Annotated in this window: 57 protein-coding genes (1 of these 57 running past the window's edge); 32 read left to right on the top strand and 25 right to left on the bottom strand. The window is 69.9% G+C overall.

Going from position 1 to position 55,772, the window contains the following annotated elements:
- The 3 genes in view from ACLJQ7_RS23655 to ACLJQ7_RS23645 are tightly spaced (each overlapping or abutting the next) and all read left to right on the top strand, a layout consistent with a single transcriptional unit that may run on beyond the window.
- Positions 1–588, top strand: the 3' portion of a protein-coding gene (locus tag ACLJQ7_RS23655; RefSeq protein ID WP_410650358.1) for an MFS transporter. Its footprint begins 804 nt before the window's first position; the window shows 588 of its 1,392 coding nt (coding positions 805–1,392); the start codon falls outside the window, past its left edge; its stop codon occupies positions 586–588.
- Positions 585–1,025: a GAF domain-containing protein gene (locus ACLJQ7_RS23650; RefSeq protein WP_410650357.1), complete on the top strand. Its 441-nt coding sequence runs from the start codon at positions 585–587 to the stop codon at positions 1,023–1,025. The genes ACLJQ7_RS23655 and ACLJQ7_RS23650 overlap by 4 nt, the downstream gene beginning before the upstream one ends.
- The gene (locus ACLJQ7_RS23645; RefSeq protein WP_410650356.1) at positions 1,022–2,236 is read left to right on the top strand and encodes an amidohydrolase family protein; all 1,215 of its coding nucleotides are present in this window, start codon (positions 1,022–1,024) and stop codon (positions 2,234–2,236) included. The genes ACLJQ7_RS23650 and ACLJQ7_RS23645 overlap by 4 nt, the downstream gene beginning before the upstream one ends.
- Before the next feature lie 67 nt (positions 2,237–2,303).
- On the opposite strand, the gene ACLJQ7_RS23640 is transcribed toward ACLJQ7_RS23645, so the two are convergent.
- The 8 genes from ACLJQ7_RS23640 to ACLJQ7_RS23605 form a co-directional block, all read right to left on the bottom strand.
- Positions 2,304–3,674 carry an aldehyde dehydrogenase (NADP(+)) gene (locus ACLJQ7_RS23640; RefSeq protein WP_410650355.1) on the bottom strand — a complete coding sequence of 457 codons (1,371 nt, stop codon included), beginning with the start codon at positions 3,672–3,674 and terminating at the stop codon, positions 2,304–2,306.
- A complete protein-coding gene (locus tag ACLJQ7_RS23635; RefSeq protein ID WP_410650665.1) occupies positions 3,671–3,748 on the bottom strand; it encodes a hypothetical protein in 78 nt (25 codons plus the stop codon). Before ACLJQ7_RS23635 ends, ACLJQ7_RS23640 begins: the two co-directional genes overlap by 4 nt.
- Positions 3,749–3,806: 58 nt before the next feature.
- Positions 3,807–4,808: a proline racemase family protein gene (locus ACLJQ7_RS23630; RefSeq protein WP_410650354.1), complete on the bottom strand. Its 1,002-nt coding sequence runs from the start codon at positions 4,806–4,808 to the stop codon at positions 3,807–3,809.
- Positions 4,809–5,720, bottom strand: a complete 912-nt coding sequence (locus tag ACLJQ7_RS23625) for a dihydrodipicolinate synthase family protein (RefSeq protein WP_410650353.1) — start codon at positions 5,718–5,720, stop codon at positions 4,809–4,811.
- Entirely contained in the window at positions 5,717–7,078 is a 1,362-nt protein-coding gene (locus ACLJQ7_RS23620) for an NAD(P)/FAD-dependent oxidoreductase (protein WP_410650352.1), read from the bottom strand. Before ACLJQ7_RS23620 ends, ACLJQ7_RS23625 begins: the two co-directional genes overlap by 4 nt.
- Positions 7,075–7,383 (bottom strand): (2Fe-2S)-binding protein, encoded by a 309-nt coding sequence (locus tag ACLJQ7_RS23615; RefSeq protein ID WP_410650351.1) that lies wholly within the window; start codon positions 7,381–7,383, stop codon positions 7,075–7,077. Before ACLJQ7_RS23615 ends, ACLJQ7_RS23620 begins: the two co-directional genes overlap by 4 nt.
- Positions 7,380–8,552 carry an NAD(P)/FAD-dependent oxidoreductase gene (locus ACLJQ7_RS23610; protein WP_410650350.1) on the bottom strand — a complete coding sequence of 391 codons (1,173 nt, stop codon included), beginning with the start codon at positions 8,550–8,552 and terminating at the stop codon, positions 7,380–7,382. Before ACLJQ7_RS23610 ends, ACLJQ7_RS23615 begins: the two co-directional genes overlap by 4 nt.
- A gap of 78 nt (positions 8,553–8,630) precedes the next feature.
- Positions 8,631–9,230, bottom strand: a complete 600-nt coding sequence (locus tag ACLJQ7_RS23605) for a helix-turn-helix domain-containing protein (protein ID WP_410650664.1) — start codon at positions 9,228–9,230, stop codon at positions 8,631–8,633.
- Positions 9,231–9,459: 229 nt separating this feature from the next.
- On the opposite strand from ACLJQ7_RS23605, the gene ACLJQ7_RS23600 reads away from it, so the two are divergent.
- Both ACLJQ7_RS23600 and ACLJQ7_RS23595 read left to right on the top strand, forming a co-directional pair.
- Positions 9,460–10,203, top strand: a complete 744-nt coding sequence (locus tag ACLJQ7_RS23600) for a hypothetical protein (RefSeq protein WP_410650349.1) — start codon at positions 9,460–9,462, stop codon at positions 10,201–10,203.
- Positions 10,203–10,592 carry a hypothetical protein gene (locus ACLJQ7_RS23595; RefSeq protein WP_410650348.1) on the top strand — a complete coding sequence of 130 codons (390 nt, stop codon included), beginning with the start codon at positions 10,203–10,205 and terminating at the stop codon, positions 10,590–10,592. The genes ACLJQ7_RS23600 and ACLJQ7_RS23595 overlap by 1 nt, the downstream gene beginning before the upstream one ends.
- A 287-nt stretch (positions 10,593–10,879) precedes the next feature.
- On the opposite strand, the gene ACLJQ7_RS23590 is transcribed toward ACLJQ7_RS23595, so the two are convergent.
- Entirely contained in the window at positions 10,880–12,313 is a 1,434-nt protein-coding gene (locus tag ACLJQ7_RS23590) for an aminopeptidase P family protein (RefSeq protein ID WP_410650347.1), read from the bottom strand.
- A gap of 90 nt (positions 12,314–12,403) precedes the next feature.
- On the opposite strand from ACLJQ7_RS23590, the gene ACLJQ7_RS23585 reads away from it, so the two are divergent.
- Together ACLJQ7_RS23585 and ACLJQ7_RS23580 are read left to right on the top strand one after the other, a co-directional pair.
- Positions 12,404–13,384, top strand: a complete 981-nt coding sequence (locus tag ACLJQ7_RS23585; RefSeq protein WP_410650346.1) for a LysR substrate-binding domain-containing protein — start codon at positions 12,404–12,406, stop codon at positions 13,382–13,384.
- 53 nt (positions 13,385–13,437) lie between these two features.
- Positions 13,438–13,650, top strand: a complete 213-nt coding sequence (locus tag ACLJQ7_RS23580; RefSeq protein ID WP_410650345.1) for a hypothetical protein — start codon at positions 13,438–13,440, stop codon at positions 13,648–13,650.
- Here the strand turns inward: ACLJQ7_RS23580 and ACLJQ7_RS23575 are convergent.
- The gene (locus ACLJQ7_RS23575; RefSeq protein WP_410650344.1) at positions 13,647–14,204 is read right to left on the bottom strand and encodes a carboxymuconolactone decarboxylase family protein; all 558 of its coding nucleotides are present in this window, start codon (positions 14,202–14,204) and stop codon (positions 13,647–13,649) included. The two genes, ACLJQ7_RS23580 and ACLJQ7_RS23575, sit on opposite strands and share 4 nt — an antisense overlap.
- Before the next feature lie 68 nt (positions 14,205–14,272).
- On the opposite strand from ACLJQ7_RS23575, the gene ACLJQ7_RS23570 reads away from it, so the two are divergent.
- Positions 14,273–14,611, top strand: a complete 339-nt coding sequence (locus ACLJQ7_RS23570) for a winged helix-turn-helix transcriptional regulator (RefSeq protein WP_410650343.1) — start codon at positions 14,273–14,275, stop codon at positions 14,609–14,611.
- A 228-nt stretch (positions 14,612–14,839) separates the two neighbouring features.
- Positions 14,840–15,268 carry an STAS domain-containing protein gene (locus ACLJQ7_RS23565; RefSeq protein WP_410650342.1) on the top strand — a complete coding sequence of 143 codons (429 nt, stop codon included), beginning with the start codon at positions 14,840–14,842 and terminating at the stop codon, positions 15,266–15,268.
- A gap of 12 nt (positions 15,269–15,280) precedes the next feature.
- Here ACLJQ7_RS23565 and ACLJQ7_RS23560 read toward each other — a convergent pair whose 3' ends face one another.
- Positions 15,281–15,631: an STAS domain-containing protein gene (locus ACLJQ7_RS23560; RefSeq protein WP_410650341.1), complete on the bottom strand. Its 351-nt coding sequence runs from the start codon at positions 15,629–15,631 to the stop codon at positions 15,281–15,283.
- A 154-nt stretch (positions 15,632–15,785) separates the two neighbouring features.
- Between ACLJQ7_RS23560 and ACLJQ7_RS23555 the strand changes: the two genes are divergently transcribed.
- Positions 15,786–16,196 (top strand): ATP-binding protein, encoded by a 411-nt coding sequence (locus ACLJQ7_RS23555; RefSeq protein ID WP_410650340.1) that lies wholly within the window; start codon positions 15,786–15,788, stop codon positions 16,194–16,196.
- A gap of 55 nt (positions 16,197–16,251) precedes the next feature.
- Here the strand turns inward: ACLJQ7_RS23555 and ACLJQ7_RS23550 are convergent, their stop codons facing one another.
- From ACLJQ7_RS23550 to ACLJQ7_RS23530, 5 genes are all read right to left on the bottom strand, one after another.
- Positions 16,252–16,764: a DUF4232 domain-containing protein gene (locus tag ACLJQ7_RS23550; protein ID WP_410650339.1), complete on the bottom strand. Its 513-nt coding sequence runs from the start codon at positions 16,762–16,764 to the stop codon at positions 16,252–16,254.
- A 131-nt stretch (positions 16,765–16,895) separates the two neighbouring features.
- Complete coding sequence (locus ACLJQ7_RS23545) at positions 16,896–17,729, bottom strand: ABC transporter ATP-binding protein (protein WP_410650338.1); 834 nt, start codon at positions 17,727–17,729, stop codon at positions 16,896–16,898.
- 39 nt (positions 17,730–17,768) lie between these two features.
- Positions 17,769–18,344 carry a dihydrofolate reductase family protein gene (locus tag ACLJQ7_RS23540; RefSeq protein ID WP_410650337.1) on the bottom strand — a complete coding sequence of 192 codons (576 nt, stop codon included), beginning with the start codon at positions 18,342–18,344 and terminating at the stop codon, positions 17,769–17,771.
- A gap of 86 nt (positions 18,345–18,430) precedes the next feature.
- Positions 18,431–19,102, bottom strand: a complete 672-nt coding sequence (locus ACLJQ7_RS23535) for a response regulator (protein ID WP_410650336.1) — start codon at positions 19,100–19,102, stop codon at positions 18,431–18,433.
- A complete protein-coding gene (locus ACLJQ7_RS23530; protein WP_410650335.1) occupies positions 19,103–20,287 on the bottom strand; it encodes a sensor histidine kinase in 1,185 nt (394 codons plus the stop codon).
- Positions 20,288–20,445: 158 nt separating this feature from the next.
- Here ACLJQ7_RS23530 and ACLJQ7_RS23525 point away from each other — a divergent pair, with 158 nt between their 5' ends.
- The gene (locus ACLJQ7_RS23525) at positions 20,446–20,679 is read left to right on the top strand and encodes a hypothetical protein (protein WP_410650334.1); all 234 of its coding nucleotides are present in this window, start codon (positions 20,446–20,448) and stop codon (positions 20,677–20,679) included.
- Positions 20,680–20,768: 89 nt separating this feature from the next.
- A complete protein-coding gene (locus ACLJQ7_RS23520; RefSeq protein ID WP_410650333.1) occupies positions 20,769–23,081 on the top strand; it encodes an ATP-binding protein in 2,313 nt (770 codons plus the stop codon).
- A gap of 4 nt (positions 23,082–23,085) precedes the next feature.
- On the opposite strand, the gene ACLJQ7_RS23515 is transcribed toward ACLJQ7_RS23520, so the two are convergent.
- The 4 genes from ACLJQ7_RS23515 to ACLJQ7_RS23500 form a co-directional block, all read right to left on the bottom strand.
- A complete protein-coding gene (locus ACLJQ7_RS23515; RefSeq protein ID WP_410650332.1) occupies positions 23,086–24,204 on the bottom strand; it encodes a helix-turn-helix domain-containing protein in 1,119 nt (372 codons plus the stop codon).
- A 174-nt stretch (positions 24,205–24,378) separates the two neighbouring features.
- Positions 24,379–25,644, bottom strand: a complete 1,266-nt coding sequence (locus ACLJQ7_RS23510) for an IS30 family transposase (protein ID WP_410650331.1) — start codon at positions 25,642–25,644, stop codon at positions 24,379–24,381.
- Positions 25,645–25,956: 312 nt separating this feature from the next.
- Complete coding sequence (gene ilvD, locus ACLJQ7_RS23505; RefSeq protein WP_410650330.1) at positions 25,957–27,636, bottom strand: dihydroxy-acid dehydratase; 1,680 nt, start codon at positions 27,634–27,636, stop codon at positions 25,957–25,959.
- Between the two features lie 63 nt (positions 27,637–27,699).
- Positions 27,700–28,980: a hemolysin family protein gene (locus ACLJQ7_RS23500; RefSeq protein ID WP_410650329.1), complete on the bottom strand. Its 1,281-nt coding sequence runs from the start codon at positions 28,978–28,980 to the stop codon at positions 27,700–27,702.
- 131 nt (positions 28,981–29,111) lie between these two features.
- Here ACLJQ7_RS23500 and ACLJQ7_RS23495 point away from each other — a divergent pair, with 131 nt between their 5' ends.
- Together ACLJQ7_RS23495 and ACLJQ7_RS23490 are read left to right on the top strand one after the other, a co-directional pair.
- Positions 29,112–30,446: a cytochrome P450 gene (locus tag ACLJQ7_RS23495; protein ID WP_410650328.1), complete on the top strand. Its 1,335-nt coding sequence runs from the start codon at positions 29,112–29,114 to the stop codon at positions 30,444–30,446.
- 139 nt (positions 30,447–30,585) lie between these two features.
- A complete protein-coding gene (locus ACLJQ7_RS23490; RefSeq protein WP_410650327.1) occupies positions 30,586–31,554 on the top strand; it encodes an LLM class flavin-dependent oxidoreductase in 969 nt (322 codons plus the stop codon).
- Here the strand turns inward: ACLJQ7_RS23490 and ACLJQ7_RS23485 are convergent.
- Positions 31,482–32,126: a TetR/AcrR family transcriptional regulator gene (locus tag ACLJQ7_RS23485; RefSeq protein ID WP_410650326.1), complete on the bottom strand. Its 645-nt coding sequence runs from the start codon at positions 32,124–32,126 to the stop codon at positions 31,482–31,484. The two genes, ACLJQ7_RS23490 and ACLJQ7_RS23485, sit on opposite strands and share 73 nt — an antisense overlap.
- 39 nt (positions 32,127–32,165) lie before the next feature.
- Between ACLJQ7_RS23485 and ACLJQ7_RS23480 the strand changes: the two genes are divergently transcribed.
- The 9 genes from ACLJQ7_RS23480 (at position 32,166) to ACLJQ7_RS23440 (ending at position 40,517) form a co-directional block, all read left to right on the top strand.
- Positions 32,166–33,314 (top strand): abortive phage infection protein, encoded by a 1,149-nt coding sequence (locus ACLJQ7_RS23480; RefSeq protein ID WP_410650325.1) that lies wholly within the window; start codon positions 32,166–32,168, stop codon positions 33,312–33,314.
- Between the two features lie 10 nt (positions 33,315–33,324).
- On the top strand, positions 33,325–33,807 hold the full coding sequence (locus tag ACLJQ7_RS23475; protein WP_410650324.1) for a hypothetical protein: 483 nt from the start codon (positions 33,325–33,327) through the stop codon (positions 33,805–33,807).
- Between the two features lie 92 nt (positions 33,808–33,899).
- Positions 33,900–34,880: a helix-turn-helix domain-containing protein gene (locus ACLJQ7_RS23470; protein ID WP_410650323.1), complete on the top strand. Its 981-nt coding sequence runs from the start codon at positions 33,900–33,902 to the stop codon at positions 34,878–34,880.
- 40 nt (positions 34,881–34,920) lie between these two features.
- On the top strand, positions 34,921–35,688 hold the full coding sequence (locus tag ACLJQ7_RS23465) for a MoaF C-terminal domain-containing protein (RefSeq protein WP_410650322.1): 768 nt from the start codon (positions 34,921–34,923) through the stop codon (positions 35,686–35,688).
- A 9-nt stretch (positions 35,689–35,697) separates the two neighbouring features.
- Positions 35,698–36,090, top strand: a complete 393-nt coding sequence (locus ACLJQ7_RS23460) for a nuclear transport factor 2 family protein (RefSeq protein ID WP_410650321.1) — start codon at positions 35,698–35,700, stop codon at positions 36,088–36,090.
- Complete coding sequence (locus ACLJQ7_RS23455; RefSeq protein ID WP_410650320.1) at positions 36,087–37,265, top strand: ABC transporter substrate-binding protein; 1,179 nt, start codon at positions 36,087–36,089, stop codon at positions 37,263–37,265. The genes ACLJQ7_RS23460 and ACLJQ7_RS23455 overlap by 4 nt, the downstream gene beginning before the upstream one ends.
- 12 nt (positions 37,266–37,277) lie before the next feature.
- Positions 37,278–38,138 (top strand): ABC transporter permease subunit, encoded by an 861-nt coding sequence (locus ACLJQ7_RS23450; RefSeq protein ID WP_410650319.1) that lies wholly within the window; start codon positions 37,278–37,280, stop codon positions 38,136–38,138.
- Entirely contained in the window at positions 38,125–39,828 is a 1,704-nt protein-coding gene (locus ACLJQ7_RS23445) for an ABC transporter permease subunit (protein ID WP_410650318.1), read from the top strand. The genes ACLJQ7_RS23450 and ACLJQ7_RS23445 overlap by 14 nt, the downstream gene beginning before the upstream one ends.
- Positions 39,825–40,517: an ABC transporter ATP-binding protein gene (locus ACLJQ7_RS23440; protein ID WP_410650317.1), complete on the top strand. Its 693-nt coding sequence runs from the start codon at positions 39,825–39,827 to the stop codon at positions 40,515–40,517. Before ACLJQ7_RS23445 ends, ACLJQ7_RS23440 begins: the two co-directional genes overlap by 4 nt.
- A gap of 152 nt (positions 40,518–40,669) precedes the next feature.
- Here ACLJQ7_RS23440 and ACLJQ7_RS23435 read toward each other — a convergent pair whose 3' ends face one another.
- Positions 40,670–41,467 carry an SDR family NAD(P)-dependent oxidoreductase gene (locus tag ACLJQ7_RS23435; RefSeq protein WP_410650316.1) on the bottom strand — a complete coding sequence of 266 codons (798 nt, stop codon included), beginning with the start codon at positions 41,465–41,467 and terminating at the stop codon, positions 40,670–40,672.
- Between the two features lie 14 nt (positions 41,468–41,481).
- A complete protein-coding gene (locus ACLJQ7_RS23430) occupies positions 41,482–42,201 on the bottom strand; it encodes an SDR family NAD(P)-dependent oxidoreductase (RefSeq protein ID WP_410650315.1) in 720 nt (239 codons plus the stop codon).
- A gap of 114 nt (positions 42,202–42,315) precedes the next feature.
- Between ACLJQ7_RS23430 and ACLJQ7_RS23425 the strand changes: the two genes are divergently transcribed.
- Genes ACLJQ7_RS23425 through ACLJQ7_RS23410 form a run of 4 tightly spaced genes read left to right on the top strand, consistent with a single transcriptional unit; the run spans position 42,316 to position 47,249 of the window.
- A complete protein-coding gene (locus ACLJQ7_RS23425) occupies positions 42,316–44,181 on the top strand; it encodes a primary-amine oxidase (RefSeq protein WP_410650314.1) in 1,866 nt (621 codons plus the stop codon).
- A 9-nt stretch (positions 44,182–44,190) separates the two neighbouring features.
- A complete protein-coding gene (locus tag ACLJQ7_RS23420) occupies positions 44,191–44,982 on the top strand; it encodes a molybdenum cofactor biosynthesis F family protein (protein WP_410650313.1) in 792 nt (263 codons plus the stop codon).
- A gap of 3 nt (positions 44,983–44,985) precedes the next feature.
- Positions 44,986–46,620: an amidohydrolase gene (locus tag ACLJQ7_RS23415; RefSeq protein ID WP_410650312.1), complete on the top strand. Its 1,635-nt coding sequence runs from the start codon at positions 44,986–44,988 to the stop codon at positions 46,618–46,620.
- Positions 46,621–46,661: 41 nt separating this feature from the next.
- On the top strand, positions 46,662–47,249 hold the full coding sequence (locus ACLJQ7_RS23410; protein WP_410650311.1) for a TetR/AcrR family transcriptional regulator: 588 nt from the start codon (positions 46,662–46,664) through the stop codon (positions 47,247–47,249).
- A 245-nt stretch (positions 47,250–47,494) separates the two neighbouring features.
- On the opposite strand, the gene ACLJQ7_RS23405 is transcribed toward ACLJQ7_RS23410, so the two are convergent.
- Both ACLJQ7_RS23405 and ACLJQ7_RS23400 read right to left on the bottom strand, forming a co-directional pair.
- Positions 47,495–48,430: an alpha/beta hydrolase gene (locus tag ACLJQ7_RS23405; RefSeq protein WP_410650310.1), complete on the bottom strand. Its 936-nt coding sequence runs from the start codon at positions 48,428–48,430 to the stop codon at positions 47,495–47,497.
- The gene (locus tag ACLJQ7_RS23400; protein WP_410650309.1) at positions 48,427–49,413 is read right to left on the bottom strand and encodes a methyltransferase dimerization domain-containing protein; all 987 of its coding nucleotides are present in this window, start codon (positions 49,411–49,413) and stop codon (positions 48,427–48,429) included. The genes ACLJQ7_RS23405 and ACLJQ7_RS23400 overlap by 4 nt, the downstream gene beginning before the upstream one ends.
- A 234-nt stretch (positions 49,414–49,647) precedes the next feature.
- Here ACLJQ7_RS23400 and ACLJQ7_RS23395 point away from each other — a divergent pair, with 234 nt between their 5' ends.
- The 5 genes from ACLJQ7_RS23395 (at position 49,648) to ACLJQ7_RS23375 (ending at position 55,554) form a co-directional block, all read left to right on the top strand.
- Entirely contained in the window at positions 49,648–51,390 is a 1,743-nt protein-coding gene (locus ACLJQ7_RS23395) for a dipeptide ABC transporter ATP-binding protein (protein WP_410650308.1), read from the top strand.
- The gene (locus ACLJQ7_RS23390) at positions 51,387–52,967 is read left to right on the top strand and encodes an ABC transporter substrate-binding protein (RefSeq protein WP_410650307.1); all 1,581 of its coding nucleotides are present in this window, start codon (positions 51,387–51,389) and stop codon (positions 52,965–52,967) included. Before ACLJQ7_RS23395 ends, ACLJQ7_RS23390 begins: the two co-directional genes overlap by 4 nt.
- Complete coding sequence (locus ACLJQ7_RS23385) at positions 52,964–53,908, top strand: ABC transporter permease (RefSeq protein ID WP_410650306.1); 945 nt, start codon at positions 52,964–52,966, stop codon at positions 53,906–53,908. The genes ACLJQ7_RS23390 and ACLJQ7_RS23385 overlap by 4 nt, the downstream gene beginning before the upstream one ends.
- Positions 53,905–54,825 carry an ABC transporter permease gene (locus tag ACLJQ7_RS23380; RefSeq protein ID WP_410650305.1) on the top strand — a complete coding sequence of 307 codons (921 nt, stop codon included), beginning with the start codon at positions 53,905–53,907 and terminating at the stop codon, positions 54,823–54,825. Before ACLJQ7_RS23385 ends, ACLJQ7_RS23380 begins: the two co-directional genes overlap by 4 nt.
- Before the next feature lie 75 nt (positions 54,826–54,900).
- Complete coding sequence (locus ACLJQ7_RS23375; protein WP_410650663.1) at positions 54,901–55,554, top strand: alpha/beta fold hydrolase; 654 nt, start codon at positions 54,901–54,903, stop codon at positions 55,552–55,554.
- Positions 55,555–55,772: the final 218 nt, after the last annotated feature.

Here is a 55,772-nt window from a genome sequence, read left to right as displayed (position 1 = left end):
ACCGTGTGGTTCGTGATCACGTTCTCCTACTACGGCTTCTTCTCCTGGATCCCGACACTGCTCGTCGAACGCGGCATCACGGTGACCAAGAGCTTCGAGTTCTCCATCATCATCTACCTGGCGCAGATCCCCGGGTACTTCTCCGCCGCGTGGCTGTCGGAACGGCTCGACCGCAAGCACACCATCGCGCTGTACCTCGCCGGGTCCGCGGTGAGCGCGTTCTGGCTGAGCCAGATGGACGCGCCGTGGTCGATCACCCTCGCCGGGGCGGTGCTGTCGTTCTTCCTCAACGGCACCTACGCCGGCGTGTACTCCTACACCCCCGAGGTGTTCCCGACCTGGATCCGCGCCAGCGGGACCGGGCTGTCCAGCGCGTTCGGCCGGGTCGGCAGCATCCTCGCCCCGACGATCATCGGCCTGTCCGCGGCGAGCCTCGGTTTCGCCGGCGTCTTCGGCATGACCACCGCCGTCCTGGTGGCCGGGGTGGTGGTCGTGGTCGTGTTCGGCCTGTCCACCGCCGGCCGTTCCCTGGAAGAACTGACCGAACACGGCGCGCCCGTGAAGACCGCGAAGGAGATGACCAAGTGACCGTGTCGCTGTCCACTGTGGAGGACAAGACCCGAGCCACGATCGGCGTACGGCTGTTCACCGTGCTGGCGTGGGTGCCCGAACGGCGGGCGCTGCGCCGGGTGCACAGCAGCCACCCCGTCGAGTATCCGGTCGGCGGCGAGAAGACCGTCGAGGTGGCCGCCGGGTGGCTGGAGCGGTGCATCATGGGGCAGGAGCCCTACTTCGGGCCGGACAGCGCGGCGGTGCGGGAGATCTTCGCCGACCACGAACTCATCGACCGGCTCGGCTGCGGTGCGGTGATCAATGTGCCGGTGGTGGACGGAGGCCGCACGCTCGGCGTCCTCAACCTCCTCGACGCCGAAGGCAGTTACGACGACGATTCCGTCACGGCGGCCCGTTCTCTGGCACCGTTGGCGGTCCCGGCCCTGCGCGAAATCCTGGAGGAGACCCGATGACCGGATCGCTGCTGCTGCGCAACGCCCGTCTGCTCGACCCGGTCAAGGGCGAATACACCGAGGGAGATCTCCGGTGCGCCGACGGCCGGATCGTCGAGATCGGCGCCGGGCTGGCCGCGGCCGACGCGCGGACCGAGGACCTGCGCGGCGCGTTCGTGCTGCCCGGACTGGTCGACGCCCACGTGCACGTCACCGCGTCGACCGCGGATCTCGGGTCGCTGCCCGCGTCGTCACCGTCCTACGTGACCGCGCACAGTGCCCGCACCATGAGCCGGATGCTGGACCGGGGCTTCACCACGGTCCGTGACGCTTCCGGCGCCGACTACGGCCTCGCCGACGCGCAGGCCGAGGGGTTGTTCCGCGGTCCGCGGCTGCTGTTCTGCGGACGCGCGCTGAGCCAGACCGGCGGGCACGGCGACAGCCGGACGCGCGGCGCCAACGCCAGCGACGACCACCCGTGCTGCGCCGGTCTCGGCCGGGTCGCCGACGGGGTGGACGCGGTCCGCGCCGCGGCGCGCGACGAACTGCGCAAGGGAGCGCATCACATCAAGGTGATGGCCTCCGGCGGCGTCGCCTCCCCCACCGACCGGATCGACTCGACGCAGTACTCCGCCGAGGAGTTGCGCGCCATCGTCGAGGAGGCGGAGTCGGCGAACCGTTACGTCGCCGCGCACGCCTACACCGCCCGCGCGGTGAACCGCGCGCTGGAACTGGGCGTGCGGTCGATCGAGCACGGCAACCTGATCGACGACCTCAGTGTCGAACTGTTCCTCCGGCACGACGCGTATCTCGTGCCCACCCTGGTCACGTACTGGGCCTTGAAGGAGGAAGGGCGCGAGCACGGGCTGCCGGAATCCAGCTGGCGCAAGGTCGACGACGTGCTCGGCGCGGGGCTGGCCGCCCTCGAGAAGGCCGCCAGGGGTGGCGTGAAAATCGTGTACGGCAGCGATCTGCTCGGCGGGATGCACCGGCACCAGAACCACGAGTTCCGGTTGCGCGGCGAGGTCCAGTCCGCGCTGGAGGTGGTCCGCTCCGCGACGTCGACGGCGGCCGACCTGCTGAACCTGACCGGCGAGATCGGCACACTCGCGCCGGGCGCGCACGCGGACCTGGTCGTCGTCGACCGGGATCCGCTGGAGGACATCGGCGTCCTGGCCGAGCCGGAGAAGTTCCGGCACGTCGTGCAGGGCGGGACCGTGGTCTCCCCCTGACGCGTTTCGTCCTCTGCTTGCGGTAGTTGCCATGCGCAAGTACCGCATTCAGAGGACGAAACGCGGATCAGGAGATGCGCTGCGGGACGTCCCACGGGTTGTCGTCCCGCAGCGGCTCCGGCAGCAGGTGCGACGGCCAGTCCTGATAGGACACCGGCCGCAGGAAGCGTTCGACCGCCGCGGTCCCGACCGACGTCGACGCGGGTGACGTCGTCGCCGGGAAGGGTCCGCCGTGCTGCATCGCGGCGGTCACCGCGACCCCGGTCGGCCAGCCGCCCCACAGGATTCGCCCGCTGCGGTCGGCGAGCACCGGGCGCAGCGCCTTGACCTCGGACGCCTCTTCGGGTAGCGCGTGCACGGTCGTCGTGAGCTGACCGGGCAGGGCCGCCAGCACCGGGAGGACGTCGGTGAGGCGCGAGTACCGCACCACCACGCCCAGCGGGCCGAAGCACTCTTCAGCCGCTTCCGGCACGAAGTCCTCCAGGGCGACTTCGAGCAGCTGCGCGCCCGGTTCCCGGACGACCTCGCGCATCCCCGGGATCGCGGCCAAGCGTTCCGCGCCGGTCCGGAATCCGGACGCGATGCGGTCGTTCAAGAACGGCGCGGGCGGGACCTCGCGCAGCCGTTCGGCGACGAGCTCCACGAACGGGCTGTCCGACGGCACGAACACCAGGCCGGGATTCGTGCAGAACTGACCGTTGCCCTGCGTCAGCGAACCGGCGTAGCCCGCCGCCAGTCCCTCCGCCCGCGAGCCTGCCGCGCCGGGCAGGACGATCACCGGGTTGACGCTGCCGAGCTCGCCGTGAAACGGGATCGGGACCGGCCGCTCGGCCGCGATCCGCGCCAGCGCGAGCCCACCCGACACCGACCCGGTGAAAGCGGCGGCTGCGATCGCCGGATGACGCAGCGCTTCCACGCCCGCGGCTTCTCCTTCGACGAGGCCCAGGAGCGCGCCCCAGCGGCCGAGGGCCTCCACGACGACCGAAGCCGTCCTGCGGGACAACTCCGGATGCCCCGGATGGGCCTTGATCACCACGGGGCAGCCGGCCACCCACGCCGACGCGGTGTCGCCGCCCGCCACACTGAACGCGAACGGGAAGTTGCTCGCCGCGAAGACCAGGACTGGGCCGACGGCGGTGCGGTACCGGCGCAGTTCCGGCCGGGGGCCGGGCGGCCACGACGGATCGGCGCGGTCGATCCGGACGTCGTAGTACGAGCCGCTTTCGGCCGCGAGCAGCCGCAGCTGGAACGTCGTGCGGGCCAGCTCACCGGTCAGCCGCTTCGTTCCCAGCCGGGTCTCGGCGTCGGCGATCTCGATCAAGGACGGCCCGGCCGCGTCCAGCGCGCCGGCCACGCCGGTGAGCACCGCCGCGCGCGTCTTCGGGTCGGTCGCGGCCCATTCGGCGGCGATCTCCGCCGCCTTCTCGATTTGCTTCATGCTTCCTTCCTCTCCGGGTTCTCCACCGAGTTCCGGAATCCGAACAGCGCGTACACCACCAAGCCGAGCACCATCCAGGCCGCGAACCGCAGCCAGGTCAGCGCGTGCAGGGAAAGCGTCCTTCAGCCCACGTCAGAGCACGAAGCCCGCGGGGAACGGGTCGTCCGGGTCGAGCAGGTAGGTGGCGTTGCCGGTGATCCAGGCACGTCCGGAGAACTCCGGGACCACGGCGGGGACACCGCCGACGGTGGTCTCGGCGACGAGTTCGCCGGTGAAGGTGGTGCTGATGAACGAGCTGTTCTCGAACGGCGTGTGCAACGGCAGCTCGCCGCGAGCGTGGAGCTGGGCCATCCTGGCCGAGGTGCCGGTGCCGCAGGGCGATCGGTCGAACCAGCCGGGATGGATCGCCATGGCGTTCCGCGAGGCGCTGGCATCCGACCCCGGCGCGAGGAACTGGACGTGCTTGCAGCCGCCGATCAGCGGATCGGCGGGATGCTTCGGCGGCCGCTGGTCGTTGATCGCCGCCATGATGTCCAGCCCCGCGGCGAGGATCCGGTCCTTCTCCGCCCGGTCGAACGGGATGTCCACTTGGGACAGTTCGAGGATGGCGTAGAAGTTTCCCCCGTAGGCCAGGTCGTACCGCACCTCGCCGAGGCCGGGCACCTCGACGACGGCGTCCCGCTCGGCGAGGAAGGAGGCGACGTTGCGAAGTTTGACGCGGACCGCGCGGCCGTCCCGGACCTCGACCTCGGCGTGCACGAGCCCGGCCGGGGTGTCCAGGCGCACCACGGTCTTCGGCTCGGTCACCTCGACCATGCCGGTCTCCACCAGCACGGTCGCCACGCCGATCGTCCCGTGCCCGCACATCGGCAGGCAGCCGGACACCTCGATGTACACCACGCCCCAGTCGGCGTCCGGCCGGGCGGGCGGCTGCAGGATCGCGCCGCTCATCGCCGAATGGCCGCGCGGCTCGTTCATCAGGAACTGCCGCAGATAGTCCATGTTCTCCATGAAGTACCGGCGGCGTTCGGCCATCGTGTCGCCGGGGATGACGCCGATCCCGCCGGTCACCACCCGGGTCGGCATGCCCTCGGTATGCGAGTCGACGGCGGTGATCGACCGGATCGACCGCACCTACTCCACCCCCAGCGAGGCGAGCGCGCGGCGCATGTCGGCGGTGACCTGCTCGCGGTGCTCCGCGGTCAGCGGGCCCCGCGGCGGACGGCACGGCCCGCCGTAACGGCCGACGAGGTCCATCCCGAGTTTGATCGCCTGGACGAACTCGGTGCGCGAGTCCCAGCGGAACGCAGCGACCAGCGGTTCGTAGAGCGCCCTGGCCTCTTCGAGTTTGCCGGACCGCGCCAGGTCGAACAGGCGCACCGACTCGGCGGGGAACACGTTGGGGAATCCGGCGAACCAGCCCGTCGCGCCCATCAGCAGGCTCTCCAGCACGACGTCGTCGGCACCGCTGATCACGTCCAGGCTTGGTGCCTGCTCGCGGATCTCCAACACCCGCCGGACGTCGCCGGAGAACTCCTTGACCGCGACGACGTTGTCGATCTGCGCGATCTCGGCGAGCAGGGCCGGCGTGAGGTCGACCTTGGTGTCGATGGGGTTGTTGTAGACCATCACCGGCAGCCCGACCGACGCCACCGCTTCGAAATGCGCCAGCACCTCGCCGCGGTTCGCCCGGTACATCGTGGGCGGCAGGCACAGCAGGCCGTCGGCGCCGTCCTCGGCGGCGACCTCGGCCCAGTACTTGGCCTGGTGCGATCCGGGACCGTGCACGCCGACGACGACGATCCCGTCCTCGCCGACGGTTTCGATCGCGGTGCGGGCGGCGCGACGGCGTTCTTCGTCGGTCAGCGACGAGTATTCGCCGAGCGAGCCGTTCGGGCCGACGCCCCGGCAGCCGTTGTCGACCAGCCACCGGCAGTGCGCGGCGTAGGCGTCGTAGTCCACGGCCAGCCCGGCGGGGGCCGACGCGTCTTCCCGGTACGGGAGGGCGGTCGCGACGACGACGCCACCGAGGTCGGGGGTGCTCATTCAGGTTCTCCTTCGGTTCGGGCGGCGAGTTCGCCCAGCCGGATCGGCTGGATGATCGGGCGGTGGTGCCGTTCGGCCCCGCCGCAGAGTTCGGACACGGTCGGACCGCAGACGCGGCCCTGGCACGGGCCGAGGCCGGCCCGGGTGCCGAGTTTCAGTGCGTGCGGGCCGGGACAGACCGTGTCCTCGGCCGCACGTCTTAATTCTCCGTACGTGGTTTCCTCGCAGCGGCAAATGATCGTGTCTTCGCGCAGCCAGCTTCGCCAGGCCGCACCGATCGGGTGGGCCGTGGCGAGGCGTTCGGTGAAGGTGAGGGCACGGTCACGGGCGCGGAGCAGCCCCGGCGACGGCTCGCCACCGGCGGCGACGCAGCCGGCCACCGCTCCCTCGGCCGCGGCGGTGACCGCGCCGCCGATCCCGGTGATCTCTCCCGCGGCGAAGACACCGTCCACTGTGGTCCGTTGTGTGGCGTCGACCCGGACGAACCCGTCGTCCAGGGCACAGCCGGCGGCGACGGCGAGTTCCGGTTGCGGAACGAAGCCGTGGCCGACGCAGACCGCGTCGACCTCGAAGGTCCGCTCGGTGCCGGGGACGATCGACCAGTCGGCGCGGACCTGCGCGGTCACGACCTCGCGGACGCGGTCCGCTCCGCGTGCCTCGATCACCGCCCGCCCCAGCCGGTACGGAACCCGATGCCGGGCCAGCGCCGCGGCGTACCGCACCAGTTCACCGGCCTTCCCGGCGTGTGCGGCCAGGCGCCACGACTGGGCCGACCATCCTTTTCGGACGGTCGAGAACGGGTTCGCCTCCAGCACCGCGACCACCTCGGCCCCGACGCCCAGCAGCGATTCCGCGACCGGCAGCAGGAACGGCCCGGCCCCGGCGACGAGGACCCGCTCGCCGATCGCGACCCGCTCCCCCTTCGCCAAGGCCTGCGCCGCACCCGCGGTGTACACGCCGGGCAGTTCCCAGCCGGGGAACGGCAGGGTGCGGTCGTGCGCGCCGGTCGCGAGGATCAGCGCGTCCGGGACGAGGGCCAGCCGCCGTCGTCCCTTTCCGTCGGACTGCCCGCGCAGGACGTGCACCTTGTTCTCCACGCGGTCGAACGCCCAGACCGTGGAGCCGGGCCACCACCGGCACCGCGGATGCGAGAGCACCCGGCGGCGCCGATCGAACTCCGCCCGGCCGTGCTGGACCCGCTCCGGGCGCCGCGCCGCGTACGCCTCGGGGAGCATCCGGTGGTACTGGCCGCCGGGGGTTTCCGCCTGGTCCAGCACCGTGACCCGGGCACCTGCCCGCAGCGCGTGTTCGGCCGCCGCGAGCCCGGCGGGCCCGGCGCCGACGATCACCACGTTCACGTGGTCTCCTCCCGGGACTGGGTGCGGATCTCGTCCCCGTCGGCGGCCGGGCGGCGGCACGCGCGGACGTCGGGCACATCGTTCACCGTGAGCAGGCAGTCGAAGCACGCGCCGATACCGCAGAACACGCCGCGGGGCGCACCGGACCGCGTGGTGCGCCAGGAGGTCCGGCCCGTGGCGAGCAGGATTCCCGCCACGCTCTGCCCGGCGATCCCGGTCAGGGTCTCGCCGTCGACGGTGATCCGGATCGGCCGGTCGGTGCGGCCCACCGGATCGCGATCGCGCGGCAGCAGCCATCCACTCATGCGGCCACCTCCGTCAGGACGGCCGGACGGTCCACAGTGAACTCTTCGACACCCATCGCGGGCTCCGTCCCGGTGAGCAGCTCACGCAGCAACCGCGCGGTGCCGACGCTCAGCCCGATCCCGGCGCCCTCGTGCCCGGTGGCGTGCCAGAGATTCCCCAGCCGCGGATCCTCGCCGAGTACCGGAAGGTGATCATCGACGTAGGGCCGGAAACCGCCGTACGCGCGCATGATCGCGACGTCGGCGAGCGCCGGGAACAGGCGCAGTGCCTTGACCGCGATGGCGCTCAGCACGTCCGGGCGGATCGCGTCGTCGAAATCCACCCGGCGGCGTGACGAGCCGATCAGCACCGTGCCGCCCCAGGTCGACTCGACGACGGCGGAGGTCTGCAACGCACTCGAATCGGCACCGACCGCGCCGACGTAATCGGCGTCGTACACCTTATGCCGGATGACACCGGGCATCGGGGTGGTCACCAGCACCTCGCCGCGGCGGGGACGGACCGCGATCGCGGCGCCGAGCCGCGCCGACACCTGACCGGCCCAGGGGCCCGCGGCGTTCACGACGACGTCGGCCTCGATGACCTCACCGGGCACGCGGACGCCGGTGATCCGTCCGTTGTGGACGGTCGCGCCGACGACCTCGGTGTCGGAGCGCAGCCGGGCGCCGTGACGGAGCGCGGACCCCAGCAGGGCCAGCGCCGCGCCCGCGGGCTGGACTTGCGCGTCCTCCGGGTAGTGGAACGCCGCGGTCACCTCGCGGGTCAGCGCGGGTTCCGCTTCAGCGAGTTCCTTGGGAGACAACGGTTCCGCGCGAACACCGGGCTGCGACGCGGCGAACGCGGCGAGAGCGCGGGCTCCGTCGCCCGTGGTGGCGACGACGATGCCGCCCTTGGGGTCGTATTCGATCGCAGAAGCGGCGCGGGCGTCCTCGTCGGCGATCTCGGCGACGACCTGGGGCCACAACGCGGTCGAAAGCTTCGCGAGTTCGAGTTCCGCGCCGGGCCCCTTGTCGGAGACGAGAATGTTGCCCTCGCCGTGCGACGTGGTTCCTCCGGCGGGACGGCCGCGATCCACGACGACGACGTCGAAGCCCGCCCGGCTCAGCTCACGGGCGCACGCGGCGCCGACGATGCCCGCGCCGAGAACGACCACGCGCGTTCGGTTCATCGACCCTCCAGCGTTCGGTAAAGCGAACGATCGGAGAGTAGGTTCCACCCCGGACGAGTGTCAATACCTCGGGATCGGTCAGCCCTTCAGCACCGGATGCGGCCTGCCGTCGAGCCGTTCGTCGGCGCGGTACTGCAGCAGGAGGACCGAGTGCACCGGCCCCTCCGACGCGGTGTAGCAGTGCGGCTCCCGGGCGTCGAAGGCGACGTAATCCCCCGGGCCGACCTCGACCCTGCGGCCCGCCACCTCGACCAGCAGCGATCCGGTCTGCACGATGGTGTGCTCGACCCCGACGTGCCCCTGCGACCGCTGCGGCGCGTCCCCACGCACCACCTGGTCGTACACCTCGAAGACGCCGTCACCGGTCTCGATCCGCCGCAGCGGCCGGAGATCCACTCCCTCACCGCTGAGCACCTCGACGTCGGCGCCGCGCACCACGGTGAGCGCACCGCCCGCCCGGTGGTCGAGCAGATCCGAGATCGCCACTTCCAGCACCCTGGACAGGCTGAACACGGTCTCGATGGTCGGATTGCCGCCGCCGGACTCCAGTTGCGACAGCGTCGCCTTGCCGATGCCCGACCGCCGCGAAAGCTCCGACAGCGAAATACCCCTCGCCGCCCTGGCCGCGCGCAGGTTGACCGCCAGCATGTCCCGGATCGAGGGCGTCTCGTCCTCCACCACCGCTTCTCCCCTGTCGTTCGTCAAACCGTACGACCTCGTTCGCTTTGCCGATCGAGTTCGCGGACATCATGACACGCCTGCCCAGACCGGGGGCATAGCCGCGGCCGATGGGGCGGCGCGATGGTGGACGGCGCCGGCCGCGATGAAACTCCTTCACCAACCGGTGTGTCACCGTCGACACAGGGTCACGGGCGCACCGTCGTTTCCTTCCAGCGAGGAGATTCCCGTGCAGCTGATCCGCAGATCCGCAGGCCGACGACTTCGGGCGTTCGGCGAGGTGCTCATCACGACCCTCGGGCTGACCGCGGCCGTGGCCACCGCGCCGGCGACGGCCGCCGCGAACGCGTGTCTCACCGGCACACTCGCCTTCGACCATCTCGACGCGGAAGCGGGGACGAGCAAACCGCTGCGCACGCAGGTGGCCCGGAACGCCAACTGGGAACTGTGGGGGCGCACTGGTTCCGGCACGGCGACCCGGCTCACGACGGGTATCACCGGCGCGTCCGACGGCCGGTTCACCGCCTGCCACACCGCGTCGCTCGCCGAGGCGTACGTCCGGTTCCGGTCGAGCAGTACCTCGATGTGGCGGGTCGTCAAAGCCGCGAACGACACCACCGACTTCACGTTCGACTCGGCACGCCGCGCCGCCGTGTCCGGCACCGTCGACCTCGGCACGGTGAAGGTGCCCTCGACACTCCAGCGGGCGTGGAAGGTCGTGGACACCCTCAACGTCCTCTATTGGAAACGCGCCAACCCGGTTTCGTCGTGCTGGACGGCGCGGCAGTCCGACGGGCGCTGCGACCGGATCACCTTCGTATGGGACCCGAAGGTCGCCGACGGCGGCTACTGGGACTACCCGGACACGAACTACGTCTTCCTCGGCACCACGATGCCCGACTCGAAGCACCTCATCCTCCACGAGGCGGGACATTGGCTCCAGTGGCAGCTCTACGGTCGCGACTCCCCGTAGTGGACAACTGCATTCCGCACTACGTCGAGAAGCGCAGCTCGGAATCCTGTGCGTGGACCGAAGGCTTCGCCGACGCCGTCGCCGCCTACGCCCTCGGCGACTACCGCTACGTCCGTGATGACGGGACGTCGGTCGGCTTCGAGAACGACGGCCCCACCCCCGGCTGGGATGACGGCGACACCGTCCAGGGCCGGGTCGGCTCGTCGCTGCTGGACCTGTGGGCGCCGGACGGCCCGGACGGCGGGAACTGGAACCGCACGATCGCGCTGATGACCCGCCACTTCAGCCAGGACTTCCGCGAATACTTCACCGAGGACCGGCCCGCCACCGGCCTGTCCACGACCGGTGCCGCCGAACGGATCCTCGCCGGGCACACCATCTGGTACTGACCAGGACCCGGAGGGCCGGACCGCGGCCCGGCCCTCCGGTGAGGAATGTGGCGTGACCGAGCCTCTGTGGTGCAGGGCCCCTTCATGTACTTGGAAAGGGCGGCGGTATGGGGTCGCTCCAGTCTCGTGAGTGTTTTGGGTCGTTAGAACGACACTTACCACTCACGACCCCCGCGCAAAGTACCCGAAATGGACTGCCAGCCCGGCGTCCCTTGTGGACGGTCAAGAGCGTGCCAGACTCCTTGGCGACTTGCTTCACCGCTGACTCGTCTCACGCCACCTTTGCCTTACCGCTCGTCCGCCCTTCGGCTCCTGGCTGCCTGGACCCAGGCGGTGCTCTCGTCGGCGGTGGAAGGGAATCCGCCGGAGAGCAGGTCGTACCCCGATCCGGTGACCACGACGTCGTCCTCGATCCGGACGCCGAGGCCGCGCAGCTCCGGCGGCACGGTGCGGTCGCCGGCGTGGAAGTACAGGCCGGGTTCCACCGCCAGCGCCATCCCCTCGGCGAGCGTGCCCTCGCGGTACGTGGACGGATGGGCGGCGGCGCAGTCGTGGACGTCCAGCCCGAGGAAATGGCCGGTACCGCAGACGATGTACCGGCGGTGCTGCTGCCCGTCCGGCGACAGCGCTTCGTCCACCGACACCGGAAGCAGGTCCCAATCGTGCAGCCCCTCCGCGAGCACGCGCAGAGCCGTCGCCTGGAACGCGCCATAGTCCTGGCCGGGACGGACCTCGCCCAACGCCGCGACATGCGCCTTGTGCACCAGGTCGTACACGTCGCGCTGCGCCCCGGTGAACTCCCCGCCGACCGGGAAGGTGCGGGTGATGTCGGCCGTGTACAAGGAATCCACCTCGACGCCGGCGTCCAGCAGCAGGAGACTGTCCTCGGTCACCTGCCCGTCGCAGCGCGTCCAGTGCAGGATCGGCGCGTGCGGCCCGGCCGCCACGATGGACGTGTAGCCGGGTCCGGTTCCCTCGGTGCGGGCGCGGCGGTCGAAGGTGCCCTGGAGCCAGCGTTCCCCGCCACCGCGGACCGCCTCCGGAAGCGCGGCCAGGACGTCGGCGAACCCGAGGGCGGTGGCGTCGACGGCGGCGCGCAACTGGCCGATCTCCCAGTCGTCCTTGATCCGGCGGAGTTCCGCGAGGACGGTCCGGAGCCGTTCGCTGTGGCCGAAGCCGTACGCGTCGAGCGCGGGATCGACGCCGGCGCCGACCAGGACGCTCGGGTTCCGTCCGCGCAAGCCGTGCGGGAGGTCCTCCAGCGGACGGCATGCGATGCCGAGCGCGCGCTCGTACGCGGCCGGTCCGGCGGCGGAGCCGACCCACAGCGGGCTGGTGTCGGCGTCGCCCACGAAATCGGGCTCGTGGGCCTCGGCGGGCCGCGGGACGTACAGCGTGGCGTGGTGGCTGTCCCCCGCCGGGGTCATCACGAGGATCGCCCCCTCACGCTGGCACCCGGTGAGCCAGACGAAGTCGCTGTCGGCGCGGAAGCCGTGGAAGGTGTCGTTGGAGCGCACAACGGCACGCCCCGCCGCGAGCGCGATCCGCTGACCGGGCAGCTCCGCCGACAGCCTGCCGCGATGGGCGGCGGCCGCCTCGGCGGTGCCCGGCGGCACGTCGACGGTGTCGTCGGCGGGCTCCCAGCCGTCGCTGATCCAGTTCCGGAACCCCTTGGCGGCCAGCAGCGCGCGCAGATCCGGCCGGGTTCGGTCGCCGGTCATCGGCTCCCCTTTCAGGTAGTCACGGTTCTGGCCGCACCTTCGCACCGCGAACGGCCGGGCCGTAATGACCGGCGGCGATAGACTCCGCCTATGGCCCTGGAGATCCGGCACCTGCGGGCGATCTGCGCCATCGCCGAAGCGGGCAGCCTCTCGCAGGCGGCCGCCGCGCTCGGCATGTCCCAGCCGTCGCTGACCTCCCTGCTCCAGCGGCTCGAACGGCAGATCGGCGCGCCGCTGTTCGTCCGCAGCCACACCGGCGTGACCCCGACCCCGGTCGGCGAGCAGACGTTGCGCCGGGCGCTGACCCTGCTCGTGGAGTTCGACCGGTTCGAAAGCGATCTCCTCGGCGCGCTCGGCGACGGCCCGGTCCGGCTCGGATCGTCCCAAATGGACTGTCTGCCCACGTTCGTCGAACGGCTGGACGACGCGCTGCCGGGGCTGGACGTGACCGTCCACGTGGAGCCCTCCAGCGCGGTGCTGGCACAGGCGCTGGCCCGCGCGACCCTCGACATCGCCGTCATCGCGATGTCCGACGACCAGGAAGTGCCGCTGGCGAAGCACCTCGGGCACCGGGTGCTGTTCTCGTGGGTGCCCGTGTTCATCGGTCTCCCCGCCGCGCACCGGCTCGCCGGCGGGTTCGAAGTCGACCTCGCCGATCTCGCCGACGAAGCGTGGATCGGACCGCCCGGCCCCGAGGACGGCTCGCTGACCTCTCTGCGCGCGGCGACGCATCGCGCCGGGTTCACGCCGCGGATCCGGTTCGAATGCCCCAACGGCGGCGGACGGCATCTGATCGCCGCCGGGCAGGCGGTCCAGCTCGTCGAACCCACCGCCCCCGAACTGCCCGGCATGGTCGTCCGGCCGCTGAAGGGCGACCCCATGCGGATGCGGCTCGTGCTGGCGTGGCGCAAGGAACGGCTGACGTGGGACCAGGCGGAAAACGTGTACCGCGCCGTGATGACGTCCTACACGCGGCACGCGATGGCGTCGACCCCGTTCCGGACGTGGTGGGAGCGACGGCGGAGTTCCCGTTCGTGGGACGGGCTGGCGGACTTCTTCCGAAGCTTGTAACCCGATCCCGCCTCGCCGCGATTGACCCCGTATCGAGTGAACGGAGACGGGGGATGATGCCGCAACGGCTCTGGCTGGGACTGGCGGTCGTCTACACGTGCACAGCCGTGGTCCAGCTCTACCTTCTCGCCAGCACCGGCGCCGTCTGGGCCGGGACACTCACCGCGGTCGGCTTCGCGGCGGCGCTCCTGTGCCTTCTCGCCGCCTGGCGGTCCTCGAAACGAGAACGGGACGACACAAGGGAAATCGACTCGCATCGCCCCTAACGACCGGGATACGGGACGGCCCACGGTTCCTCTTCGAGGGCGACGCCGTTGGCGACGGTGGCGATCGTCCGGTACCAGCCCGCCAGCACGAGGAACTCCAAGAGCTCCGGCGCCGGAAGGTGCTCGGCGAGCGCGGCCCACGTATCGCCGGAAACCGTTGCGGTGTCATGGAGTTCGTCGACGGCGCGGATGAGCGCGCGGTGCCGGTCCGACCAGACGGGATGGCCGGAGCCGCCGGACACGGTCGCTTCGAGCTGTTCCGGTGTCAAGCCGACCACCGGCGCGAAAACCGCGGCGTGGACACCCCATTCGTAGCGACATCCGCAGCGGGCGGTAACCCGCGAGATCACGATTTCCCGGTCCAGCGCGGGCAATTCGCCGTGCGCGAGCAGACCGGCGCCCACCACGCGCATCCGCGAAGCCAGCTCGGGATGAAGCTGCAGCAAGCGGAACAGCGCCAGCGGCTCATGCGCCACACCCGGCGGCATCCACTTGCGGAGGGCCTTTTCGACGTCGGCCTCGTACGGCGGGACGAGCGGCGCTATCCGTGCCATGACCACCTCCAGTGCTTCGATTTCAGAACCACTATGCTGCTTCGAAAGTCGAAGCACAAGGGGGTGGCATGCCCGACGATCCGCTCCCGCGGCCGGGGCGGCCGGTCCGCGGCTCCGAAACCGGCCGGCCGCTCATGGCTGCGCTCGATCTGCTGGGCCGACGATGGACCCTCCGGGTGATCTGGGAACTGCGCCAGGGCGACGTCGGCTTCCGCGAACTGCGGCGCCGCTGCGAGCACATGTCGTCGAGTGTGCTCGCCACCCGCCTCGGGGAACTGACCGAAGCCCGCATCGTCGAGACCGGCGGGGAGGGTTACCGCCTGACACCTTTGGGCGAACGACTCCTCGACGCGTTGCACCCGCTGGAAAAATGGGGTCTCGCCTGGGAAAAGGCGCTACGCGAGTGACCATGCACGATCATGTATCCCATCGTTCACCACATCCGGTCTTGCCAGGTGCGATGAGCGGCGTACGGTGAGACGTACGTGAGGTTGAGTCCACCAGCCCGCGCGAACGACCCGCATGTCCGCGGCCAGCACCTTGTCAAAGGGCGACGCGGCGGCGAGTTGACTTGCGCAGCCGTTGTGCAGGCTTACCCGTTGTCGTCTCGTCCCGGTTATCCGGGAGCCAGCACCATGACCGAACGTATTCCCTTCACGCGGAGCAGCCGCGACGGTCCCGGCCTCCGCCTGACCATTCCGCGCCCGCGTCCCACGGCCGAGAACCTGTTGCGGGTCAAGCGGATCCGGTGGAACGAAGACCTGCTCATCGTCGCTGCGGCCGGGGAGATCGACCTCGCCACCGCGGGACGGCTGGAACGCGCGTTGTCGGGCCGCCTGCCCGCCGCGACGGTGCTCGACCTCACCGAGGTCGGTTTCCTCGGCGTCGCCGGATTACGGGTCATCGAATCCGCCGCGGCCCGCGCCCGCTCCGAAAGCCGCATGACCGGGGTGGTCACGGACGCCCGGCCGGTACTGCGCCTGCTGCACCTGTTCGGCGTCGACAGCCATATCCCCGTGTACCGGCATCTCGACCACGCGATCCTCGAAGTGCCGAACCGCTGAGCCGCGGCCCGCTCAGGACCCGGCGAGCGGCAGGAGCGTGGACAGCCCCGTCTTCGAGGCCAGGCGCCGGATCGTGGGCGACGGCAGGAAACTCAGGTCGACGCCCTGGGTCATGCACCGGTCGTTGATCCTGACCAGGATCGCCAATCCGGTGGAATCGCAGAACTCCACCCCTTCGAGGTCGACGACGAGCCTGCCCGGCGCGGGCTCCAGCGCGTCCTCGAAGGTCTCCTTGAGATCTTCGGAGGTCGTCAGATCGATCTCCCCCGCCACCGCGATGACGACCTCGGCGCCATCAGGCCTGGCGACGGTCACCGAGAACGGAACCTCCCGGTGTTCGCCGTCTCCGCTCGTCACCGTCATCCACCCCTCACGATCGGTACCCGACTGTCCCGAACATATCGGATGACGGCACCCGCTCGCGCGGCACTCGTGTCCCGATCCCCGGCGGTGCCTTAACCTTGTCGAAGGATCCGGCGGTCGTGGACCGCGGCGGACGACGAGGAGAAGCTTCGTGATGCCGATCGACGAGCCGGTGCGCGACGGCACCGACGAGCTGGTCCTCGAGGTCGCCGCCGTCGCCGCACAGGCGGCCGCGTTACGGGACGTGCTGGCGAAATGGGCCCTCGACCGGGGTCTTCCCCGTGAACTGGCGGAGGATCTCAAGCTCACCGCCTACGAGGCGATGACGAACGTCGTCAAGCACGCCTACCCGGACGGCACCGACGACAACGTCATGAAGGTGACCGCCGCCCACGACGGCGGTCACGTCAGGATCAGCGTCGCCGACGAGGGCCGCTGGCGCGACGGACGCCGCCCGGACGGCGGACGCGGCTTGCCGATCATCCGTGCCTTCGCCCCGGAAGCCTCGGTGACGAGCACGCTGACCGGGACCATCGTCCGGCTCGCCTGGCCCTGCCCTGCCTGACAGCCTCCAGGCCGGGCCATCGCCGGGGCCGCTGTTCCGGCTCGCCCCGCGGACGTCAGCCGACGGCGGTGACCTGGACGGTGGCACCCTTCAGCGGTTCGCCGTCGGGCCAGTCCGCGACGACGGGAACGCCGCCGGGCCCGGTCGGCAGGTCGAAGGTGATCGTCGTCGGCGTGCGCGGGTTCGGCGTCCCGGCGGAGGCCTGCACGATGCGGGACACGGCCGGATGCCCGTCGCGCAGGTTCACCGGGGCCGCGTTCGCCGCGGTGGCGTCCGGGACGGCGGCGACGTCGTCGATCCGCTGCCCGTCCGCGACGAATGTCAGGGCGGTCGGCGCGCCCTGGAGCTTGCAGTTCGTGGTCGGGGAAGCCGCGGTGTAGGTGAGGACGTAGGCCTCGTGGCCGGAGGCGTGCGACGGGTCCGGCGACACGGTCACCTCGACGTCGGAAGCCCCGCAGAGTTTGTCACTCGGCATCGCTCCGGCGGCGCCGGCCGCGGCCAGGAGCCCGCTCGCGACCAGTCCCCCGACGGTCATCGCGGCGGCGGCTCGCTTCATCTGGGCGTTCATGACAGCTCCTCCCGTTCGGTGATCGATTCACGTTGATCGACCTCACTGGGAAAGATGCCCATGGGTACCGGGAAGATGCGTGGAGATGATGTTGATCCCTCGAAAGCAACCCTGAGGAGCGTCAGGCGTCTTCACGAACGCCGCACCGCGTGCGCGGCCCACCGCCCGTTGATGCGGTGGACCTCGACGTCCCGTTCGTAACAGGCGGAAAGCCCTTCGCCGGTGAGGACCTCCTCGATCGGCCCCGCGCCCGTGACCCTGCCGCGGCGCACCATCAGGGCGTGCGTGGCCGTCGCCGGGATCTCCTCCAGGTGATGCGTCACGGTGACCGTCGCCAGCTCCGGCTGGGCCAGCGTCAGGTTCTCGAGCGCCATCAGGAGATCCTCGCGACCGGGCAGGTCGAGACCGGCGAACGGCTCGTCCAGCAGGAGCAGCAGCGGATCGGCCATGAGCGCCCTGGCGAGCCGGACCCGGGCGCGCTCGCCCTGCGAGCAGACGCGCACCGGCCGGTCGCGCAGTTCGGTGCACCCGACCAGTTCGAGCAGTTTCGCCGCCCTGTCCCGGACCGCGTCGTCGTAGCGGTCCCACAGCGGCAGCACGCTTCCGCTGAACCCGGTGAGCACCACGGTGTGCGCGTCGTGGTTCTCCGCGTCCGGCAACCGCTGGTTCGCCCCGACGAAGCCGATATGCGTCCGCACGTCACGCAGGTCGACCGCGCCCATGCGATGGCCGAGCACGACGGCCGTCCCCGCGCTGGGGAACCGCTGGGTCGAGGCCACCGAGAGGATGGTCGACTTCCCGGCCCCGTTGCGGCCGAGAACGACCCAGCGCTGGCCGTAGTCCACCCGCCAGCCGACGTCCGACACCAGCGGCACGCGACCGACGTGGACCTCGACCCCGGACAGCTCCACCGCCGGTCCGTCGAGGTTCGGCTGCACCAAGACGGGCTTGTTCACGCGGTTCATAATCGCGGGACGCGTGACCGGGACCCGGTCGGGGACCGATCATCGGATGACGTCGTAGACCAGCTTCTGGACCCCGTTGCGGTAGGCCTCGCTTTCGACGAGCTTGAGGTTCTGCTTGTCCTTGTCGGTGTCGCCGAACAGCTTCTTGCCCGCGCCGAGCAGGACCGGGAAGAGCAACAGGTGGTAGCGGTCGATCAGCCTGGCGTCGGCGAGGTTCCGGTTCAGTTCCGCGCGGCCGTGGACGATGATCGGCCCGCCCTCGGTCTCCTTGAGCTTCACGACGTCGTCGAGCGATCGCAGGATCGTGGTCTCGCCCCAGTTGCCGACGAGGTCCTCGTCCCGCAGCGTGGTCGAAACGACGTACTTCGGCATCGCGTTGTACTGGGCGAACTCCTCGGTCATTCCGGGCCACACCGGCGAAAACACCTGGTAGCTGACCCGGCCCAGCATCATCGCCGTGGCCTCGCCCTGCTCACGCCCCTTGAGCTCGTAGGCCGCTTCGTCGAACTCGATACCGTCGAAGGTCCAGCCGGAGTTGCGGTAGCCCGGCTCCCCGCCGGGGCCTTCGACGACGCCGTCGAGCGAGACGAACGCGGTGGCGATCAGGGTGCGCATCTGGTTTCTCCTTGGTCGTTCCGAACTGCTTTCGACACTGCGTCGACCGGGATACGACAGATTCGACACGGTGCCGGAAAAAAGTTTCAGCCATCGGCGTCGCGCACGAGCAAGGCGATCTGCACCCGGTTCCCGGCACCGAGTTTGGCGAGCATGCTGCTCGTGTGCGCCTTCACCGTCGCGACGGTGATGTCCAGTCTCCGCGCGACATCGGTGTTGGACAGGCCCTCGGCGATGGCGTTCGCGGTCTCGCGTTCGCGGTCGGTGAGGGTGGCCAGCAGCCCGCGGGCGGTGTCCCTGGACGCCCGGCGCGCGTCGGACGAGTGGGGCCCGGTGGCCGCGGCGATCAGCCGGGACGTCGCGGCGGGCGAGAGCGCGGGTTCGCCGGTCGCGACCGTCCGGATCGCCGCGAGGATCCGGGGAGGCGGCGTGTCCTTGAGGAGGAATCCGAGCGCGCCGACGCGCAGGGCGCCCAGCACCATCTCGTCGGAGTCGAACGTCGTGAGCACCAGGATCCGGGGCGGTTCCGGGAGCTGGAGGATCTCTTCGCTCGCACTGAGGCCGTCGCGCCCGGGCATCCGGACGTCCATCAGGACGACGTCGGGCCGCTGCTCCCCCACCACGGTCACCGCCGCGTCACCGTCGGCGGCCTCGCCGACCACGACGAGGTCGGGTTCGCCGTCGACGATGAGCCGCAGCGCCATCCGCACCAGATGCTCGTCGTCGACGAGCACGACCCGCACCCGCTCGCTGCCCATTCACTCGCTCCCTTCGCGGACCGGCCACGGCAACCGCGCGGTGAGGACGAATCCGCCACCTGGTTCCGTGTGGTGGTCCAGTTCGCCGCCTGCCAGCCCGACCCGCTCGGAGAGGCCGAGCAGCCCGAAACCCGAGGCGGGCGGCTCCGTGACCGCCCGCGCCGCGCCGGAATCCCGGATCGTCGCCCGCACGCCGTCCCCGGCTTCCCCTTCGACGGTGACGGCCACTCTCGCACCCGGCGCGTGTTTGCCCGCGTTCGTCAGGCCTTCCTGGACGACCCGGTAGACGGTTCTCGCGATCGCGTCGGGTGGCTCGCCCGAGATCGTGGCCGTCGAAGTGACGTCCAGCCCCAGTGCGCGCGCGTCCGCGACCAGCGCCGGCAGGTCCGCGAGCGAAGGCTGCGGTGGCTCCAGCTCCTCCGGGCTCGCCCGGAGCACGCCGAGGACGTCCCGCAGCTCCTCCAGCGCCTGGTGGGAGCCATCGGCGATCCCGCGGGCCAGCTCCGCGACCTGGTCGGCGGGCAGATCCGGACGGTGCCCCAGCACTCCCGCCTGCATCGCGACCAGGGAGACCCGGTGCGCGAGGACGTCGTGCATCTCGCGGGCGATCCGGTGCCGTTCCATGATCCGTGCCTCGGCCGCCCGCGCGGCCTGCTCCCGTTCCGCGCTTTCGACCTGTTGCCGCAGGGAGCGCACCTCTTCCCGGCGCGCCCCGATCGCGGCGCCGACCGCCACCACGATGCCCACCAGCAAGGTGGGAAGGCTGATCACCAGCCACAACGGCCCCGGCGCCTCGCGCTGCGGGTAGAGGCCGGCGGTCAGCACCGCGGTGAGCACCGACAACGCCGCCACGACCGCCGTTTCGGCGGGCCGCCGGCGGGTGGCGAGCGAACAGAGCGACAGCAACGCCGCGCCGGCGGCCAGCACCGAAGCCATCGAGGCGAGCGCGACCGCGGTCGTGATCACGACCGGGAAGCGACGGCGCCACAGCAGCGCGACCAGGCAGGCGAGCGCGATCAGCGGATCGCCGGTGATCAGCCAGTCGACCCTCGGCCCCGCCGCGCCCACCGGCAGCTGCGACGCCGTGACGAGCCAGAGCAGCACGCCAAGTCCGGCCGCGGCGAGCAGGCGCCAGGCCTCTCCCCACAGCCGGAGGGGCGGCCGCGCGCCGGCGTCGGTGATCACCGGCCCATCATGGTCGACCCGCTCACGGCGGCGCAGCCGGACACAGGACGATCCGGGGCTCGACTTTGGTCGGAGGCCACGCGCGACGCGCTGCCGATGTGCTCCCCGGTTCACGCGGGCGAAGCTGGGACCCGACCGAGGACCAGGAGGTAGGAAGCATGACCAAGGGCGGCTATCTGGGGCTGCAGATCGTCGGGATGGTGGCCGTCGCCGTCTTCGCGCAGGCCGCCATCCGCAGCCTTTTCGATCATTCCGCGACCCAGTTGTGGGGCGCGTTCGACTGGGTACCCGGTGACTGGGGCGGCAGGTTGCTCGTGTTCCTGCTGCTCGTGGCCGCGGGCACGGTACTGGCGGGCTGGGCGCATGATCGCGGGAAGCGAGCGTCCCGCTAGGAGGACGCCGGTCCGCTAGTATCCGCAGCCGGGCGATTTCCGTCTACATCGGACGGAACTCACGGGTCTGGTCGATGGCGGGAGAATGCATGGCGGACGGAGTTGGCTCACTCGCGGGGTGGTCCGCCGATCCCACCGAAGTGACCAGCTACGTGGGCCGCGACGCCGAGACCGGTGAGGCGCGCCGCCTGCTGGACGCGGCGTCGCTGGTCACGCTGACCGGACCGGGCGGCGTGGGCAAGACGCGGCTGGCGTGGCGCGTCGCCACGGCCCACCGCGAGGCCACCGCCGACGAGGTCGCGTTCGTGTCGCTGGCCGAACTGCGGGAACCGGCACTGCTCGTGCCGACCGTGGCGAACGTCCTCGGCTTCGGCGACCGCTCGGCGAAACCGGCCATCGAGGTGGTCGTCGAGGCGCTTCAGGCGAGCCGGTTGCTGCTCGTGCTTGACAACTGCGAGCATCTGGTCGACAGCTGCGCCTGGTTCGCCGACACCGTCGTCAGGGCCTGCCCCCAGGTGACCGTGCTGGCCACGAGCAGGCAGTCGCTCGGGGTGGCGGGCGAACGCGTGCTGCCGGTGCCGCCCCTGGCGATCCCTGACCAGGGCGACTCCTTCGAACGCGTGATGAACGACGAGTCCGTGCGGCTGTTCGTGGACCGCGCGACCGCGGTCGAGCCGTCGTTCCGGCTCACCGAGTCCGACACCGAACCGCTGATCCGGCTGTGCCGCAGGCTGGACGGCCTGCCGCTGGCCATCGAGCTGGCGGCCGTCCGCGCGCGGGCGTTGTCCCTGCGCCAGCTGGCCGACCGCCTCGACCGGCAGTTCTCCGTGCTCACGAGGGACCGGCGAGGACGGCCGGAACGGCACGAGACCATGCGGGCCCTGATCGACTGGAGCCACGACCTGTGCACCGGGCCCGAACGGCAGCTGTGGGCGCGGGCGTCGGTGTTCTCCGGCAGCTTCGACCTCGACGCCGCCGAACAGGTCTGTTCCGGCGGTGGACTGCCGCGCGAACTGGTCCTCGAAGTCGTCGACGGGCTGCTCGACAAGTCCATCCTGTTGCGCGAGGAGTACCCCGGCGGCGTGCGGTACCGCATGCTGGAATCGGTGCGCGAGTACGGCGTCGACAGGCTCAGCGAGACGGGCGGGACGGCGGAGTTCCGGAAACGGCACCGTGACTGGTTCGCCGAACTCGCCGGCCGGTACGCCACCGAATGGCTGGAGACCGATCAGCTCGGCTGGATCGGACGGCTGCGGCGCGAACACGCGAACCTTCGTGTCGCCCTCGACCACTGCACCGGCGATCCCGAAGACGCGATCATCGGGCTCCGGATGCTGCGCGACGTCAAGGAGTTCTGGATCGTCCGCGGGCTGAACACCGAAGGCCGGATGTGGGTCCGCCGTCTCGACGAGGCCGCGGCACCCGGGGTCCCGGAGCGGGCGCACGGGCTGTGGCTGTCCGGTTTCCTGGCCCTGGTGCAAGGAGACCTGACCGCTCACCGGTGCATGCTGGAGCGGGCGGCCACCGAAGCCGAGTCCAGCGGCGACGAACTCGCCGCCGCGTACGTGCTCCACGTCCGCGCCTACGCCGCGCTGATCGGCAACGACATGGCCGAGGCGGCACGCCTGTTCGGCACGGCCATCGAGCTGTTCCGCGCCCACGGCGACGAAGGCGGGGACCTCTGGGCCAGTTACAACCACGGGCTGGCCATCTGGCTGAACGGCGACATCGACCGCGGCCGGGCGGTGCTCGCGGAAGCCGTCGAACGCTGTGAGCGGCAGGGCGAGGTCTTCTGGCGGGGCTGGGCACTGTGGTCGCGCGCCGCCGCCGAGTACCTGCAAGGTGATTTCGCGGTGGCGAGCCGCTGCTGCGAACAGGTTCTCCGCCTGCACGCCCGCGTGGACGACCGCGTCGTCGTCGGGTTCACGCTCACTGTGCTGGCGGGCTGCGCCGCCCGCACCGGACGGCCCAACCGGGCCGCGATCCTGCAGGGTGCCTCGATGGACGTCTGGCGCACGGTGGGCGCGTGGCCGACGCGGTACGAGGCGTTCACCGAGCCGTTGCAGGCCGACACCGAGGCCGTGACGTCCGCGCTGGGCTGGGAGGTCGCGATCAAGGAGTTCGCCGACGGCGCCGCGATGCCCATCGCCGACGCCATCGCGTACGCCCTCGAAGAACGGGCGCCCGAACCGCGGAAGCAGGCCGCGCAGGTGCTCACGAAACGCGAGACCGAGATCGCGCACGTCATCGCCGAAGGGCTGACCAACCAGGAGATCGCCGACCGGCTCGGCATCGCCCGGCGGACGGTGGACACCCATATCGACCACATCCTCACCAAACTCGGCTACTCCAACCGCGTCCAGGTCGCCACGTGGGTGACCCGGACCGCGGAATCCGCCTGACGTTTCACGCCACCCTCATCGGAGTCGCCTGCCCTCCCGGTTCGGGCGTGAGCAGCTCCGCGCGCAAGGCGATCCTCAGGTCCAGCCGCGCCTGCGGGTCGTCGAGCCGGGCGCCGAACAGGGCACGGAGACGGCGCAGGCGGTTGCGAACGGTCTGCGGGTGGACGCCGAGGTTGTCCGCGATCTCGGGTGCCCCGCCGCGGGCGGAGAGCATGGCGTCGAGGGTTTCGGCGAGTTTGGCGCGCTCGTTCACGGGCAGGCCGTCGATCGGGGCCAGGCTGCGCGTGACGAGCGCGGTGGTCAGCACCTCGTCGGCGAACAGCCAGTGCGTGGTCAGGTGGTCCGACCAGTGCACGAGCGGGCCGTCCTCGATCACCTCACGCCGGACCAGCTCCAGGGTCCGGCGCGCCCACCGCAGGGACACCGCGGCCTCGGCGGGCGCCACCGCCGGCCCGACGGCGGCCCGCGTCCCCGCCAGTACGCGGCCGATCTCGACGTCGTCCGGCACGAGCAGGTACGGGTATTCGCCGGTGAGGTCGGCCAGCACCGCCGGGCCGAACGAGGCGCGGACCGCGCCGGGCTCCGCGGCGACGGCCACGACCCTGGCGGGCGGCACCCAGCCCGCTTCCGCCGCGAGCCCCGCCCATTTCGACGGCGGGCGGCCGCTCAAGATCTCCTTCAGCAGGTCTTGCCGCACTTCGGCGATCGAAGGTGTGTGCGCCGCGCGATAGGCGGCGGTGGACAGCCGGATCAGGACGTCCGCGCAGCGGAGCAGCGCCTCCACCCCGGTGTCCATCAGGGCCGACCCGGCCCCGGGCTGCCGCGACAGCGAGGCCAGCGCGGGCAGGGCACACCGGCCGGCCGAGTGGTAGGCGCGGGAGAGCCGCTCCAGGTTCTTGCCCGCCGCATACTCGGCGACGCCGACCTGCCGGAAGGCGTCCGAACCGGCGGCTATGCCCACGTTCATCCCGTCGTGTTCCAGTACCGAGGCGACGAACTCCGTGGCCCGCGCGTCGAACAGCGGCGCGTGCTCGGGCAGTGCGTGCCGGATCCCGTCGACGACCACGCGGGCGATCACGAGGGCGGCGGTACGGGCGGGGGCGTGGGACGCGGTCAGGGTCATCGTCGACCTCCGGAGCAGCGGGAATCGTCGGGCCGCCGAGTCTGCTACTCCGGAGTAGCGGGCACATCGGGTGAATTACGTACTCGGGCCTCCCCGGCCTACGCATCACCCGTTCGTGAAGCGCGTGAAGGCCCCCTTCCCGGTGGATTCGAGGGGTCGTTGCAACACAGGTGATCAACTGGTTTTGGTGAGGAGTGTAGTGAGGCGCTCGGCTGGGGTGTCCCAGTCGAGCGTTTTGCGTGGGCGGCGGTTGAGTTGGGCGGCGACGGCGGTGAGGTGTTCGGGGGTGTGGACCGACAGGTCGGTGCTTTTGGGGAAGTATTCGCGGAGCAGGCCGTTGGTGTTCTCGTTGGAGCCGCGTTGCCAGGGTGCGTGGGGGTCGCAGAAGTAGACGGGCATGGCGGTGGCGATGCTGAATTCGTGGTGCCGGGCCATTTCGGCGCCTTGGTCCCAGGTCAGGGGACGACGCAGGTGTTCGGGCAGGGTCTGGATGGTGGTGATGAGGGCGTCGCGGACGTGTTCGGCGGTGCGGGATCGGCCCAGGTGCAGGAGCATGACGTAGCGGGTGGCGCGTTCGACGAGGGTGCCGATCGCGGAGGCGCCGTTCTCGCTGATGATGAGGTCGCCTTCCCAGTGGCCGGGGACGGCGCGGTCGTCGGCTTCGGCCGGGCGGTCGCTGATCATCACCATGGGTGCGGTGAACCGGGGCTGGCGTTGCTCGCCGCTGCCGCGGGGTTTGCGCTGGGTGCGGCCGGTGCGCAGCGCGGCTTTGAGTTCGCGGCGCAGCTCGCCGCGGCCTTGGACATACAAGGCTTGGTAGATGGTTTCGTGGACCACGTGCAGCTCCGGCCGGTCGGGGTGATCACGGCGCAGCCGGTTGCTGGCCTGCTCCGGGCTGCACCGGTCATCCAGCATGCCCTGGATGAGGTCCCGCAGCTCGGGTGTGGTCGCGATCTTGCCCGGTTTGGGGCGCGGCCGGCGGGCCATGGCACGGGCGTGGGCGGTGTGGGGAAGATACTCGCCGCTGGCGGGATCGGTGTTGCGGCCCAGTTCCCGGCTGACCGTCGACGCCGGACGACCCAGCCGTCGGCCGATCTCCCGAGGGCCGTGCCCGGCCCGCGCGAGATCCGCGATCAGCAACCGCTCCTCGGGCGAGAGGAACCGGGTGACCGGCACCGGCAGACCGGTTCCTGACGGCCGATCAGGCACGGGAACTTCAGGCTCTGCACGCGACGGCGGGGCGGAACACCGACCGGTGTTCCGCCCCGCCTGACTCACACGACCATGCCGCCACCGGTGCCCGGTCCGGCGGTTGATCCCCACGACCCGGCACGCCTGCGCAGTGCCCATCCCTTGCGCCACAAGATCAAGATAAGTCCGGCGCTCGGCGAGCAACTTCGTCGGGCCCTGAGGCGACCGGTCCTCCCGGACTTCGAACATCGCAACCCCTGAACAAATCAGGTGTTGCAACCACCACTAGAACCCAAGCCCTCGGCTGAGCCGAGGGAAGGGGGCCTTCACGCGCTGTCGTTGTGGCTTCTCGGCCGGCGGGTTCGCGTGACTGAGTGGACGACACGTGTGATCCAACGGACGACACACGTGACTGGATGGACGACACACGCGCGGCCGCCTTCCGCCGCGTGTCGTCCGCCCAATCACACGTGTCGTCCGCCCAATCACGCGAGTCGTCCGCCCAATCACGCGAGTCGTCCATCCAGACACGCGAGTCCGCCGCCCGCGCACCGGGAAGAGCTACTCGCAAACGGCGCCGTGCGCGGCGCTGCGGACGACCTTGGCGTACTTGCCGAGAACTCCGCGCGTGTACGCCGGCGGCTTGGGGGTCCAGCCCTCCTTGCGTGCCTCGATGTCGTCGATCTCGACTTCGAGTGTCCGGTTCGCGACGTCGAGGGTGATCGGGTCGCCGTCCCGCACGAACGCGATCGGCCCGGCGTCGACGGCTTCCGGGGCGATGTGGCCGACGCACAGCCCGGTCGTGCCGCCGCTGAACCGGCCGTCGGTGATGAGCAGGACGTCCTTCCCGAGCCCGGCGCCCTTGATCGCGCCGGTGATGGCGAGCATCTCCCGCATCCCCGGCCCGCCCTTGGGGCCTTCGTACCGGATGACGACGACGTCCCCGGCGACGATCCGGCCTTCCGCGAGCGCGTCGAGAGCGGCTCGTTCGCCGTCGAACACCCGCGCGGTGCCGGTGAACGTCGATTCGTCGAAGCCCGCCGACTTCACGACCGCGCCTTCGGGGGCCAGCGATCCCTTGAGGATGGTCAGCCCGCCGGTCTTGTGGATGGGGCGGTCGAGCGGGCGGATGATCTCGCCGTCGACCCCCGCGGGGGCGATGCCTTCGAGGTTTTCGGCCATGGTCTTGCCGGTCACGGTGAGCACGTCGCCGTGCATGAGCCCGGCGTCGAGCAGTGCCTTCATCACCACGGGGATGCCGCCGACCTTGTCGACGTCGTTCATCACGTACTTCCCGAACGGCTTGAGGTCGCCGAGGTGCGGGACCTTGTCCCCGATCCGGTTGAAGTCGTCGATACGCAGGTCGACGTCCGCCTCGCGCGCGATCGCGAGCAGGTGGAGGACGGCGTTGGTCGAACCGCCCAGCGCCATCACGACGGCGATCGCGTTCTCGAACGCTTCCATGGTCATGATCTGGCGCGCGGTGATGCCCTGGCGCAGCATCCCGACGACGGCCTCCCCCGACCGGTGGGCGAACCCGTCACGGCGCCTGTCGACGGCGGGCGGAGCGGCCGACCCTGGCAGCGACATGCCGAGCGCCTCGGCGACCGACGCCATCGTGTTGGCGGTGTACATGCCGCCGCAGGCGCCTTCGCCGGGACAGATCGCGCGTTCGATCCTGTCCACTTCGGCGCGGCTGATCTTCCCCGCCAGGCAAGCGCCGACGGCCTCGAACGCGTCGATGATCGTGACGTCCCGGCCGTCCACCTGACCGGGCATGATCGAGCCCGCGTAAAGGAAAACGGAAGCGAGGTCGAGCCGCGCCGCCGCCATCAGCATGCCCGGCAGGGATTTGTCGCAGCCCGCCAGCAGCACGGAGCCGTCCAGCCGCTCGGCCATCATCACCGTCTCGACCGAGTCGGCGATCACCTCACGGGACACCAGCGAGAAGTGCATTCCCTCGTGGCCCATGGAAATACCGTCGGACACCGAGATCGTGCCGAACTCCAGCGGGTAGCCGCCGCCCGCGTGCACGCCGTTCTTGACCGCCTTGGCCAGCCGGTCGAGCGACAGGTTGCACGGCGTGATCTCGTTCCACGAGGACGCCACCCCGATCTGCGGTTTGGCGAAGTCGTCGTCGCCCATCCCGACCGCGCGGAGCATGCCGCGGGCCGCCGCACGCTCCAGGCCGTCGGTCACGTCGCGTGAACGAGGTTTCAAATCCGGCTGGTCTTGCGGCATCGGAACACCTTTCTTCGTGGCGGGACACCGGGCACGCTGCCAACCCGGCGCGTCCGGCGCAACTCACCGCTCCGTGTTCGCCCCACGGTGCAGCGCCACCCGCGTGATCGCGTGATGCTCCACGCCGAGCACCTCGGCGGTCCAACCGGACACCGTCACCCGGTCGCCCGGCTTTTCCGGGATCCGGCCGAGGACCACGAGGATCAGTCCCGCGATCGTCGCGTACTCCCCCGGCGGGGCGTCGCGCAGTTCGACGCCGACGTCGACGAGGTCGTGCACCGGGAAGGTGCCGGGCAGGACCAGCGAACCGTCCGTACCGTCGCGGACGGCCAGCACGTCGCGATCGGTCTCGTCGTAGATCTCGCCGACGATCTCCTCCAGCAGGTCCTCCAGCGTGACCATGCCCGCGACGGCGCCGTGTTCGTCGACGACGAGCGCCATCTGCTCCCGCTCGGCCTTGAAACTCCGCAGGGCGTCCGACACCCGCAGCGAATCGGGGAACACGACCGCCGGCCGGACGGCCTCGGCCAGGTCTTCGTGGTCACCGAGCAGATCACGCAGCTGCACGACCCCGACGACGTCGTCCAGATGGCCGCCGCGGGCGACCGGCGCCCGGGAATGACCGGATTCGGCCAGCTGCCGCCGCGCCGACTCGATGCCCTGCTCCGCCGCGAGCGTCAGCACCGCCCGGCGAGGGACGAGCACCTCCCGCAGCCGTCGCTCGTGGATCTCCAAGGCGCCGTTGATGATCATGCGCTGCTCGGCGTTCAGGCCGCGTTGCGCCGAGACCAGTTCCCTCAGTTCCTCGGGTGACATCTGATCCGGATCGGCTTCCGCCCGGCCGCCCAGCATCCGCACGACGAAGTTCGTCGACACGCTCAGCGCCCACACCACGGGCCGCGAGATCGCCGACAGCAGATTCAGCGGACGCGCCACCAGCAGCGCCCACCGCAGCGCGTTCTGCATGGCGAGCCGTTTCGGCGCCAGTTCCCCGAGTACCAGGGTCAGGAAGGTGAGGACCATCGTCACCAGCGCGACGGCCACCGCCCCGGCCGCGTCACCGAGGAAGTCCAGCAGCGGCACCAGCGGTTGCGCGAGCGACACCGCCGCCGTCGCCGAAGCGAGGAAGCCGGCGAGCGTGATGCCGATCTGGATCGTCGCCAGGAACCGGTTCGGGTCGCGCGCCAGCCGTACCAGCGTGCGGGCGGCCGCGCGACCGTCGCGCTCCAACGCCCGCAACTGCCCCTCCCGCAACGAGATCAGCGCCATCTCGCTGCCCGCGAACACCGCGTTGAGCACCACCAGCACCGCGACCAGCGCGATGTCGAACCCGTAGTCGCCCACCAGCACTCCCCGGCCCGCTCGAAGTGCAGAACACTACCGAGCGGACAGCGGGTCCGCAGAAATCGGGGCCGCTGGCTACTGACACGTCGTTCCGATACCTTCGACGGGGAACCCGCACGGACGGAGTCCTGATGTTCGCTCTCAAGACCGCTCCCGCACGGACCCTCCGGCTCAAGGCGGTGGCGATCGCCAAACCGGTCACCCGCTGGAGCATCGGCCACGCCATCCCCCGGGTCGCCCTGCGGGCCGCGGCACGCCGGGGAGACCTCCAGGGCAGGCTGTCCGTCGAGGCGAGCGGCGGAGCGGAGCTGAGCGGGCTGTTCGACGAGATCCGCGCCCACGGCGCCATCGCCACGACCCGGGTCGGCCATGTCAGCACCCGGCATTCGGCGTGCAGGGAGGTGCTGAGCAGCGACGCGTTCAAGACCGTGCGGTTCGTCCCGGACCACCCGCTGCTCAACCGGCTGATCGCGTGGTCGTCGTCCGGTCTGATCCATCCGATCGAGCCGCCTTCGCTGCTCGCCAGCGAACCGCCCGACCACACGCGTTACCGGAAACTGGTCACCCGCGTCTTCACCGCCCGTGCCGTCGAGCAGCTGCGCGAACGCACCCAGGCGATCACCGACGAACTGCTCGACGGCCTCGACCCGGCGAACCCCGTCGAACTCATCGAGCACTACTGCGGGCTCTTGCCGGTCACCGTGATCAGCCAGATCCTCGGCGTCCCGCCCGAGGAACGGGACAAGGTGCTCGCGCTGGGCGGCGCCGCGGCCCCGAGCCTCGACCTCGGCCTGCCGTGGCGGACCTTCCGCACGGTGGAGGCGACGCTGGCCGAGTTCGACTCGTGGCTCACCCTGCATCTGGAGAAACTGCGGGAGAACCCCGGCGACAACCTGCTCAGCAAGCTGATCGCCGCGCGCGAGGACGGGGTGGGCTTGACCGAGCGGGAACTCAAGGCCACCGCCGGCCTGGTCCTGGCGGCCGGCTTCGAAACGACCGTCAACCTCCTCGGCAACGGCATCGCCCTGCTCACCCGGCATCCGGGCGAACTCGCGAAACTGCGGGCGAATCCGGACCTGTGGAGCAACGCCGTCGACGAGATCCTCCGCTACGACCCGCCGGTTCTGCTCACCGGCAGGCTGTCCGCGCGGGACACCGAAATCGGCGGCGCCCGCATCGAGCGCGGCGCGATCGTCACCACCGTGCTCGCGGGCGCCAACCGGGACCCGGAGATCTTCGACGACCCCGCCACCTTCGACGTCGAGCGGGCGAACGCGCGGGATCACGTGTCCTTCGGCGCGGGGCGGCACTACTGTCTCGGCGCTTCGCTGGCGCGGATGGAAGGGGAGATCGGGCTGCGGTCGATCTTCGAGCGCTTCCCCGGTCTGCGGCTGCTCGACGGGGCGCGACGGCGGGAGACCCGGATCCTGCGCGGCTTCGAAACCCTCCCCGCCGCGCTCAGCTGAGCGCTTCGTGATCCCAGTGCCGGTCCGTGAAGGCCTCCTTGAGAGACTCTGGGTCCCTCAAGGGGGCCTTCACGGACTTCGAGCGGGCAAATCGCGAGTGGGATGACCGGGCCGGTGTCAGGAGACTGGAGGCGACGGAATGGCTTCCGCGGTGCTTTCGGTCCTGGACACCTCCCCCATCGTCGAAGGCTCCACGCCCCGCGAAGCCCTGCTCAACACGGTCGACCTCGCACGGCTCGCCGAAGACCTCGGCTATCACCGCTACTGGGTTCCCGAGCACCACGGCATGCGCGGCGTCGCCAGCTCCGCGCCCGCGGTCCTCATTTCCCATCTCGCGAACGCCACGCGGCGCCTGAGGATCGGCGCGGGCGCGGTCCTGCTGCCGAATCACCCGCCGCTGGTGATCGCGGAACAGTTCGGGACGCTGGCCGCCCTGCATCCCGGCCGTATCGACCTCGGGATCGGCCGCGCGCCGGGTGGTTCGAAGGCCGCGTCCGCCGCCGTCCGTCCACAAAGGACGAAGGACTTCGGCGATCAGCTGGCCGAACTCCGGTACTACCTGGATCCGCCCGAGGACGCCGAGGTGAAGGCGATCCCCGTCCTCGGCGGCAACGTCCCGGCGCTCTGGCTGCTCGGCCGCTCCCCCGAGAGCGCCGCACTTGCGGCGAAACACGGGCTCCAGTACGCCTTCGCCCACCACCTGGCACCGGACGCGCCGGTCGATGCCGACCTGGTCAGTGTCTCCGTCATCGCGGCCGAGGACGACGAACGCGCCGAGTGGCTCGCGGGTTCGACCCGGCTGAAGGTGCTCAGCCGGATCCGCGGCACCCGCATCCGGCTGCCCAGCCCCGAGGACGCGGCGGCTTTCCCCTACACCGCCGACGATCGCGCCGAGATCGCGAAACGCTCCGGCGCCGTGCTCACCGGCGGCCCGGAAACGCTCGTCCCGAAACTGCAACGGATCCTCGACGAGACGAGATCCGGCGAACTCATGGTGACCACGCCGCTGTATCACCACGCCGACCGCCGTCGCTCCTACGAACTGGTCGCCTCGCTGGCCGGACGGCTCATGGCGTGCTCGAACAGGTCGGCCAGCTCGCGCGCGTAGGCCGCCACCTCGGTGTCCGGCCGGGTCATCAGTTCGGCGGGGGCGGCCTCCATCGCGGCGATCACCGACACGGCCATGACCCGCGGCGAGAACAGCCGCAGTTCCCCCACCTGCTGCCCTTCCCGGAACATCTCCTCCAGTTCGGCCAGCGTCTTCGCGTTCTGCTCTTCGAACCAACTCCGCGCCGCCTCGGCATCTCTTGACGCCGAAGCGATCTGGCCGATCGCGATGATCTCCTTCGGCCGCTCGGCGGAATACAACACGAACCCCTCGATCAGTGCGCGCAGCGCGGCGGTGTAGCTCTCGGCGCCCTCCGCCCGCGTGCTGAGTGCCTGGTCGATCGACGTGTGCACGGTCAACATGACCTGCTTCATCAGCTCTTCGCGTTTGACGAAGTGATACGTGATCAGCCCCGGGCTGATCCCCGCCCGCCGCGCGATCTGCACGAACGACGCCTTCGCGTAGCCGATCTCGGCGATGGTCTCGATGGTCGCCGAGACGATCTGCGCGCGCCGCGCGTCCTCGATGAACGAGCGCCGCCCCTGGTCGCCCGGCTCATTTTCTGGTTGCATGAACAGTAGCCTAGTTGAGCAACTAGCGAGGGGACAGTCATGATCAGTCGCAAGACGTTCTTGAAATCCGTCGCGGGAGCGGTGGCGGTCACGAGTTTCGGCGGGGGCACGGCCGAGGCGGCGGGCAGGCCTCGACGGCTGCGAGGCGGGGTCGCCTACGACACCGGCGTCCTGCACGCCGCGGGCGATCCGCTGAGCCGGGCGCGCTGGAGCCGAGGACAGCTGGAGCGCGAGATCCGGGTGATCGCCGACGAGCTGCGCTGCCCGTCGATCACCGCGTTCGGCACCGAGATCGGCAGGCTCGCCGAGACGACGTCCGCCGCCCTGCGACGGGGAATGGAGGTGTACGTCCAGCCCCGCCTCTACGACCACCCCCAGGACCAGGTTCTCGACCATCTGGCCGAGTCCGCCCGGCTGGCCGAGCGCCTTCGCCACGGTGACGACGTCAAGTTCGTCGCCGGATGCGAGCACTTCCTCTTCACCCCGGGCATCGTGCCGGGCGCGACGTTCCAGGAGCGGCTCGCGAACATGGCCACCATCCCGCCGGAGGAATGGCCGAAGATCATGGACCGGCTGGCCGATTTCCTCGCGCGGGCGGCAGACGTCGCACGCCGGAACTTCCGCGGCCGGATCACCTACGCCGCGATCGGCGGACTGGAGCCGGTCGACTGGAACCTCTTCGACATCGTCGGAATCGACTACTACCCGTACTTCGTCACCGATGCCGAGTACACAAAGGACCTCGCCCAGTACCGGAAGTGGAACAAACCGGTGGTGGTACTGGAGTTCGGGTCGTGCACCTATACCGGAGCCGCGCGGGCCGGCGGGATGGGCTGGGACATCGTCGACTACGGACAGGTCCCGCCCAGGATCAAACCGGGTCATGTGCGGGACGAACGCGAACAGGCCGATCATCTCGCCCGCCTGCTGCGGGTGTTCGAGGCGGCGGGAGTGCGGGGAGCCCACGTCTACACGTTCATCGCGCCGAACCTGCCGCATCGTCCGGCCCGGCCGGAGTTCGATCTCGACATGGCGTCGTACAGCCTGGTGAAAACCCTGCGCGCACGACAAGAGGACGAGAATTCACCGTACCGGTTCGAGCGGAAACTTTCCTTCGGCGCGATCGCCCGGCACAACCGCGGGCAAGCGGGCATTTTTACCGGACCAGCGAGGGAAACCGGCCAGTAACCTCACGCCCGTGCAGACGGACCGCGAGGGCAGGGAGGCACCGGAACTCCCTGCCTTCACCGTCATCGGATGCCTCTTGGGCTTCTTCATGACCGTCCTGGTCCTGATCGGCCCGGGCCTGCTCTGGATCAGCACCCGCTTCGCTTCTGGCGACGACGACCGCCTGGTCGTCGTCGCCATGGGCGCCGTGTTCACCCTCGGCGGGCTGGGCACCGTCGGCTCGCACCTCCGGCAGAACGCCAAGGCCCGCGAGGCGCACCGCGGGCTCGATCGGTCCGGGGTTCGCGCGAACGCCGAAGTCGTTTCCAGCAAACGAATCTGGGTCGGCGAAGTGAGCACACCGGCGGACGACGTCGACCTCGTCGTCACCGGCCCGGGGGTGACTCCGTTCAGTGCGCGCATCCTCACCGAAGACGTCGGCCGCTACGAAACGGGCACGGTGGTACCCGTCGACGTGGACCCGAGGACCCTCCTGTTCCGGCTGGCGAACTGACCGGAAGACCACCTGGCCGCGATCATTGCCCGGCAGCATCGTATCGCTTATCGTATATGAAATTCACCCCCCGATGCTGCGAGGTGACCCCCGTGACCACCGCCACCGCCGACCCGACCACCACCACGGTCGCGCGAGATTTCACCGATTTCCGCACGGTGGTGTCGCAATCCTTCGTGCCGCTGCACGTGACGAGCGAGCACCGGGACCACTTCCGCGGCCGCATCCGCTCGTGCGGCGCGGACGACGTCCAGCTGACCGAGGTGACCGCGTCGGCGCACGTGGTCGAGCGGACGCCCGAGCTCATCGCCAGGGCGGACAGGCACTACTACAAGCTGAGCCTGATCCTGTCCGGGACCGGGCTCTTGGTGCAGGACGACCGCGAGGCGATGCTGCGCCCCGGAGACGTGGCGTTGTACGACACGCACCGGCCGTACACGCTGGCGTTCGAAGAGGATTTCCGCACACTCGTGGTGATGTTCCCGCAGCGGCTCATCGATCTTCCCCGTGACCTGGTCGGCCAGCTGACCGCGGTGCCCATGTCGGGCAAGCGCGGCATGGGCAACGTGGTGGTGCCCTTCCTCGCGCAACTCGGCAGCAACCTCGACCAGCTCGGCGGCCCGGCGGGCGTCCGGCTCGCGCATACGGCGGTCGATCTGCTCGCCACGCTGTTCGCCAGCGAGCTGGACCTCGCCCGTACGACCGCCGGGCCGCACCACGAGCTGATGCGCCGCGTGCTCGCCTACATCGACTCGAACCTCTCCTCCACCGACCTCGGCCCGGCGCAGATCGCCGCCGAGCACTACATCTCCACCCGGCATCTGCACGGCCTCTTCCACGAACAGGGCACGACCGTCTCTGGCTGGATCCGCACCCGGCGGCTCGAACACTGCCGCCGCGAACTACTCGACCCCGTGCACCATTCCCGGCCCGTCGCGGCCATCGCGGCGAAGTGGGGTTTCGTCGACGCGCCGCATTTCAGCCGGGTGTTCAAGACGGAATTCGGCTGCTCGCCGAGCGAACTGCGCCGCGGCTTGACCGTGAGCGACCGGTTGTTGCCGCCCAGCGCGTGACAGCTGGCCCTTCCCGGGCGGTCGCCTCGACGATGACCGCATGCCCGAAGCACCCGAGGAACAGTGGCGCACCTATGACGAGTTCGCCGCCGGAATAGCTACCTACCGCCTGCCGAACGCGGACCTGTCGGGACGCGAGCTCACCGTCACCCTCGACGACGGAAAGACGCTCGCGCTGCGATTCGAGGACGCCGAGACCGTCACCTGCAACGGTATCGAGGATCCGTATGACGCGGTCGCCGTCCGGGAAGACGTTTTCTTCGTCAATGTCCCACACGCCAGCGTGGAAGGTGAAGCGCTCACCGTCGTCTTTTCCACGACGACACATCGCGCGCTCGCCGTGCGCTCGGTCATCGGCGCCGAAGACGTCGAAGGCGTTCCCCGTGTCTCCCAGACGTTCTGGTCCGGCACGACCGACGCGGGCACGCCGACCGGCGAGGTGCCGGGCCCGTCGCGCGACCTGATCGGCAAGCGCAACATCTACCGCTACAGCCCTGACCACCTCTACGAGCACGTGTACGTGTCCTCGCAACGCTATGCCTGGCAATGCCTCGAAGGTGTGCAGCGCGGTCACGGGGACATGGACCTGTCGACGGTGTGGAAGTTCCAGGACGGGCTCTACCTGTTCTGTTTCCGCGAATTCCGCATCGCCGTGGCCAGTGTGTGGCTGCACGACCTCGGCTACGCGCTGAAGACCACCGGCGTCTTCCTCGGGCTGACCGGCGACGGCCGGTCGGAACATTCCCGCGGGGGCGGGCACATCTACCCACTCGGCGCCGTCGCCTATCCCGACGCGCAACCGGTTTAAGGAGCCTCAGTGTCCAATCTAGACATCATCGCCGCGCACTACGCCGCGAGCGACCGGGGCGATCTGGCGGGCATGCTGGCCCCGCTCGGTCCCGCGACCACCTGGACGGAGGCGGCCGGTTTCCCTTACGCCGGAACCTACACCGGCCCGGAGGAAGTCCGGGACAACGTCTTCGGCGCGATCGCGAAGGACTGGGACGGCTACACGTTCACCCTCGGCGACCTTCTCGACGCCGGCGACACGGTGATCGGCCTCGGGACCTACGAGGGCAAGCACCGCGAGACCGGCCGCTCGTTCACCGCCCGCGTCGCGCACGTGTGGAAGTTCGACGGCGGCGAGGTCACCTCGTTCGAGCAGATCGTCGACTCCGTGCCCGTCGCCGAAGCCATGGGGAACCGGTGAAACCCGCGCGGCGCCTCGTCGCCCTCGCCGCTGCCGTCCTGCTCGCGACCGCCGGTTGTGCCGGGGCGGAAAGCGGTTCGAGCGGGCCGATCATGGTCGGTTCGGTCAACGCGCTGAGCGGTGCGGCCACGTTCCCCGAGGCCTCCCAGGCGGCCAAGGCGGTCTTCGACGCGGCCAACGCGAGCGGCGGCGTGAACGGCAGACAGATCCAGTACAAGGCCCTCGACGACAAGGGCGACCCGGCGGCCGCGGCCGCCGCGGCCCGCGAGGTCGTCGGCCGTGACGAGGCGGTGGCACTCGTCGGCTCGTCCAGCCTCATCGAGTGCGAGATCAACAACAAGTACTACGAGCAGCAGAAGATCCTGTCCATGCAGGGCATCGGCGTGGACCCGGCCTGTTTCTCCAGCCCGAACATCGCCCCGGTCAACGTCGGGCCGTACCACGACATGACGCTGACCCTGCTCTACGGCTCGGAAACGCTGAAGCTGAACGACATCTGCGCGCTGCTGGAGATCGCGGGCAACACGCTGCCGTCGTATCAGGCGGCGATCGACGAATGGTCGGCCATCACCGGCAAGAAGCTCAAGTACCTCGACGCGACCGTGCCCTACGGCGGTTCCGACTACACCTCCTACATCGTCAAGGCCCGCAACGCCGGGTGCAAGGCGATCACGGTGAACCCGGTCGAACCGGATTCCATCGGGCAGCTCAAAGCCGCCGCGGCGCAGGGCTGGAACGACGTCACGTGGCTGCTGCTCACCAGCGTCTACAGCGAGAACTACGCCAAGGCCATCACCAACGCCGGCGCCGGGGTGTACTTGCCCGCCGAGTTCTACCCGTTCACCGACGCGACCAGCCCGCAGAACAAGGACTGGCGCGAGCTGATGAGCAAGAACAACATCCCGCTGACCTCGTTCAGCCAGGGCGGTTACCTGGCGGCGAAGTACTTCCTCGACGTCATCCGCGGGATCCAAGGGGACATCACCCGCGAATCGGTGACCAAGGCCTTGCGCGAGATGAAACCGATCACCGACCCGATGGTCGGCACGCCGTACGTCTTCGGCCCCGGCCAGACGCACCACGACAACACCGCGGGCTGGCCGATCAAGCTCGCCTCCGGCACCAACAAATGGGAGCTCGTCGCGAACGACTGGCTGCGGATTCCGAAGAAGTAACGGGAGGATTCGATGCTGCAGGGAGCGCTGGCAGGCTTGGCCGCCGGCGGACTGTACGCGGTGTTGGCGGTGTGCCTGACGCTGATGTCGCGCCTGGTGCGGGTGGTGAACTTCGCCCAGTCGGCCACCGGGATGTCCGGTTGCTACGTGGCGGTGTTCCTGTCCGTCGACCTGGGATTGCCGATGTGGCTCGCCACCGTGGCCGGGATCCTGCTCGGCGGGCTGCTCAGCGCGCTGCTCGGCTGGATCGTGTCCACCTGGCTCGCCGAGGCGGACACCGGCACCCGCTCGGCGGTCACCGTGGCGGTGCTGCTCCTGCTGATCTCGTTGTCGTTCATCCTGTTCGGCAACAAACCCCAGCCGTTCCATCCGATCCTGGACGGTCCGGCGGTCACCGTCGGCGGCGTGGTGATCAGCCAGGTCACCGTGGTCACGGTCGCGCTGGCCGTCCTCGTGGCCGTGGCCAGCCGGATCGTGCTGAGCCGGACCCCGGCGGGCGTCCAGCTCAGGGCGCTGTCGGAACGCCCGACGACGGCGGAACTGCTGGGCATCCCGGCGAAACGGCTCAGCGTCGCGGTCTGGGCGGTCACCGGAGTGGTCAGCACTCTGGTCATCTCGATCGTCGCGCCGTCGCAGTCCAACGACGCGACGTCGCTGGCGATGCTGGTGGTCCCGGCGGCCGCCGCCGCTCTGCTCGGCGGATTCCGCCGTCTCGACCTCGCGGTCGCGGGCGGGCTGGGCCTCGGTCTGATCCAGGGCGCGGCCGCACAGGTCGACGGCCTTTCGGTCGTGCGGTACTTCCTGCCGTTCGCCGTCATCGTCGCGCTGCTGCTCTGGTCGCAGCGCAAGGAGGTGTGGGATGCGGCTCGCTGAACGCGGGATCCCGTTCGCGGTCGCCATCGTGGCGATCGCCGTGGGCTACGGACTGAGCGTCGGGCTCGACGGGTACTTCGTGTACCTCGGCATGAGCGCCGTCGTCGCCGGGATCTCCCTGCTCGGGCTCGGCGTGGTCACCGGCAGCGCGGGCATGATCTCCCTGTGCCAGCTGACCTTCGGCGCCGTCGGCGCGTGGACCGTGTCGGCGCTGAACGAGGCACAGGCGCCAGGCGGGTTCCTCACCTGGCTGGTGCTGGGCGGTCTCGCCGCCGGGGCGGTCGGGGTGCTCGTCGGGCTCCCGGCCTTGCGGCTGCGCGGGATCAACCTCGCCGTCGTCACGCTGGGGCTCGCCGCCGCGGCCGACCTCGCGCTGGTCCAGCTCCAGTTCCCCGGCGTCTCCGGCGGGATCTCGGTCGACCGGCCGGACGCCTTCTCCGACGACCGGTCCTATTTCCAGCTCGCCGTCGTGGTGCTGGTGCTGTGCTGCCTCGCCGTGTACTTCCTGCGCCGCGGGCGCTGGGGCAGCGCCTGGCAGGCGGTGGCGTTCTCCGAACGCGGCACGGCGGCCGCGGGCACGAGTGTGCGGACGTCGAAGCTGACCGCGTTCGCGGTGAGCGCCACCCTCGGCGGGATCAGTGGCGGCCTGCTCACCGGGCAGGTCGGGCTCGCCTTCCCGGCCAGTTTCACCGCGATCCAGTCGCTGGCGTTGTACGTGCTGGCGATCATGTCGGGCGCGCATCTGATCGACATGGCCGTGTTCGGCGCGATCCTGTGGGTCGGCGTGCCGGAACTGCTGAAACGCTGGGGGATCCCGCAGGACTGGGGCTTCGTGGTGTTCGGTGTGCTCGGCGTCCAGGCGCTGGCCAGTGGCGGGAATCTGGGCACCACGGTGCGGCAAGTGTGGTACCGGCGGGCGAAGAAGGAACCGGCGAAACTCGACCTCGCCGCCAAGACCGCGGACATCGAGCCCCAAGCGCCTGGTCCACCGGTACTCACCGTCCGCGGGCTGAGCGTGAACTTCGGCCACGTCGCCGCACTGTCCTCAGTGGACATCTCGGTCCCGGAACACGGAGTGCTCGGCGTCATCGGGCCGAACGGTGCGGGCAAGTCGACGCTGGTCGACGCGATCAGCGGCTTCCTGCCGAACGCCGAGGGCGCGGTGGAGCTCGGCGGCAGCCCGCTGACCGGGTCGCCGTCGAACCGGGCCCGTGCCGGCTTGCGCCGGACGTTCCAGCAGGACCGCGTCCCGCCGGGGCTGACGGTCGGGGCGTACCTCAAGTTCCTCGCCAGGCGGCGGCTCACCGCCGACGAGATCGGGGACGCACTGGACTTCTTCGGCTGCCCCGCCACCCGGACTCCACTGTCTCAAGTGGACGTCGGCGCGCGCAGGCTGGTCGAGGTCGTCGGACATCTGTTGGCGCGGCCGCGGGTCCTGTTGCTCGACGAACCGGCCGCGGGACTTCCGCACGAAGAACACGTCGCGTTCGGGGAACGGCTGAGGCAGGTTCCCGCGCGGTTCGGGGTGTCGGTACTGCTCATCGAGCACGACCTCGACCTGGTCCGCTCGGTCTGCGACACGATCACCGTCCTCGACTTCGGCCGCGTGCTGGCCTCCGGTCCCCAGGCCGAAGTGCTCGCCGATCCCGCCGTGCTCAAGGCGTACATGGGTGAAACGGAGCTGTTGTGAACGCTTTGCGGATAGCGGGGCTGACGGTCACCCGCGGTGCCGGGCCGGTGATCTCCGGCGTCGACCTGACGCTGGAGCCGGGCCGGATCACCGCGCTCGTGGGCCCGAACGGTGCCGGGAAGACCAGCCTGCTGGAGGCCGTCTCCGGCGTGGTGCCCGCCTCGGCCGGGACCGTCCACATCGGATCCGACGAGATCACGAAGCACTCGCGGGTCTCCCGCGCGCGGCGGGGCCTGGCGCATATCGAGCAGGGACGCGCGGTGTTCGGCGGCCTGACGGTGCTGGAGAACCTGATGCTGACCGCGCGCACCCGCGCGCGGGCCGACGAACTGTTCGAGCTGTTCCCCGAACTGGAGAAACGCCGCGATTCGCCGGCCGCACTGCTCAGCGGCGGCGAACAGCAGATGGTGGTGCTGGCCCGCGCGTTCGCCGCGCGGCCGTCGTTCCTGCTGATCGACGAGATGTCGCTGGGGCTGGCGCCCGTGGTGTTCACGCGGCTGCTGCCGATGGTGACGCGGTTCGCCGAGGAGGGCGCGGCGATCCTGCTGGTCGAGCAGTTCACGCACCTCGCCCTCGGCGTGTCGAGCGACGCGCTGGTGGTCTCTTCGGGGCGGGTCACCTATGCGGGTTCGGCGCAGGGACTGCTGGACTCCCCCGGCACCCTGCACACGGCCTACCTCGGATCCTGACGCGCGTGAAGGCCCCCTTCACGCGCAATGCCGCCCCGACCGTTACCACCTCGGGGCGAGGGGTCCCAAGTTCCGTGAAGGCCTCCTTGAGGGACTCTGGGTCCCTCAAGGAGGCCTTCACGGAACGGTGTGACGCCCCGGACCATGTTGCGCTAAGAACCCATCCCCGCCCGTTCGAAGGCCAGCGTCGGCAGGTCGACGGCGTGCGCGCCGCCGTCCGCCACGATCACCGCACCGGTGATGTACGACGACTCCGAAGACCCCAGGAACCGCACGATCGACGCGATCTCCGCCGGTTCGGCGGGCCGGCGCAGCGGGACCTCGGCGGTGACGCGCCGGTAGCCCTCGTCGTGGCCGCCGTCGAAGCCCGCCGCCTCGGCGAACTGGTCCATCTCGCCGTCCGCCATCGGCGTGCGCACCCAGCCGGGGCAGACCGCGTTCGCACGTACACCCTTCGGCCCGTAGTCACGGGCGATCGAGCGGGTCAGCCCGATCAGCGCGTGCTTCGCGACCGTGTAGCCGGCGACGTTCGGCCCGGCGAACAGCCCCGCCAGCGACGACACGATGACCACCTGACCGCCGGTTTCGACCAGCGAGGGCAGCGTGGCCCGGCAGAACACGAAGGCACTGGACAGGTTCGAGCGCAGGGCCAGTTCCCATTCGTCGTCACCGGTGTCGGTCACCGACGACAGGCCGTGCCCGCCGGCGTTGGCCACCACGACGTCGATCCTGCCGAACCTGCCGACGATCTCCGCCGTGGCGTTCTCGGCGGCTTCGCGGTCGCTGGCGTCGCAGGCGACGACGTGCGCGCCGGTTTCGGCGGCCACCTTCTCCAGCGGTTCGAGGCGCCGTCCGAGCACCACCACCTGGGCGCCTTCGTCGGCGTACCGGCGGGCCACCGCGGCGCCGATACCGGTACCGCCACCCGTGATCGCGACAACCTTCTTCACTTGCGGAGTCCTTTCTAAGCGGGAAAACCGGAGCGGGCCGAGACGCCGAAGTCGGCGAGCACGGCCTGACCGTTGACCGCCCGCGAACGCGCGGACGCGAGGTGGAGCACCTGCCAGGCGACTTCTTCAGGAGCCTGCACCGGGAAGCCTGGATCGTCGAGCACGTCGCCGAGATCTCCGCGCGCCATCGGGGTGTCGACCACCGACGGGCAGACGCAGTTCACCCGGACGCCGGGCAGATCTACGGCGAGCGCCCTGGTCATCGCGACCACGGCACCCTTCGAAGCGCAGTACGGGACCATGCCGGGCGCGCTGGTGAAGGCCGAGTCGCTGGCCAACAGCACGACCGAGCCACGCGACGCGGTGAGCCAGGGCGCGGCGTGTTTGACCAGCATGAACTGGCCGGTGACGTTGACGGCCATGAGCGCGGCGAAATCCGCCGCCGAGGTTTCGGTGACCGGTGTCCCCACCGGCCCGGAGATCCCCGCGCAGCCGACCACCACGTCGAGCCCGCCGAACCGGCCGGCCACGGCGTCGACGGCGGACGCCACCGACGGCTCGTCGGTCACGTCGGCGTGGATCGCCAGGACGCCGTCGGCCGTCGTGGGGACGGGTGCCCGGTCGAGGGCGCCGACCCGCGCGCCCTCGTCGAGGAAGGCCTGGACGCAGGCAAGGCCGATACCGGATGCCGCGCCGGTCACCAGCACGGCCTTGCCCGCGAGATCCAGTCCCATGGCGTCATCCTCCGGTCCGGGCCTCTCACGGAGGTTGGCCGTCAGTGCACCCTTCTTGTCGGCAGCCGCATGACGGCCTTTCCAGTCCCGGCCGGACCGGCAAGACTGCGAAGCATGACCAGGCCGCATCCACTCGACCCGCTGACCGCCGACGAACTCACCGCAGGCCGCGAGATCCTCGCCGCCGATGGCCTGCTCGCCGCGACCACGCGGTTCCCCGCCGTGCTGCCGGTGGAGCCCGAGAAAGGCGACGCCGCCCCCGACCGCCGTGTCCAGTACACGCTGCTGGACACTGCGACCGGTGAGGCGCGCGACGTGGTCGTCTCGCTGGCGAAGCGCGAAGTGGTCTCCAACGAAGAATGCGGCGAAGGCCAGCCCGCGTACCTGTTCGAGGAGTACGACCTCGCCGCGTCGATCACCAAGGCCTCGCCGGAATGGCAGGCCGCGATGGAACGGCGCGGGCTCGGCGACCGGATCGGGCACGCCTTCTGCGCTCCACTGGCCCCCGGCTTCTTCGGCAGACCGGACGAGACCGGCCGGGTCATCCGTTCGCTGACGTTCCTGCGCGACGACGCGTCCGACAGCCCGTGGGCGCATCCTGTCGAAGGCCTGATCGTCCACATCAACCTGACCGAGCAGCGCGTCATCCGGGTGGAGGACGAGGGTGACGTGCCCGTACCGCCCGAGCACGGCCGCTACGACGGTGTCCCGGCCCGCACCACGCTGAAGCCGATCGAGATCACCCAGCCGGAGGGTCCGAGCTTCACCGTCGACGGCAACGAGGTCACCTGGGAGGGGTGGAAACTCCGGGTCGGCTTCAACGCCCGCGAAGGCCTGACGCTGCATCGGATCAGCTTCCAGGACCGGTCGGTGCTGCACCGCGCGTCGGTACCGGAGATGGTGGTGCCCTACGGCGACACCGCGCCCGGCCGGTTCTGGATCAGCTACTTCGACGCGGGCGAGTACCTGCTCGGCAAGAACGGCAACGACCTGCGGCTGGGCTGCGACTGCCTCGGCGTCATCCACTACTTCCCCGCGTTCGTCGCCGACGACCACGGCCACCCGGTCGAGATCCCGCGCGCGATCTGCCTGCACGAGGAGGATTACGGGATCCTCTGGAAGCACACGGATCTCGACGGCCGCGCCGAGGTGCGCCGGTCCCGGCGGCTGGTGATCTCGTCGATCTCCACCATCGGCAACTACGACTACGGCTTCTTCTGGTACCTCTACCTCGACGGCACCGTCGAACTGGAGGCGAAGGCCACCGGCGTCGTGTTCGCCGGCGCCGCGCATCCGGGCACGGACCACCCGCACGCCAACGAGATCGCGCCCGGCCTGTTCGCGCCGGTGCACCAGCACCTGTTCTGCGCGCGGCTGGACGTCGCGATCGACGGCGAACGCAACTCGCTCGTCGAGGTCGACGTCGAACGGGTGCCCATGGGTGAGCAGAACCCCCACGGGAACGCCTTCACCTGGAAAGAGACCCCGCTGCGGACCGAACAGGAGGCGCGGCGGTTCGCGGATCCGGCCAAGGCGCGGGTCTGGGAGATCCGCAGCGCGGAGCGGACCAACCGGCTCGGCTCGGCCACGGCGTACCAGCTCGTGCCGCGGCCGTCCGCGACCCTGATGGCGCAGCCGGAATCGACCGTCCACCAGCGGGCGACGTTCGCCACCCGCCACCTGTGGGCGACGCCGTACCGCGCGGACGAACGTTTCCCGGCCGGCGACCGCCCGAACGCGCATCCGGGCGGCGCGGGTCTCCCCGCCTGGACCGCCGCCGATCGCGACCTCGTCGACACCGATCTCGTGCTGTGGCACGTCTTCGGTCCGACCCACATCCCGCGTCCGGAGGACTGGCCGGTCATGCCGGTCGACTACTCCGGTTTCTCCCTGCGCCCTTACGGCTTCCTGGACCGAAACCCGGCCCTCGACCTGCCTTCCGGCGCTACCGACGATCACTGTTCCGCCCACGAGCACTAGGACTCATCGATGCCCGAACTGACCCTGTCCGACACGTCCACCTGGCTGCCGCTGGACGGTCTGGCCCCCGGTTTCGACGCGAACAAGGCACCCACGGTCGGCGACCTGCACGGCCGCACCTTCGAACTCGCCGGTGAAGACGGCACCACGTTCACCGCGGCCTTCTCCGGCACCCGGATCGAGTGGACCTACCACGGCTCGGGCACCGACCGCTGCGAGACGTTCCTGGTCGACGACGACCTCTACTACGTCCAGTTCCACCCGCGGGCCCGGCAGGACGAGGCGTTCACCCTGCTGCTGGACCTGCGCCGCGGCCGCGCCCTCCTGGTGCTGAGCAAGATCGGCGACACCTCGCCCCGGGTCACGCAGTCCTTCGTGGCCGCCACGATCGGCGGTATCGAGCCGACCGGGGAATCGCTCGCCCCGACCACGTCGCTGGTCGGGCGCCGGGTGCTGTGGGTGTACAGCACCGAGCACGCCTACGAGCACGTGTACCTCAGCCCGCACTGGTACACGTGGCAGTGCCTGGCCGGTCCGGAGCGTGGGCTCGCGGACACCGACGAGAACTCGGTCTACGAGCTGCGGCCGGGGATCTACGTTTTCGCCTGGCGGGAGAAGGTGATCCCGTGCGCCTCGGTGACCGTCGCCGACCACCGTGACGCGAAACGGCTGCGTTCGCACGGTGTCCTTTTCGGACTGGACGCCACCGGGAGCACTCCCACTCACTTCACCTTCGGCGCGCACGGCAAGCTGCTGAGCACCACCGCGCACCCCGAGGCCTACGACCCGGCCGGGAGCTGAGCCTTGACCGCCGACATCGTCCTCACCAACGCCACGGTGTACACAGTGGACAGTCACCGGCCCTGGGCGTCGTCACTGGCGATCAAGGACGGGAAGGTGCTGTCGCTGGAGGACATCGAACGCGGCCCGAGCACCGAGGTCGTCGACCTCGATGGCGCGTTCGTGATGCCCGGCCTGGTCGACGTGCACAACCATCACGCCCTGGCCGGACGCGCGGCGCTGTTCGAGCTGAACTTCGGCCTGGACGCGGGCTTGGCCGACATCCTCGCCGCGGTCCGCGCGAGGGCCGCCGGGCTAGAGCCGGACGAGTGGGTGGTCGGCGGCGCCTGGGCGTCCACTTTGGTCGGTACCCTTTCGCGGGTTTCGGCCCGGCACGCGCTCGACGAGGCCGCCGGCGGACGGCCGGTCATGCTTTCCGACGACAGCAGGCACAACCGCTGGGTGAGCAGCCGGGCACTGGAGCTGGCGGGCGTCACCGCCTCGACGCCTGATCCGGCGGGCGGGGAGATCGTCCGCGACCCGTCGACCGGGGAGCCGGTCGGTGTCCTGCTCGAAGCGGCGGGCGTCGCGGTCGAGCGGGCGCTCAGCGAGACACGGACGCTCACGGCGGACCAGCACGTGGCGGCGTCGCGGCACGGAATCGGCACGCTGCACTCGTACGGGGTCACCGCGTTCCAGGACGCCGGTGTCTCCGCGGACATCCTGGGCGCCCTCAAGGCGCTCGACGACGCGGGCGAACTGCATGCCTGGGTCGTTTCGTCGCTGCTGATCAACGACCCGATCTTCGGTTTCGACCCGATCGGGGCGCCGTTGCTGGAGGTCGCGGGGCAGTACCGGAGCGAACATCACCGGCCGGACTTCGTGAAGATCTTCCTCGACGGTGTCCCGCCGACCCGGACCGCCGCCTTCCTGGAGCCGTACCTGCCGGACGCCGCGCACGGAGCCTGTCATCACGGCGCCACCACCATGCCGGGCGACGAACTCGTGGGCTGGTTGCGCACGGCGGCCGCGGCGGGGCTCTCGGCCAAGGTCCATTGCACCGGTGACGCGTCGGTGCGCGCGACGCTGGACGCCGTCGAGAAGGTGCGCGCCGAGGGCTTCACCGAAGCACGGTTCCAGGTCGCGCACGGCCAGTTCGTCCACCCCGACGACCTCCCGCGTTTCGCCACGCTGGGCGTCGCCGCGGACATCTCGCCGTTCCTGTGGGTCCCGGGCGTCATCCCGGCGGCCATCGCCGAGGTGCTGCCCGGCGAGCGGGCCGGGCGGATGCAGCCGAACCGGTCGCTGCTGGACGAGGGCGCGCTGGTCGCGGGCGGTTCGGACTGGCCGGTCAGCGAGTCCCCGAACGCGTGGGAGGGCATCCACGGCCTCGTCACCCGCCGGGATCCGACCGGCACGTTCCCCGGCGCGCTGTGGCCGGAGCAGGCGATCACCCTGGACGAGGCGATCGAGGTCTTCACCCTGGCCGCCGCCCGCGCGATGGGGCTCGGCGACGTCACCGGCTCGCTCGTCCCCGGGAAGTCGGCGGATTTCGTCGTACTGGACCGCGATCCGTTCCGAACCGATCCGTCCGCGCTCGTCAAGACAAAGGTGACGCAAACGTGGTTCGCCGGGCACCGCGTGTATCACCGCGTCTGATCTCCTACACTGGTAGAAGAACCAGTGCGGGAGGTCTGCCGATGCCGAAGATCATCGACCACGACGAGCGGCGTAGCCATATCGTCGACGTCACCTGGGATTTGATCACCCAGGGCGGGATCGAGGCCGCCACCATGCGCGAGATCGCGGCGGCCGCCGGCTTCGCCAACGGCGCGCTCAAGCTGTACTTCCCGAGCAAGGAAGACATCATCCAGGCCACCTACGAACGCGCGCTCGGCATGATGCGCGAGTACGTGGAACTGGACGAGTTGCGCGGGCTGACCGCGCTCCGCGAGCTGTGCGTCTCGTCGATGCCCATCGACGAGGACCGCATCGCCGCGGGGCGCGTCCTGCTCACCTTCTGGCAGCTTTCGCTGACCAACCCGAAACTGCAGGACAAGTACCTCGAGCACATCCGCTCGTGGCGGGGCCTGCTGCACCGGTATCTCACCGAGGGCCGGGAAGACGGTGACATCGTCACCGGAACGCCCGACGAGCAACTGGTCGACGAGGTCGTGCTGCTCAACGCCGGGGCGAACGTGATGAGCCTGGTCGCCGGCGAGTTCTCGACGATCGCTCTGCAGCGGCAGCACCTCGAGTCGTTCTTCGAGCGCCTCGCCCGCCCCTGACACTACGTACTACCGCATTTCGTCCTCTGAATGCGGTAGTACGTAGTGCGAACTTCCGTAAGTAGGTGACTTCTGGCGGATGGGACTCAGCGCGAGTCGGGGCAGGTGTTTGGCGTGACGGGATGGACGACACGCGTGATCAGACGGACGACACGCGTGACGGGATGGACGACACGCGTGCTGCTCCCTCCGATCACGCGAAACCGCCGCCGCCACTCAGGCCGCCAGGTGCCGCAAGCAGAGGACTAAACGCGGCGGTCGAAGACCCGGGTCAGGAAGCTCGCCACGTGCCGGTGTGAGCGCGGCGAGGCCGGAAGATCCGTATGGAGCCCATAGAACCCGTGGATCTGGCCTGAGTAGCGCGTCATTTCGACCTGGGTCCCAGCGTCGGTCAGCCGACGCGCGAACTCCTCCCCCTCGTCCCGCAGGACGTCGTACTCGGCCGTGAGCACCAGCGCCGGCGGCAGCCCGGTCAGGTCGTCGGCACGCAGCGGCAGCAGGTACGGATCGTTCAGCTGCGCCGGATCCGACACGTACTGCTCGAAGAAGAACCGCATCGCCCCGGCGGTCATGCCGAAGCCCTCGGCGAAGTCCACATAGGATCGGAACCCGTCGTCCGGATGGCCGTACACCGGGCAGATCAGCACCTGCGCGGCCACCGGCGGGCCACCACGGTCACGGGACATCATCGAGACCACCGTCGACAGGTTGCCGCCCGCGCTTTCCCCGCCGACCGCGATCCGCGACCCGTCGACCGCAGGTCCGGCGCCCCCCTCGGCGAGCCATTCGACGACGGCGTAGCAGTCGTCCGGGGCCGCCGGGTACGGATTCTCGGGCGCGAGCCGGTAGTCGACCGCGACGACGGCGACCTTCGCCGCGTTGCACACCGCCCGCGAGGCGACTTCGTTCTCGTCGATCGAGCCGATCGTCCACCCGCCGCCGTGGATCCAGACGAACGCGGGCACGGGCGCGGCGACCTCGGGCAGATAGACCCGCACCCGCACACCGGACGGCAGGACATGGTCGCTCACCGAGCCGACCTCTTCGACCGACTCGGGGCGTCGCCACGAAGCGGCGAAAGCAGCCCGCAACTCGGCTGCCGTCAGCGGACCGGTCGGCGCCTCCGACGAGGCGCTGCGGGCGAGCAGTTCCTTGACCGCGGGATCGAGGGTCACGGTCACACCGCTTCCGCGACCAGCACCCGCGGGCTGCCCGGCAGCGCGAGGCGGTCGGTGACCCGCCAGCCCGCCCCGCTCAGCCACTCGCGGACCTCGGCCTCCGGATAGACGACCGTCCCGTCGATCACCAGGTACTCCCCCGCGTGCAGCGCGTCGATCGGCCGCTGGACCGCGTCGTCGTCGAGGAAGAAGTCGAGCAGCAGCAGTGTCGCTCCCGGCGCGGCGGCGGCGCGGGCGTTACGCAGGATCTCCGCGTTCTGCTTCGCGTCGAACCGGTGGACGACGTGGTTGACCATCACCAGGTCGAATTCGCCTTCGGGTCGCGCGGTGGGGGTCTCCGCCCCGACGACGGTCGCGCGGTCCGCCAGGCCCGCGTCGGCCGCCGCGGTGGTGACCGACTCGATGAAGCCCGGGTCGAAGACGAACGTGGTGTGCAGTTCGTCGTTGGTCTTCATGGCTTCGACGGCGAACGCGCTGGAGAGCCCGCCGAGGTCCAGCGCCTTCCGGTGCGAGCCGAAATCGTAAGCGCCGGCCAGCATCTTGGCGTGCAGGGCGTTATACGTCATGACTCCCGCCATGAACGTGCCCCACCGCGCGTCGTCCATCTCCAGCTTGCCCGGCTCACCGCTGTCGGCCGTGTGGCCGAACTGGAGCCAATGCGGATAGCTGATCGAGTCGAGGAACGTCAGGAACGGCGCCAGATCGACGTCTCCGCCGCCGAGGTACGCCGCGGCGTCGGCGGACAGTGCGTACCGTCCGTCCACACGGGACAGCAGACCGAGTGATGACATGGCGTCACCGAGGATGCGGGTGATCTTCTCCGGTTTGCCGGTCTTTTCCGCCAGTTCCGCGGCCGTCAGCGGGCCGTCGGCGAGTGCGGTGAACAGGCCGATCCGGCTCGCCGCGAAGAGTTGCTTGGCCGCCATGTAGCCCACGGCGATGTCCACGATCCGCTCGGGACCGGCAGTCTTGGTCGACCCGCTCACGGGTGCCCTCCTTAGCTCGTTTCCGCCGAGAGTCTACATGTGTAGACAAAAGAATCCAGGGCAAGTTTTCGCCCACTGCCAGGGAAAACCTGCCGGATATCAACTTCCTACATTCGTAGAATATACCCATTGACAGCGCACCCGCCCAGTGTCAACATGCGTAGAACCACCCCCGCCGGAGGTCCGTTCCCCGGCAGTGCGGCCCGCTTCGGGCGGGCTCGGGAAAGGGGATTCATGACCCTGCTCGAATTACGAGAACTCACCGTCGGCGTCATCGCCGACGAGACCGAACGCGAACTGGTACGCGAACTTTCGTTCGACCTCGACCAAGGCCGGACACTCTGCGTGGTCGGCGAATCCGGCAGCGGTAAAACGGTGACGGCCTTGTCGATCATCCGGTTGCTGGAATTCGTCGCACCGGTGTTCACCCGCGGCGAGATCGCCGTCGACGGCGTGGACGTCACGCGGCTTTCCGCCGACGAGATGCGCGCGTACCGCGGCCCGCGGATCGGCATGATCTTCCAGGAGGCCTTGGATTCACTCAACCCGAGCCAGCGGGTCGGGAAACAGCTGATCGAGGCCTACCGGAAGCCCGGTTCCCTGCCACGCCAGGCCGCGCGCAAGGGCACGCCGTTGTATCGCGAGGCCGAGACGAAGGCTCGGGGCCTGCTGAAGGAGGTCGGCCTCACCGACACCGAGCGGGTGCTTTCCCTTTACCCGCACCAGATGTCCGGCGGGATGCAGCAACGCGTGATGATCGCGCTGGCGCTGATGGCCGATCCGGGCCTGCTGATCGCCGACGAGCCGACCACGGCACTCGACGTGACCACGCAGGCGGAGATCCTCACCCTGTTCGACCGGGTCCGCCGCGACCACGGGACGGCGTGCGTCTTCATCACGCACGACATGGGCGTGGCCGCGCAGGTGGCGGACCGGATCGCGGTGATGTACCGCGGCGAACTCGTCGAACTCGGGTCCACAGAGGACATTCTGCACGCGCCGAAGCATCCCTATACCAAGGCGTTGCTCGACTGCGTTCCACAACTCGGGGTCAGCAGGCGCGACGGCTTCCCCACCATCTCCGAGACACTGCTCGAAGCCGCGATGAACGGCGAATCGGCGGTCGCGACCGAAACCAGGTCGTTGAGCCGCGCGAAGACCGAAGACCTCGGCGACGGCACCGCGCTCGTCATCGACGCCGTGTCCAAAGTGTACGGACGACGCGACCGGTTCTCGCTGAGCCGTCAGCCCGAGGTGCACGCGGTGAAGGACGTCTCGCTGGAGATCGCGCCCGGCGAGTTCTTCGGCCTGGTCGGGGAATCCGGTTCGGGCAAGACCACACTCGGCCGTCTGGTCAGCGCGCTGGAGCCACCGACCGCGGGCACCATCGCCTTCGGTGAGCACCGGTGCACGCCGTCCGGGCTCGACGGCGACGAGCGCGCGTTCCGCCGCCGCGCGCAGCTCATCTTCCAGGACCCGCAGAGCTCGCTCGATCCCCGGCACACCGCCGCCCGGATCATCGCCGAACCGCTGCGGGAACTCACCGGTCTGGGCGGCGCCGAACTCGACCGCCGCGTCACCGAGTTGATCGACGAGGTCGGCCTCCCCTCCGACACCGCGAAGAAGCTGCCCTCGCAGCTCTCCGGCGGGCAGCGGCAGCGCGTCTCGATCGCGCGTGCGATCGCCGCCGAACCCGACCTCATCGTCGCCGACGAGCCCACCTCCGCGCTCGACGTCTCGGTGCAGGGCCAGGTGATGAACCTGCTGCTGGACCTGCGGCGCACCCGCGCGCTCAGCTTCCTGTTCATCACCCACAACCTCAGCCTGGTGCTCTCGGTGGCCGATCGCGTCGGCGTGATGTACCGGGGCGAACTGATCGAAATCGGCGAACCGGACGAGATCCGGCTCCGCGCCCGGCACGAGTACACCCGCCGTCTCCTCGCGGCGAACCCCGAAATTGGAGTGCGGAACCCATGAGACGAACCCTGACCAAGGCCGCGCTCGGCCTGGCGACCGTCCTGCTGATCAGCTCGTGCATCGGAGGCCAGGCCGGCGGTGGGGCCGCCGACGGGCCACCGAAGCCCGGCGGCAACCTGAACGTCGCCGTGCCCACCGATCCCCAGTCCCTCGACATGGTCGCGAATCCCGGCCAGGTGACCGCGCATATCGGCAACATGATGTACGAGAAGCTGTTCGAGGTGGACAAGGGCTTCACCGCCCGGCCCATGCTGGTCGAGGACTACACCACCAGCCCGGACCGGCTCACCTACACCTTCAAGCTGCGCCAGGGCGTCACGTTCCACGACGGCAATCCGCTGACGTCGGAGGACGTCGTGGCGAGCTTGAAACGGTGGCAGCAGGTGCACCGCACCGGCCAGCTGGTCACACCGGACATCGAGGCGATCACGCCGGCCGATCCGGCGACGGTGACCATCAAGCTCAAGAATCCGCGCTACCCGCTGATCAACGAACTCGCCGGCGCGGGCACGGAGATCTACGAGGCGAAGAACCTCGCCGGTGTCGCGCCGACCGGGTTCGCCCAGGACAAGGCGATCGGGACCGGGCCGTACAAGCTCAAGAGCTGGGACATCGGCCGTGAGCTGGTGCTGGAGCGCTACTCCGGCTACAAGTCCCGGTCCGAAGAGGACTGGGGCGGGCAGGCGGGCGCCAAGCACGCGTACCTGGACACCGTGACCTACAAGGTGGTCTCCGACCAGGACGCGCTGATCAACGGCCTCCAGACCGGCCAGTGGGACCACATCATGCCCACGAACGACCAGTACGAGCCCCTGCGCAACAACCCGGCCGTGGTCGTGCACAACCTGCCCGGCGGCAACGACAACGTGGTGATCCCGAACTTCAACACCGGTTCGAAGTTCGCCGATCCTCGTGCCCGCGAGGCGCTGAACCTGTTACTGGACAAGCCCGCGATCAACGCGGCCACCGGCGGCAGCAAGGACCTCACCGTCGAGACCGGCGCCTTCGCCTCGCCGGACAACAAGCAGTTCTATTCCACCGCGGGCGAAGAGGTCTACAAGGCGCACGACCCGGAGAAGGCCAAGCGACTGTTGGCCGAGGCCGGGATCACGGCCGGCGCCACGATCCGCATCGTCACCACGAACTCCTACCCCGAGTTCGGCAAATGGGCCGTGCTGATCCAGGACAGCCTGTCGAAGATCGGCATCAACACCAAGATCGACACCTTCGACTTCGCCACCATGCTCGGCACGCTGACCAAGGAGCCGGGCGGCTGGGACATCACCACGCTGTTCTTCGACTCGGCGCTGACCTCACCCGCGCAGATGCCCGCGCTCACCCTGGGCACCCTGAACGGTTCGTCCTCGCCCGAGTTGGACGGTCTGATGGCGGAGTTCAACGCCTCGACGACACCTGAGCAGGCGAAAGCGGTGGTGGACAAGCTGCAGGCGTTCACCTGGAAGCAGCTGTCGGTGATCACGCTGAGCCAGTCGAGGCTGTACGCGGCCTACTCCCCCAAGCTCAAGGGCTACGGCGACTTCTACCGCGTCTTCTGGAACACCTGGCTGGCGTCATGACCGGTCTGCTGCTGCGCAGGCTCCGCGATCTGGTGATCATCCTGGTGATCGTCGGGACGATGATGTTCTTCGTCATCCGGCTGATCCCCGGTGACCCGGCGCAGGCGATCCTCGGCCCGACCGCGCGACCGTCCGATGTGGAAGCCCTGCGGGAGAGCATGGGACTGAACGGAACCCTCTGGGAGCAGTACTTCAGCTGGGCCGGGAACGTGCTGCAGGGCGACTTCGGCACGTCGATCACCTATCACGCGCCGGTGCTCGGCGTGGTCGCCGACCACATCCTGCCGACGCTGACCCTCGCCGTGCTCTCGACGGTGATCAGCTTCTTCCTCTCGGTCGCGATCACCTCGTGGCAGGCGGTGTCACCGCACAATCCGGTGGCGCGGGCGCTGGACCGGCTTTCCGCGCTCGGCATGGCGATGCCGGACTTCTGGATCTCGCTGATGCTCGTGCTCGTGTTCTCGGTGACACTGCGCTGGTTCCCTTCCAGTGGCTACGAGAACCTCTTCACCGACCCGGCGACGGCGGTGCCCGCGCTGGTGCTGCCGCTGACCGTGCTGGTCATCGGGCAGACCGCGTTGTTCGTGCTCACCCTGCGCGAAAGCCTGCTCGGTGAGCTGCCGCTGGCGTATCTGCGCACCGCGCGGGTGAAGGGGCTGTCCGAGCGGCAGGTGATGACCAAGCACGTCCTCCCGAACGCGCTGATGCCGCTGATCACCCAGCTGGGCAGCAACTTCGCCATGCTCGTCGGCGGGATCGTGATCATCGAGTCCATCTTCGTCGTGCCGGGGCTCGGGCATCTGCTGATGGGCGCGGTGTCGACCCGCGACTTCCCGCTGATCCAGGGTGTGACGCTGTTCGTCGCGGTGCTGTTCGTGCTGGTCAACCTGCTGGTGGACCTCTCGTACGCGCTGCTCGACCCGAAGGTGCGTGTTTCGTGAGCGTGGCTCTCGTGGAAAAGACGGCGCCGGTGCGCGAACCGCGTCCGGCAGGCCGGGCGGCGCGGGTGTTCCGGCGGAACCGGATGCTGGTGATCACCACGGCGGTGCTGGCGGTGATCGTCCTGGCCGTGATCGTGCTGCCGTTCTTCCTGCCGAGTGTCAGCGCGACCGACCCGGTCAACCGGCTGCTGCCGCCGTCGGCCGCGCATCCGCTCGGCACGGACTCGTTCGGCCGGGACGTGCTCGCCCGGCTGGTCTCCGGCGGCCGCGCGTCGCTCGGGCTGTCCGCCCTGATCACCCTGTGCGCGGCCTTCACCGGCCTGGTGATCGGGCTGATCAGCGGGTTCTTCCGCGCCGCCGACGCGGTGCTGATGCGGGTGATGGACGCCTGGATGTCGTTCCCGGCGATCATCCTCGCGATGGCGCTGGCGATCTCGCTCGGCGCGAGCATCTGGACCGAGCTGATCGCGCTGACCGTGATCTTCACGCCGTTCACCGCCCGGGTCATCCGCAGCCGGGTGCTCGGCATCGCCGGTCGCGCCTACATCGGTGCCGCCCGGGTTTCGGGCATGAGCCGGTGGAAGATCCTCGTCGTGCACGTGTTCCCGAACGTGCTGCCGCTCGCGCTGGTGCAGGTGGTGATCCTGTCCGCGGCGGCGATGCTCGTGGACGGGGCGATGAGCTTCCTCGGTCTCGGTATCGCTCCCCCGACCCCGACCTGGGGCAACATGATCGCCGAAGGCCGGTCGTATCTGGTGCAGGCGCCTTGGCTGGTGATCGCGCCCGGCGTGACGATCATGGTCTGCGTCTTCCTGCTGAACCTCATCGGCTCGTCGCTGCGGATCGCCGTCGACGCCCGCGCGCGGACGTTGAGCGAAATGCAGCGCCTGCGCACCCGCCGACCCTCCGGCAGCTGAGAAAGGATCCCGTTGTCCGCCACTACTTCCTTGGCCGTGCGCCGATTCGCTCCCGAAACCGTTTCGGGTCCGCCTGTGCTGCTGGTGCACGGATTCGCCTCCGACGGCCACACCGACTGGATCACGACCGGGTGGCCGGCCGCGCTCACCGCCGCGGGCCGCGAGGTGCTCGTACCCGACCTTCCCGCGCACGGCTCCAGCCCGGCACCCTCGGGATCGCTGGGTGCCGCCGCGATCACTTCGGAACTGACCCGGCTCGTCTCGGATCTGTCCGAAGTGGACGTCGTCGGCTACTCACTGGGCGCTCGACTGTCTTGGGAACTGCCCGCGCAGGCTCCTGTCCGGCGGCTCGTGCTCGCCGGTGTGAGCCCCTTCGAGCCTTTCGGTGCCGTTGACGTCGAGGCCGCGCTGGCCTTCGCCGGTGGCGGCAAGGCACCGTCGGATCCATTGACGGGGATGATCGCGCACATGATCACCGCGCCGGGGCGGAACCCGGCCGCGCTCGCGCGGTGCATCGAAGACCTGCGGGCAGAGCCTTTCGAGCCGGTGGCCGGTGCGGTCTCCGTGCCGACGCGGTTCGTGGCGGGTGTGGAAGATCCGGTGAGCCAGGGCATCGAGACGTTGGTGGAACTGGTGCCGGGGGCCTCGCTGGTGCGGGTGCCGGGGGACCACGGTGGGGCGCTGCGGAGTCCGGAGTTCAAGGCGGCCGTGCTGGAGTTCCTCGGCTGAGGTCGCGCTTGTGTCCTGAACGACCCCCTTTCACGACATCCGGAGGACGACAGGCGGCTCCGGCGGCGTTGCGAAAGCCACTTTCGCAACGTTGAAGGTTGGGAAAGTGGCTTTCGCAACCCACTTCGCGAAACCGCCAGGGCGTCAGCGACGGCGGAACCGTGCGGCCAGCGCGGCCACCGGCGACCGTCGCTCCCGCACCGGCAACCTGCCGGACG

This window comes from Amycolatopsis sp. cmx-4-54 (genome assembly GCF_046548895.1).
Lineage (GTDB): Bacteria > Actinomycetota > Actinomycetes > Mycobacteriales > Pseudonocardiaceae > Amycolatopsis.
The sequence above is the reverse complement of the archived record's forward strand: the minus strand, read 5'-3'. Positions and strand labels throughout refer to the sequence as shown.

Bases quoted from the DNA above. Each gene is read 5' to 3' on its own strand.
- ACLJQ7_RS23410 (WP_410650311.1), top strand. From the start codon at position 46,662: ATGCCGAAGATCATCGACCACGACGAGCGGCGTAGCCATATCGTCGAC.
- ACLJQ7_RS23420 (WP_410650313.1), top strand. From the start codon at position 44,191: ATGCCCGAACTGACCCTGTCCGACACGTCCACCTGGCTGCCGCTGGAC.
- ACLJQ7_RS23565 (WP_410650342.1), top strand. From the start codon at position 14,840: ATGACCGAACGTATTCCCTTCACGCGGAGCAGCCGCGACGGTCCCGGC.
- ACLJQ7_RS23490 (WP_410650327.1), top strand. From the start codon at position 30,586: ATGGCTTCCGCGGTGCTTTCGGTCCTGGACACCTCCCCCATCGTCGAA.
- ACLJQ7_RS23615 (WP_410650351.1), bottom strand. From the start codon at position 7,383: ATGAGTGGATGGCTGCTGCCGCGCGATCGCGATCCGGTGGGCCGCACC.
- ACLJQ7_RS23560 (WP_410650341.1), bottom strand. From the start codon at position 15,631: ATGACGGTGACGAGCGGAGACGGCGAACACCGGGAGGTTCCGTTCTCG.
- ACLJQ7_RS23585 (WP_410650346.1), top strand. From the start codon at position 12,404: ATGGCCCTGGAGATCCGGCACCTGCGGGCGATCTGCGCCATCGCCGAA.
- ACLJQ7_RS23635 (WP_410650665.1), bottom strand. From the start codon at position 3,748: ATGGTGCTCGGCTTGGTGGTGTACGCGCTGTTCGGATTCCGGAACTCG.
- ACLJQ7_RS23385 (WP_410650306.1), top strand. From the start codon at position 52,964: ATGACCGGTCTGCTGCTGCGCAGGCTCCGCGATCTGGTGATCATCCTG.
- ACLJQ7_RS23520 (WP_410650333.1), top strand. From the start codon at position 20,769: ATGGCGGACGGAGTTGGCTCACTCGCGGGGTGGTCCGCCGATCCCACC.
- ACLJQ7_RS23575 (WP_410650344.1), bottom strand. From the start codon at position 14,204: ATGGCACGGATAGCGCCGCTCGTCCCGCCGTACGAGGCCGACGTCGAA.
- ACLJQ7_RS23515 (WP_410650332.1), bottom strand. From the start codon at position 24,204: ATGACCCTGACCGCGTCCCACGCCCCCGCCCGTACCGCCGCCCTCGTG.
- ACLJQ7_RS23450 (WP_410650319.1), top strand. From the start codon at position 37,278: ATGCTGCAGGGAGCGCTGGCAGGCTTGGCCGCCGGCGGACTGTACGCG.
- ACLJQ7_RS23495 (WP_410650328.1), top strand. From the start codon at position 29,112: ATGTTCGCTCTCAAGACCGCTCCCGCACGGACCCTCCGGCTCAAGGCG.
- ACLJQ7_RS23555 (WP_410650340.1), top strand. From the start codon at position 15,786: ATGCCGATCGACGAGCCGGTGCGCGACGGCACCGACGAGCTGGTCCTC.
- ACLJQ7_RS23625 (WP_410650353.1), bottom strand. From the start codon at position 5,720: ATGAGCACCCCCGACCTCGGTGGCGTCGTCGTCGCGACCGCCCTCCCG.
- ACLJQ7_RS23445 (WP_410650318.1), top strand. From the start codon at position 38,125: ATGCGGCTCGCTGAACGCGGGATCCCGTTCGCGGTCGCCATCGTGGCG.
- ACLJQ7_RS23570 (WP_410650343.1), top strand. From the start codon at position 14,273: ATGCCCGACGATCCGCTCCCGCGGCCGGGGCGGCCGGTCCGCGGCTCC.
- ilvD (WP_410650330.1), bottom strand. From the start codon at position 27,636: ATGCCGCAAGACCAGCCGGATTTGAAACCTCGTTCACGCGACGTGACC.
- ACLJQ7_RS23430 (WP_410650315.1), bottom strand. From the start codon at position 42,201: ATGGGACTGGATCTCGCGGGCAAGGCCGTGCTGGTGACCGGCGCGGCA.
- ACLJQ7_RS23640 (WP_410650355.1), bottom strand. From the start codon at position 3,674: ATGAAGCAAATCGAGAAGGCGGCGGAGATCGCCGCCGAATGGGCCGCG.
- ACLJQ7_RS23390 (WP_410650307.1), top strand. From the start codon at position 51,387: ATGAGACGAACCCTGACCAAGGCCGCGCTCGGCCTGGCGACCGTCCTG.
- ACLJQ7_RS23540 (WP_410650337.1), bottom strand. From the start codon at position 18,344: ATGCGCACCCTGATCGCCACCGCGTTCGTCTCGCTCGACGGCGTCGTC.
- ACLJQ7_RS23480 (WP_410650325.1), top strand. From the start codon at position 32,166: ATGATCAGTCGCAAGACGTTCTTGAAATCCGTCGCGGGAGCGGTGGCG.
- ACLJQ7_RS23550 (WP_410650339.1), bottom strand. From the start codon at position 16,764: ATGAACGCCCAGATGAAGCGAGCCGCCGCCGCGATGACCGTCGGGGGA.
- ACLJQ7_RS23425 (WP_410650314.1), top strand. From the start codon at position 42,316: ATGACCAGGCCGCATCCACTCGACCCGCTGACCGCCGACGAACTCACC.
- ACLJQ7_RS23485 (WP_410650326.1), bottom strand. From the start codon at position 32,126: ATGCAACCAGAAAATGAGCCGGGCGACCAGGGGCGGCGCTCGTTCATC.
- ACLJQ7_RS23580 (WP_410650345.1), top strand. From the start codon at position 13,438: ATGATGCCGCAACGGCTCTGGCTGGGACTGGCGGTCGTCTACACGTGC.
- ACLJQ7_RS23645 (WP_410650356.1), top strand. From the start codon at position 1,022: ATGACCGGATCGCTGCTGCTGCGCAACGCCCGTCTGCTCGACCCGGTC.
- ACLJQ7_RS23590 (WP_410650347.1), bottom strand. From the start codon at position 12,313: ATGACCGGCGACCGAACCCGGCCGGATCTGCGCGCGCTGCTGGCCGCC.
- ACLJQ7_RS23535 (WP_410650336.1), bottom strand. From the start codon at position 19,102: ATGGGCAGCGAGCGGGTGCGGGTCGTGCTCGTCGACGACGAGCATCTG.
- ACLJQ7_RS23545 (WP_410650338.1), bottom strand. From the start codon at position 17,729: ATGAACCGCGTGAACAAGCCCGTCTTGGTGCAGCCGAACCTCGACGGA.
- ACLJQ7_RS23610 (WP_410650350.1), bottom strand. From the start codon at position 8,552: ATGAACCGAACGCGCGTGGTCGTTCTCGGCGCGGGCATCGTCGGCGCC.
- ACLJQ7_RS23525 (WP_410650334.1), top strand. From the start codon at position 20,446: ATGACCAAGGGCGGCTATCTGGGGCTGCAGATCGTCGGGATGGTGGCC.
- ACLJQ7_RS23465 (WP_410650322.1), top strand. From the start codon at position 34,921: ATGCCCGAAGCACCCGAGGAACAGTGGCGCACCTATGACGAGTTCGCC.
- ACLJQ7_RS23395 (WP_410650308.1), top strand. From the start codon at position 49,648: ATGACCCTGCTCGAATTACGAGAACTCACCGTCGGCGTCATCGCCGAC.
- ACLJQ7_RS23510 (WP_410650331.1), bottom strand. From the start codon at position 25,644: ATGTTCGAAGTCCGGGAGGACCGGTCGCCTCAGGGCCCGACGAAGTTG.